This is a genomic window from Aeromonas sp. s3 (assembly GCF_040907805.1).
Taxonomy (GTDB): Bacteria; Pseudomonadota; Gammaproteobacteria; order Enterobacterales; family Aeromonadaceae; genus Aeromonas; species Aeromonas dhakensis.
In genome coordinates this window covers 53,946-108,589 of the sequence record NZ_JBFOCQ010000034.1, presented here as the reverse complement: position 1 = coordinate 108,589, position 54,644 = coordinate 53,946, and the positions used below count along the sequence as shown (strand labels likewise).

Sequence of the window (54,644 nt, the reverse complement as noted above, 5' to 3'; positions counted from 1 at the left end):
CCCGAGCTCAAAGCGGCGCGCGAGCGCTGCCGCAGGCTCTATCACACCTTCAACACCAGCTGGCAGGAGAAACCGGCGCGCGATGCTCTGCTCCATGAACTGCTGGGCGGCCGCGGCAAGGAGTGCGCCATCAACCCACCCTTCTTTTGCGACTACGGGGCCAACATCTTCGTGGGCGAGAACTTCTACGCCAACGTGGGCTGCACCATCCTCGACGTGTGCGAGGTGCACATCGGCGACAACGTGCTGCTGGCGCCCGGTGTGCAGATCTACACGGCCGCTCACCCGGTGGCGGTGGCGCCGCGCATCAAGGGGGTGGAGTTCGGCAAGCCGGTGCGGATCGGCCACAACGTCTGGATCGGTGGCAGCGTCGTCATCTGCCCCGGCGTCACCATAGGGGACAACAGCGTGATCGGCGCGGGCTCCGTGGTGACCAAGGATGTGCCGACGGGCGTGGTGGCGGCCGGCAACCCCTGCAAGGTGCTGCGGCCCATGACGGCAGCAGAGCTGGCTGGTGGCTAGTGGTACCGGCCAGCGCGCACTTTCCAACATCAAGGGCAGGTTATCCTGCCCTTTTTCTTGTCCGTCATTGGCTGAACCCGGGATGTACAGCCACTTCAGATTTTTTGAACATCTAGGCCAGTTTATCTCGCTAACAATGGCGAGCCTGGATGTTTAATATTCACTCAACGCTTAGGCAGGAACGCCAAGCGGCCAAATAACTGGTCGTTCAAGGCTGTGAGACCTTCAAATAGGAGGTCTGATGTTGGTGAAAGAACTACACACTATTTGAATAACCTCTTGCATGGATGCATTGATTCGGGGCCGTCGGCCCAGGCAATGACATAGAAACCAAGAGAGTGAATGAACATGAAAAACGTAATCAAGATGCTGGCCGTTGCAGGCCTGATGACCGCAGGTTTTGCCCAGGCTTCCGTTCCGGCTGATTTCAACGCCGCCCCGGGTGTGCTGTTTGTGAACTGGCACGCCACCGCTGCCGTCGAAGGCAAGGCCAACCCCATGCTGGAAGTGCGTGACGAGTCTGGCGATGTGGTTGCCTCCGTGCACGCCAACCTGATGGGCAGCCAGCAGGTGCAGATCCCGAGCCGCACCCAGGGCAACCTGACCGTGAGCCTGGGTGAGCAGAGCAGCGACTACCGCATTCCGTTCGGTATCGGCAGCGGGCGTCAGCGCTAAGGGATCCCGGGCAACCGGACACCCATGCGAGACAGACAGGGAGGCCGGGGCCTCCCTGTCGTCGTTGGCAAGAATATGCCCCAGCTCTGGCTACCGAGCTCAAAGGTGCAAGCCGGCCGTCGATCGCCATACGGCAGATCCTCGGCGCGGCCAGTTCGCAGCGCACTCTTGCGCCACACTCTCGCGCCGCGAAGCGTGACAGATCCTCTCTTCCTATAGACCGCCTTTGATTTCCCTGCCCGACCATTCCGTCGGTTGCGTACCCTCTGCCGGTTCAATGCATTGCGCGGGGCTGCTTGGTGACATCTATCCGCTAACAGCAGCCTGCCGCCTGCCGTTTTCCCGTTCCACAGAAGCCTATACTCCCTGAAGAACCAGTTGTGGGAGTAGTGATCATGCGTAGTCTCGTCTTGTTGGCCTGCTGTTGTATGGGATCGGCCCTGGCTGCCCCGGTACAGCTCAGGCTGCTGGAGTGGGGGTATCTGCCCGCCGGATATGAACAGCAATTTGCCGAGTACGCCAAGCGCGAGGGGGTGGAGGCGACGGTGACCCGGATCGAACCGCTGCTCACCGATTTTGACAGCGTCTATCGTGCTCTGCGCACCCGCAGTGCCGATGTGGTGATGCCGACCAGCTACTTCTACAAGGCGCATCATCAACCCCTCTTCAAGCTGCTGCTGCCCATCGACTTTGGCCGCTTGCACCATTACCAGGAGATGAGACCGGCCCTCAAGAATACCGAGTATGACAAGTTGGGGGAGCGCAACTATTCAGTGCCTTTCTCCTATGCCATGTTCAGCCTGGCTTACGACAGCAAGCAGGAAAGCACCCCGCCCACCAGCTGGCAGGCGTTGGCAGAGCCGACGCGGCAGGGGCAATTTGCGGTTTTCTGCGATCAGTTTGAGCCCTTGCTCTTCTCCGTACTGCTCTCCCTTGGCAAGTCACCCGCTCTCTTTGCCAGCGGTGAAATGCTGGCCGATAGCCCATTGCAAAATGAAGTGGAAGGGCAACTGACCCGGCGGCTCAAGGCGAGCCGGGGCTTCTGGTTCAATCAGGCCAATCGGTGCGAGGATCTGCGCCATCAGCGCCTGGCCACCACCTGGGGGCTGGAGCTGGTGGAGTGCAATCGGCAAAACGGTCAGCAGTGGCGCATCGCCATGGTAAGGGAGGGGGCCATCTATGCCCTTGATGCCCTCTCGATTGCGCGGGATGTCGGGGATGATCCGGCCAGGCTCAAGGCGGCCTACCTGCTGATCGATTTCCTGTTGAGCAAACCCCTGCAGAGCCGCATGTTGATGGGCACGCCGACGGTTTCCGGCAGCAATGGATCGGCCCGTCCCCCGCTGACCCCGGAGGAGCAGGCCGTGTTGCCGCCGCAGGCCCTGCCTGAATTTGACGAACGCCTGCTGGTGCCGGCCCTGCCTGCGCACATCAAGAATCGCTACAAGCGGATGGTGCAGCAGGCGCTGGCCAGCAGTGGCAAGGAGGGGCTGGCCAAGGTGTGTCCCTGGGATCTGGCGAACTGATGCCGGCGCTAGCGAGGTGTAAGGACGGGGCGATCGGAGAGGAGTTCCTGCACCAGCTGCACGGCCAGCGGGATGTTTGTATCCATGGTATCGCCATCTTGTGCTTCGGCTTTCCAGCTGTCGGGGGCTTCCGGATGGGGCCCGGAGACGGCCACTTTTCCTTTACCATAGGCGCCGATTAAGGCGGCGAGCCGGCCATCGTCGAAGTAGGCAAGCTCACGCACCGGTTCGGTACCTGGCTGCAGGACGAAGGTAGGGCCGGCCTGGTAGTACATGCGGCGTACCTCGCCGAGCCAGCGAATCTCATGGATCTTGGGAGAGAAGTCACCGTCGTAGTCTTCAGACTCGGACGGCACCAAACCGAGCGCCTTCACATAATTGCCCTCGTCGGCCCAACCCAGAGAAGCGACAAAGGCACCGCCGCAGATCCCCAGATAGCGCCCGCCTTGACTCAGATAGCGTTTGAGTGACCCGGTGATGGCAGGGGTGAACCGATGAACCAGGGGCTCTACGTCATCTTCGGTGCCGCCGATGATAAACAGACGGGCGCCCGCCAGCTTGGCCGGGAGATCGCTCAGGTTGTCGAGATAAACCACGGGGAGCCCGGCCTGTTTGACCACGGCGGCGATCGCCTCGTTGCTGTCCGGGTCCGAGATGGGGCCTGTATAGAGCAGGGCGTAGCCTGTCGGATTGGTGTCTATCTGTGGCTGGCTCTGGGCCTCGCCTGCGAGGCAGCAGAGCATCACAAGGCTGGACCACAGCAGCCAGCGCACTGGTCGGCTCGCTGATGACCTCAACGCGTGAAAGTCAAAGTGTCGGTTGCTCAACATATCATCTTCCTGTGTGGGTCATTGCTGTGGGGGTCAGGCCGACTCATCAGTCGGCCCGGTTGGGGGATGGGGTGAGCCGCAAGTGGCCGGCTCTGTGGGCGCCGCGCAGCCCTGATGGGACCATTCGCTTCGCAGCAGGGCAAACACCACAGTGTCCCACCACTGCCCCTTGAAGTAGCGATGCTCGCGAAAGTGCGCCTCCTGGCGCATCCCGAGCGAGGAGCAGAGCCGTATGGCTGCCCGGTTCCGGGACAGGGTCTCGGCATAGATGCGGTGCACCCCGAGCGATGCAAACCCAAAGCCCGCCAGGGCCGAGGCCGCCTCCTGCATCAGTCCGCGTCCCTGGCGGTGGCGCGCCATGCCGCACCCCATCGAGGCCTGCTGATCGCTCTCCAGACGCAGGCAGACTGTGCCGATCAGGGCATTCGTCGCCTTATGCTCGATCGCCAGCTGATAGGCGCGCCGGGGGCGCTCGCCAGCCTGCTCGACAAACAGTCGGGTCAGCTCCCGGTACTTCTGCGCCCGGCCATCCTCCTCGCTGTAGAAGCGCTGATAGCGCTCGTCCTGGGTGATGGCCACGAAGGCCGCCTCGTCGTCGAGGCGCATATCGCGCAGCCTCAGGCGCTCGGTCTCAAGGATAAACATGCAGGCCTCCTCCAATGAGCGGCCATTATGGGGCCTGGGATAAGGGGAGGGACAATCCCCAACCGGGGGGCGTCTCGGTGGTTGGCCGCGCCCCTCGCCTCGGCGAGGGCCAGGGGAGCCAATACCGTGCCCCCATTACCTTATGCGGCGCAGCCGCATCTTCCTTACCCGGTGTATTTCTAAGACGAATGAGCCCTCCCGGCCAGGGAGGGCTCGTGCTTGCCACAGGCCAGGCGCTTGGTCGAGCGCCTCCTGATACGCCTCTACAACTTCACCATGATATGCCGCGGCACCGTGTAGTCCTCCAGCGCGTAGAGGGAGAGATCCTTGCCGTAGCCGGACATCTTCATGCCGCCGTGGGGCATCTCGGAGGTGAGCATGAAGTGGGTGTTGATCCAGGTGCAGCCGTACTGCAGGTGGCTGGCCACCTTGCTGGCAAGGCTCAGATCCTTGGTCCAGACCGAGCTGGCGAGGCCGTAGTCCGAGTCGTTGGCCCACTGCACCACCTGCTCGGCGTCGCTGAAGCGGGTCACCGACACCACGGGGCCGAACACCTCCCGGCGCACAATTTCATCCTCCTGACGGGCATGGGCGATCAGGGTCGGCTCGAAGAAGAAGCCGTTGCCTGGACGGATCTTGCCACCCGCCGTCACCTCCACGTGACCGCTGCTCTGGGCCCGCTCCACGAAGCTGGCCACCCGGTTGCGTTGCCGATCCGAGATGAGCGGCCCCATCTCCACCCCCTCCTCGCGTGGACCGCCCACCTTGATGGAGGCGACCGCATCCGTCATGGCGGCGACGAACTTGTCGTAGATCTTGCCCTGGGCATAGATGCGGCAGGCGGCGGTGCAATCCTGGCCGGCATTGTAGAAGCCGAAGGTGCGGATGCCCGCCACCACGGCCTCGAGATCCGCATCGTCGAAGATGATGACCGGCGCCTTGCCCCCCAGCTCCAGGTGGGTGCGCTTCATGGTGCGGGCGGCGCTCTGCAGGATCTTCTGGCCGGTGGCGATGTCACCGGTGAGCGACACCATGCGTACCAGCGGGTGTTCTACCAGCGGCGCCCCCACGCTCTCGCCCCGGCCGCAGACGATGTTGATGACGCCGCGCGGGAAGAGCTCGCTGGCGAGCTCCGCCAGGCGCAGGGCGGTGAGCGGGGTCTGCTCGGAGGGCTTGAGCACCACCGTATTGCCGGCGGCGAGCACCGGGGCCATCTTCCAGGCCGCCATCATCAGGGGGTAGTTCCAGGGGGCGATACTGCCCACCACGCCGATGGGGTCGCGGCGGATCATGCTGGTGTGCCCCTCGATATACTCCCCGGCGAGCGGCCCCTGCAGGCAGCGGGCGGCACCGGCGAAGAAGCGGAAGCAGTCCACCACCGCCGGCAGCTCGTCGTTCAGCACCGCCAGATAGGGCTTGCCGCAGTTGAGGGATTCCAGCGCCGCAAACTCCTCGGCATGGCGCTCGATGGCATCGGCCAGGCGCAGCAGCAGGGTACTGCGCTGGGCTGGCGTGGTGCGGCTCCACTGGGCGAAGGCGCGTTGGGCGCCGTTCACCGCCCGGTTCACCTGCTCGAACGAGGCTTCGGGCACCGAGGCGAGAAGCTCCCCGGTAGCGGGGTTGAGGATGGGCTCGGCCTGGCCGTCACCGGTGACGAACTGACCGTCGATCAAGAGTTGGGTAGAGAGTTTCATGGTTGCATCCTTGCGCACGCGTTGAGTCGTTATTTGCCACTGCCGGCGACGTCCTGGCTGTCGCGGGTGAGGTAGTAGGCAAGCAGAATGGGAATGGTGGTGAAGGCCACTATGATGAGCGCCACCACGTTGGTGACCGGCCTGTCCCGTGGCCGGATCAGCTCCTGATACATCCAGATCGGCAGCGTGGTCTGCTGGCCGGCGGTGAAAGTGGTGACAATCACCTCGTCAAAGCTCAGCGCAAACGCCAGCATGCCCCCCGCCAGCAGGGCGGTGGCGAGGTTGGGCAGGATCACGTAGCGCAGAGTCTGGAAGCCGTCGGCACCGAGATCCATCGACGCCTCGATAAGGCTCTGGTTGGTGCGGCGAAAGCGCGCCAGGGCGTTGTTGTAGACCACCACCACGCAGAAGGTGGCGTGGCCGATGACGATGGTCCAGAAGCTGAAGGGTATCTCCATCACTCCATAGGCGGAGCGCAGCGCGATACCGGTGACGATGCCGGGCAGGGCGATGGGCAGCACCAGCAAGAGTGACACCACCTCCTGGCCGAAGAAACGGCTGCGGGCGATGGCCCCCGCCGCCAGGGTGCCGAGCACCATGGCCACCAGGGTAGCGAGCCCGGCCACCTCCAGCGACAGCTGGATGGCGCGCCACACGTCGGGGCGGTTGAGGGTCACCTCGAACCACTTGAGGGTGAGCCCGGGGGGCGGGAACTGGTAGCTCTTGCTCTCGCTGGTGAAGGCGTAGAGGAAGATGAACAGGATCGGAAAGTGCAGGAACAGCAAGCCGCCGATGGCCGCGTACTTGAGCAGGCCGGAGGGCTGGCTGCCATGGTCCCGTTTCATGGGTTGATTAGAGCGCATCGAAGGCCCCCAAGCGTTTCGCGATGGTCAGGTAGATGGCGATGATAAGGATCGGCACCAGCGAGAAGGCGGCGGCGAAGGGCAGGTTGCCCGCCGTGCCCTGCTGCATGTAGACCACCTGACCTATGTACATGGTGGAGTTGCCTATGATGCCGGGGATGATGTAGTCCCCCAGCGTCAGGGAGAAGGTGAAGATGGATCCCGCCACCACACCGGGCAGGGCCAGCGGCAGGATCAGGGTGCGAAAGGTCTGGGCCGGGGTGGCGCCGAGATCGCCGCTCGCCTCAAGCAAAGAGCGCGGGATCCGCTCCACCGCCGCCTGGATGGGCAGGATCATGAAGGGCAGCCAGACGTAGACGAACACGATGAAGGTGCCGATGCGCGAGAAGGAGAGCGACGGCCCGCCGATCACCGGCAGCGAGAGAATGGCGTCGAGCAGCCAATCCAGCCCCAGGGTGTCGGCCAGCCAGCTGATGACCCCCTCCTTGGCCAGGATCAGCTTCCAGGCGTAGACCCGCACCAGATAGCTGGACCAGAGCGGCAACATGATGCCGACGTAGAACAGGGCCCGGGCCTTGCCGCTGGTGTAGCGCGCCATGTAGTAGGCCACCGGAAAGCCGAGCAGGGCGCAGGCTAGGGTCACCAGCAGCGACATGCCGACGGTGCGTAGGATCACGTCCAGGTTTTCTGCTCGCAGCAGGGCGACGAAGTTCTGCAGCCCCAGTTCGTGGCGGATCTGGCCGCTGAACTCGTCCAGCCCGAAGAAGGCGTTGGAGAGCAGCATCAGCAGGGAGCCGACATAAATGATGCCGAGCCAGAGCAGGGGCGGCCCGAGCAGGATGGCCAGCAACAGACCTGGCCGCCCGTAGAGCAGGGTGGAGAGGCGCCGCAGCGGCCTGACGCGAACGGAGTCGGTAGCTTGGCTCATGGCAAGGCTCGCACTGTGGGGGGCGCTCATGGTTGAGCTCCCTGGTGGGCGGTGTGCAGACGATGGATCGCCTGTTCCGGCCAGCTGAGGCTGACCCGGGTGCCACGGGGCAGGCGGGCCTGGCCCTCATTGGGATGGTTGACGATAAGCTCGAGTTGTTCGCCGAGATCGACCCGGTAGCGCACGAAGGGGCCGAGGTACTCCACTTCGCGCACCTCCCCTGACCAGCCGGGCGTACCGGCCTCGGCGAGGCGGATCCGCTCCGGGCGCACCATTATCTGGCGCTCATCGCCGCACAGGCGGCGGGCCTGCTCTCCCTCGAACAGGTTGACGGTGCCGACGAAGCGGGCGACGAAGGGGGTGGCGGGGGCGTCGTAGATGGTGTCCGGCGCGGCGATCTGCTCGATCTTGCCCTGATTGAAGATGCAGATGCGGTCGCTCATGGAGAGCGCCTCCTGCTGATCGTGAGTGACGAAGATGAAGGTGATGCCGAGTTGGCGCTGCAAGGCTTTGAGCTCGAGCTGCATCTGCTCGCGCAGCTTGAGGTCGAGCGCCCCGAGCGGCTCGTCCAGCAAGAGGATGCGCGGCTGGTTGATCAGCGCCCGGGCGATGGCGATGCGCTGGCGCTGGCCGCCGGAGAGCTGGCCGGGCTTGCGGTTGCCGACGCCGGGCAGGCGCACCAGCTCCAGCATCTCGTCCACCTTGCGGTAGCGCTCCGCCTTGGCCACGCCCTTGAGCATCAGGCCGTAGCCGATGTTGTCGCGCACATCCATGTTGGGGAACAGGGCATAGTCCTGAAACACGGTATTGAGGTTGCGATCGTAGGGGGGCACGGTGGAGCAGGGCTTGCCGAACAGCCGAATCTCCCCCTCGCTCGGGTATTCGAAGCCCGCGATCATCCGCAGGCAGGTGGTCTTGCCGGAACCGCTCGGCCCCAGCAGGGTGAAAAACTCGCCGGCCGGGATCTGGAAGGAGATGTCGTCGACCGCCTTCACCTCGCCATAGTGGCGGCTGACCCGGTCAAATTGTACGGCGTTCATGGGGCGTCCTTGTCTGTGTGGGAAGCGGGCCGGACTCCTGTCCGGCCACATATCGGCATTTACTCGGGCAACTTCAGCGACCACCCAGAATGGCGATATAGTCCGAAACCCAGCGGTAATACGGCACGCAGGTTCCCTGGCTCTTGCACTGGGAGACGGGAGTACGCCAGAAGCGCACCCGATCGAAGTTGTCGATGCCGTTGGTCTTGCACCCCTCTTTCCCGAGCAGGGCATTGCCCTCGCAGGCGGCTGGCACCACGGGCACGGAGCCGAACCAGGAGGCGAGATCCCCCTGCAGCTTGTTGTTGAGGGAGTGCTCCAGCCACTTATAGGCACAGGTGAGGTTCTTGGCCTCGCTGTGCACCATGCTGGTGTCGGCCCAGCCGGTGACCCCTTCCTTGGGCACTGTGGTGGCGATGGGCTGCTTGTCGGCGATCAGGGTATTGGCCTGGAACGGCCAGGAGCCGGAGGCCACCACCCCCTCGTTCTTGAAGTCGTCGATCTGGACGAAGGCGTCGTGCCAGTAGCGCCCGACCAGCTGACGCTGCTGGCGCAACAGGTCGAGGGCAGCCTTGTACTGATCTTCGTTGAGCTCGTAAGGATCCTTGATGCCGAGCGCCGGCTGGTGGCTCATCAGATAGAGGGCGGCATCGGCGATGTGGATCGGGCCGTCGAACGCCTGCACCCGACCCTTGTTGGACTTGCCGTCCGGCAGGGTCTGCTCCTCGAACACCACGCTCCAGGAGTCAGGCGCCTTGGGGAACACCTTGGTGTTGTACATCAAGATGTTACCGCCCCACTGGTAGGGCACGCCGTAGTGCTTGCCATCCACCGTGTGCCAGGGGGCATTCTGCAGGCGGGGGTCTATCTTGCCGTAGCTCGGGATGAGCGCCAGGTTGAGCGCCTGCACCTTGCCACCGGCGATGAGGCGCAGGCTGGCGTCGCCGGAGGCGGTCACCAGATCGAAGCCCCCCTCGTTCATCAGGGCCACCATCTCGTCCGAAGTGGCGGCCGTCTTGACGTTGACCTTGCAGCCGGTCTCTTGCTCGAAGCCGGTGACCCAGTCGTAGTTCTTGTCGGTCTCGCCGCGCTCCACGTAGCCGGCCCAGGCCACTATGTTGAGCTGGCCTTCACCCTTGCCGAGGGTGGTGGGGGCTGCCTGGGTCTGGCCTGCCAGCAGGGCGGGGATCAGGGCCAGGGTGAGGGGGGTCAGTTTCATCTTGCTCTCCTTGCTGGGGCGGGCACTGTGGTGATGCCACGCTGACAATTAACATCCTGTTAACCAGTCATGAGCGTAGGAGAAGCGCTGAGCAATGAGAATTTCAATTTTTAACGCCAGAGGTATCTGCTAAATCGATATCGAGTGCAGATGAATCTGAATTTTAGTGATAGCTCGGCAAGAGAGGGTTAGCGAGGCAGTGTCTGCCGGGCTCGCAGCCGGCTCTGATCCCGCACTATGTCGATGAACTCGCGGGCGGTCCACTCCAGCCGGGAGCCGCGCCGCCACACCAGGCCTATGTCGATGGCGGGGATCGGCTCCTTGATGGCGCGGGCCTCGACCCGCTCCTGCTCCAGCGACCAGGGGCGGTAGGCAAAGTCCGGCAGCAGGGCGAGCCCGAGCTGGCTGGCCACCAGGCTGCGCACCGCTTCCACCGAGGCGGTCCGTAGCACGATGCGCGGCGCTATGCCGTAACGGCGCAAGCCGCCGCCGATGATCTGGTCCAGCTGGTCGGCGGTCAGCGAGATCATGGGCTCTTCGCCGAGCGCTTTGAGGGAGAGGGTCGACTCGGTGCAGAGGGGGTGGTTGGCGGCGAGCCAGACCCGCAGCGGCGAGCGGGTCAGCAGCTCGGTATCGAACGCCTCCTGGCGGATGGTGCGGTTGGTCATCAGGATCCCCACGTCCACCTCGCCGTTGACGATCTGGTGCTCGAGATAGGGCTGCTCGTCCTCCTTCACCTCTATTTGTACCGCCGGGAAGGCGCGGCGAAAGCGGCCGAGCGCCTCCGACAGGTAGTAGCCGGCCACCAGGGTCGTTACGCCGATAGTGAGCCGCCCCTGATCCTGCTGGGCCACCGCCTTGAGGGAGTGGCTCGCCTCGGTCATGGCGCCGAGGATGCGACGGGCGTGCAGCAGAAACTGGTGGCCCTGAGTGGTGAGGCTGACCCCGCGCGGGTTGCGATCGAACAGGGGGGCGCCGAGCTCGCTCTCCAGCTCGCGGATGGCGCTGGTGACTGCCGACTGGGAGATGTGCAGCTCGGCAGCGGCGCGGCTGACCGAGAAGCTGTCGGCCACCGCCACGAAATAGCGGATCTGGCGAAAGGTGAAGTTCATCTGGGCGTCCTGCCGCGTGCGATCAAGGTGAGTGCCAGCTTAACCTCGAATCGCGCCCAGACAAAAGGCGCCGTGTTGGCGCCTTTGTCATGGTTTTTCCGGCGGTTAGCGGGAGCTGGCCGCTTCGATCACCGGGATCCGGTTCACCGCCTTGCCCAGATAGGCGAGGGTGATGGTCACAATGATGCAGGTGAAGCTGAGCCACATGTAGGGCAGGTAGTCGAGGGTGGCCACCCCGAGGACCCCGGCCATGAAGATGCCGTTGTCGCTCCAGGGCACCATGCCGCAGGTGAGGGTGCCGCCAAACTCGGCGTTGCGGGAGAGGTTCTTGCGCGCCAGCCCCAGCCGGTCGTAGTTCTTGGCCATGATCTTGGGGGTCAGGATCAGCGACACATACATGGCCGAGCCGAACACGTTGGCCAGGAAGGCGGTGCCTATGGTGTGGGTAGTCAGGCTGCCGGCACCCTTGATACGCTTCTCGAAGGCGCTGGCAATCACTTCCAGGATGCCGACCTTCTCCAGCAGGCCGCCAAAGCCCAGACCGAAGATGATAACCGCCACCGAGCCCAGCATGGACTCCATGCCGCCACGGCCCAGGATGTTGTCGATGAAGTCGACGCCGGAGGTGATGGCAAACGGGCTGTAGGCGGAGTGCATGGCCTTCACCGGATCCATGTCCTGGAACAGGATGGCCCAGACAAGGCCCAGCAGGGCGCCGAAGCTGATCACGGGGAAGGCGGGCTTGCGGTTGGCCAACAGGCCCAGCACCAGCACCACGGGGACTATGGCCAGCGGGGTGATGTTGAACTGCTTGTCGAGCGCCTCCATCACCAGGTTGACCTGCTCCAGGCTGACGTTGCCGGAGTACTGCATGCCGACCACGGTGAACAGTGCGGCGGTGATGACGTAGGAGAACAGGCTGATGGGCAGCATCCCCTTGATGTGCTCCATCACGTCGACGTTGGACATGGTCGAGGCCAGCACCACGGAGTCGGAGAGCGGAGAGAGCTTGTCACCGAAGTAGACACCGGAGAGCACGGCACCGGCTACCAGCGGCGCGGGCACGCCGAGGCTGTGGCCTATGCCCATCATGGCGATGCCGGCGGTGGCGGCCGAGCCCCAGGAGGTACCGGTGGCCAGCGAGGTGAGGGAGCAGATGATCAGGGTCGCCAGCAGGAAGATGGACGGGTGAATCACCTTGAGGCCGAAGTAGATGATGCTGGGGACTATGCCGCCGGCAATCCAGGTACCGACCAGGGCGCCGACGGAGACCAGGATCAGGATGGCCCCCATCCCCTTGGCGACGCCGTCGACGGCCGCCTGCTCGAGGGATTTGTAATCATGGCCGAGCTTGATGCCGAGCCCCATGATGACGAACCAGGCGATGAACAGTGCCAACTGGATTGGCAGGTCGAGCACGCTGGTGAAGGAGAAGGCCAGGGCCAGGAAAATGGCCAGACAGGCAAACACCTGCGACATGCCCGGCAATCGGATGTGGTTGTGTTGGTTTTGCATAGATACTTCCTAAACTCTTGCTCGCCAAGGTCGGTCCCTCTCGTCCTGTGGATACACGTATCCCGAGGGGCCCACCCAAAAAGAGGCCGCAATCTACCACAAACCAGGGGGGACAAATCCCAACTGATTTGGCAAAAATGCAATTTTGATTGAAAAACTTACAATTTAGTTGATCTCATAACCCGTTTTTGAGTGCTCTGTCTGCCCCGATGGGACATTCGACTCCGATAGGAAAGTCCGATTGCATACTCCTAAAATACAAATGATAATTGTTATCAGTTGTTGGAGGAGAGTGTGTCATGAGATGGATAGTGAGGGCCATGCTGCTGATCGGGCTGCTGGCCATCCTGATCTGGGGTCAGGAGAAGGAGTACGGGGTATGGAGTCTGGGCTTCTTGCTGGCCGCCTGGGTCATGTTCGAACCCAGGCTGAGGCCAGCGCTGATCCTGCTGCCGGTGGCCGGCATGACCGGAGTGGCGGCCCTTGTCTGGCAGCAGCCTTGGTTATGACGAGGTGGCCGGTGCGCTCTGCACCTTTTCCAGCGCCTGTTTGAGGGAGGTGATGACGTTCTTCTCCATCTCGTTGCGCTTGGCATCGGTCAGGAAGTAGATCATGTCGACGTCGTGGCGAATATAGTGGGAGGGGAGCTGGTTCAGGGTCAGGCAGCAGAGATCGGCCATCTGGTTGGCGCTCAGCGTCTGGCTGAGCCCCTGCTTCTCAATCTCCTTGAGCACCAGATGCTCGTAGAAGTTGTGAATGTCGGTATCCAGTATCATATGCATTCCTTGGCATGACGATGGGCGGTGAGTCGTCAAAAGCATAGTCATAACAAGGGGTAAAAACAAAAGGCCCGTCACTTTCGTGATGGGCCTTTTGCAGAATGAATGGTGCGAAGAGAGGGACTCGAACCCTCACATCCGTGGGACACTAACACCTGAAGCTAGCGCGTCTACCAATTCCGCCACCTTCGCACACTGATTTTCTCCAGCTGGTTTTTAAATGCGGTTGGAGCGCATTTTCTGCGTTTTACATGCCAGAAGCATGGTGCGAAGAGAGGGACTCGAACCCTCACACCCGGGGGGCACTAACACCTGAAGCTAGCGCGTCTACCAATTCCGCCACCTTCGCACATCATCGGGTTATCAGTCTGGATTTACATGCTGTCTGATAAAAGCATGGTGCGAAGAGAGGGACTCGAACCCTCACACCCGGGGGGCACTAACACCTGAAGCTAGCGCGTCTACCAATTCCGCCACCTTCGCACATCGGGTTATCAGTCTGAATTTACATGCCGTCTGATAAGAGCATGTTGCAGTATGGTGCGAAGAGAGGGACTCGAACCCTCACATCCGTGGGACACTAACACCTGAAGCTAGCGCGTCTACCAATTCCGCCACCTTCGCATCACTGCGGTGGGGGATTCTATAGAGTTTTGGGGGGGCGTCAACAGCCAGAAGGTACTTTTTTCGCTGTTGACGCCCAAAGCAGCATCAAGGGGACAAAACTTCAGCAATTAGCGTCACTGGCGAGCCAGGGCGTCCCGATACATCTGCTCGTACTGGATGACCGAATCGGGCCAGTTGAAGCGGGTGTTCATGGCATTGCGCTGAACCCGGGCAAACTGCTCGGGGTCCTGCAGGTAATAGAGCAGGCTGCGGCGCATGGCATCGAGCAGTATGTTGGCGGTCGGATCGTTGAAGCAGAAGCCGGTCGCATGTGCCGGATCGGCATCCCAGTCCACCACCGTATCCTTCAGGCCGCCGACCGCCCGTACCAGCGGCAGGGTGCCATAGGCCAGGCTGTACATCTGGTTGAGGCCGCACGGCTCGAACAGGGAGGGCATCAGGAAGAAGTCGGCACCGGCCTCCACCAGGTGGGCGAGCCGGTCGTCATAGGTATTGATGAAGGCGAGCCGGTCCGGGAATTGCTGGGCCAGGGTGTGCAGCTGGGTGGCGAGGGAGGGATCACCCGAGCCGACGATCACCACCTGCACCTTGTGATGAAGAAACTTGTCCAGCACCGGCAGCAGCAGATGCACGCCTTTTTGTTCGGTCAGCCGGCACACCATGCCGTAGATGGGCAGGTCCACCACCGGCAGGCCCAGCTCCTGCTGCAGGCTCTGCTTGCAGACGCCCTTGCCGGCCAGGTTGTCGACGTCATAGGTGGCCGGCAGGAAGTCGTCGAAGGCTGGATCCCAGTCCTGATAGTCGCAGCCGTTGAGGATGCCACGCAGATCCGCCGCCCGCTGCTGGAAGACGCTGGCCATGCCGTGGGCCCCCAGGTGGGTCAGCAATTCGCTGGCATAGTTGGGGCTGACCGCGTTGATCTTGTCGGCATAGAGCACCCCGCACTTGAGCAGGTTGACGTGGCCGTAGTCATAGCTGATGCGCTGTTCGTAGTCGGCAATCTCGGGCACGGCCCAGAACTGCTGGCGCTCGAACACCCCCTGGAACGCCGCGTTGTGAATGCTGATCACGCTGCGAGTGTGCTGGAAAAAGGGGTTGTGGGAGTGTCGGGTTTTCAGCAGCAGCGGCAGCAGGCCGGTGTGCCAGTCGTTGCAGTGCACTATGTCGGGGGCAAAGGCGAGCTGCTCGCAGGCGTGCAGCGCGGCGGCGGCCAGGAAGGCGAAACGCTCGCCGTTGTCCGGATAGGCCTGGTTGTTTTCGGCATAGAGCTGGGGGCGATCGAAGTACTGCGGGCAGTCGAGCAGGTAGACACAGACCCCTTCGAGATCCATCTGATAGATGCGATAGCCGATATCCGGCAGGCCTGGGTGGGTTGGCAACCAGCGCGAGACCAGCAGTTTGGCCTCATCCCGTCGCTTTATCGTCTTGTAGAAGGGGAGCATGATCCTGACATCATGTCCCTTCTGGGCCAGGTACAGCGGCAGGGCTCTGGCCACGTCCGCCAGGCCCCCGGTCTTCACAAGCCCCTCAACTTCCGAGGCAACGAACAGGATTTTCAGTGGGTTAATAGCCAACTCTTGCTCCCTTAGGTACCACGACGATACCGCCTTCGGACACGGTAAATCGCTCTCTGTCATGGTCCAGATTTTCACCGATCACGGTGCCGGGCGCAATTTCAACGTTCTTGTCGATGATGGCGCGGCGGATGGAGCAGCCCTCGCCAATCTTCACGTCACCGAGCAGAACCGACTCGCTGATGTGGCTGCAAGGGCCTATGTTGCAGCGAAAACCCAGGATGGAGCGCTGGATCTGGCTGCCCTGGATGAAGCAGCCGCCGGAGATCAAGGAGTTGGCGATCTTCACCTTGCAGTCGTCGGTGTCGACGAAGGTGGCGGGCGGCAGCGGCGGATAGTGGGTATGCAGCGGCCACTTGCGGTTGTAGAGGGAGAAGGGGGCATCGTCGGCCACTAGGTCCATGTGCGCCTGCCAGTAGGAGTCCAGCGTCCCCACGTCGCGCCAGTAGACGTTGGGCTTCTCGCCCGGGATCACGTTGGTGCTGTAGTCGTAGACATAGACGGGGGCGCGCGGGAACAGGCTGGGGATGATGTCCTTGCCGAAGTCGTGGCTGGAGTTCTCCTCAGCGGCGTCGCGCTTGAGTTCGCGATAGAGCGACTCGGTCTCGAAGATGTAGTTGCCCATGGAGACCAGCGCCTGGGTAGGATCACCGGGGATGTGCTTGGGCCGCTTGGGTTTTTCCTCGAAGCCGATCATCCGGCCCTCCTGATCCACCTCGATCACCCCGAAGGCGCTCGCCTCCTCGATGGGCATGCGCAGGGCGGCGACGGTCAGGGCGGCAGCCTTCTGCTTGTGGAAGCTCACCATCTGGCTCACGTCCATCTTGTAGATGTGGTCGGAGCCGAAGATGCAGACGTGCTCGGGGTCGGAGATCTCGATGAAGCGCAGGTTCTGATAGATGGCGTCGGCCGTGCCGTCATACCAGCGTTTGCCCATCCGCATCTGGGCCGGAATGGGGTCGATAAAGCGATCCGTGATGCCGACGATATTCCAGCCCTTCTTCATGTGCAGATAGAGGGACTGGGACTTGAACTGGGTAAGCACGTAGATGCGCAGGAAGTCGGCGTTGACGAAGTTGTTGAGCACGAAGTCGATCAGTCGGTAGCTGCCACCAAAGGGAACAGAGGGCTTGCTGCGGGTGGTGGTGAGTGGCTGGAGGCGAGTACCTTCGCCGCCCGCCAGGATCATGGTGAGTATGCCTGCCATCGTATTTCTCTCCCTGAATTCATACTATGAAAAGGTTTTCAGCTTGCTGCAAAAAAACACCCCTAAAGGGGTGGTTTGAGGTGTGTCAATTACCTTATCAGATCCCGTATGGGGCTCTCTACCTGTTTCCGGTGACTGCTTACACTTATTTACACTTTGCTCAGATAGACCTTGAATTTGGCATCGCTGCTGATCACTTCCGTCCGTTTGAAGTGCGTCTCCAGTATAGGCTGATATCGCAGAAAGGCGTTGGCAACTATGGTGAGGGTGCCTTGCGGCGACAGATGCTCCGGTGCCTTGGCCAGGAAGGTCTCGGTGGCCGCGTAAAAGGTCTTGAGACCGGCGTGGAACGGCGGGTTGGAGACGATGCGGTCAAATTTTTCCTGGATGTTGGAATAGACGTCGGATGCCCGCACCGCGCCCTGCAGGCCGTTGATGGCCAGGGTACGGCGGCTGGATTCCAGCGCCAGCGCATTGATGTCCACCATGGTGACCCTGAGTTCAGGATTGCGCTTGGCCAGCACAGAGCCGATCACCCCGGCGCCGCAACCGAAATCGAGTAGCGTTCCCTGCATGGCCGGCAGGCTGGCCAGCAGCATCTGGCTGCCCAGATCCAGCTCGGATGCACTGAACACGCCGGGCAGGGCCAGCACGGTCAGCTCGGTATCGCCAGCCTGGCACAGGTAGCGGCCAAACCAGGAGTCCAGCTCGAACGGGGCCACCGGTTTGCTCAGTTCGCCGTGATAGAGGGAGCAGCGACGGGCCGAGTCACGTTTGACCGGCTTCTCGCCATAGGGAGCCAGCAGCTTGTCGGCCCCGTTGATGCCGCCGCGGTTCTCGCCGGCGAGGAACAGCTCGGCACCGGCTTCCAGCAGCGGGGTCATCATGGCCAGCAGGTATTGAGCCTCGGCCTTGGCCTTGGGCATCAGCAGCAGCAGGGCATCGAAGCGGGGAGCGCCACCCAGCTGGTGATCGAACAGGATGGCGTCGCCCAGCGCGGCCTGCTGGCTGCGGTAATAGCAGTAATCCGTGGTAAACACGGTGAGGGAGTGGGTCAGGGTTGCCAGCTGGCGCGGATAGTCATCCTCCAGGGCGCCGCACACCAGCAGCCGCTTGCCGACAAAGAGGGCTTGGTTTCGTTCCAGCATCTGGCTGACGGCACTGATCGGGCTGCTCATCGGGTCTCTCCACGCAATTTTGGGCGGCCATTATACATAGCCGCTTTCGCCTTGACATTTATGCCGTGTTCCCGAAATATGCCCAGACACCATTTTTTGAGCAGAGATGACGCAATGCGGTTCAACGGGTTGAAACGAAAGCATAAAAAAAGCCTGACATTCGGGCCTGCCGACGTTCGCGCGTAACCTCTCATCCCTGAGCAGATTCAAACCCCGGTTGCGCACATCGTACCGGGGTTTTTTATTGCCACATTCATGAGTCAACGGAGAAGGAAATTCCATGTTCAAAGGTTCAATCGTCGCCCTGATTACCCCCTTTCGACAGGGCAAGCTGGATGAAGAGGCGTTGGCGCGTCTGGTGGAGTGGCATATCGAACAGGGGACCCACGGCATAGTGCCGGTGGGCACCACGGGCGAGAGTCCGACCCTGACCCACGACGAGCATTGCCGCGTGGTGGAGCTGGTGGTCAAACTGGTGGCTGGCCGCATCCCGGTGATCGCCGGGGCCGGTTCCAACAACCCGGTTGAAGCCATCGAATATACCCGCTATGCCGAGCAGATGGGGGCCGATGCCACCCTGCACGTGGCCGGTTACTACAACCGTCCCAATCAGGAGGGGCTCTATCACCACTTCAAGGCGGTGCACGACGCCACCAGCAAGCCCATCATCGTCTACAACATCCCGCCGCGCGCCATCGTCGACGTGCAGCCGGCAACCCTGGCCCGCCTGGCCGAGCTGCCGCGCATCGCCGGGGTGAAGGATGCGACCGGCGATCTGGCCCGCCCCTGGGTGGAGCGCCAGCTGATCAAGAAGTCGTTCGCCTGGCTCTCCGGTGAGGATGCCACCGCCGTGGCCTACAACATCGGCGGCGGTCAGGGTTGTATCTCGGTGACGGCCAACGTGGCCCCCAGGCTGGTGGCCGAGGTGCAGAACCTGGCGCTGGCCGGCCAGTGGCAAGCTGCGCGTGAACTGCAAGACAAACTCATTCCGCTGCATCAGGCGATGTTTGCCGAGCCGAGCCCGGCCGGTGCCAAGTATGCCGTCTCCCTGCTGGGCTTTTGCAGCGAGGAGTGCCGCCTGCCGGTGATGCCGCTCTCCGAGGCAACGCGTACCCGCATCCGCGAGGCGATGCACGCCTTGAATTTGTTATAAAAAATGGGCTCTGGATCGCGCTTTTGACTGGCCAGTCAATTAAAGTGCAGGCTTTGTCGATATACTCGCTTGGATACAACCAAGGATGGCAGGCATGCAGGAATGGGATCCAGAGCACTTCACCAGCTTTGAACACCTCTGTGAAGTGACACTGGCGGCAATCAGGGAAAAAACCGAAGCCGAACAGATCTATTTGTGGCTGCGCGCCCCCGAGTCGCAGCTCTACAGCTTCCAGCTCGATCAGGGACTGGTCAGCCTGACGGCCGATGCCGTCGCCCCCCTCAAGTTACCGATCCTCTTCATCGAACACGCCCTCGACAAGGGACAACTGATGGTGGAGCCGCTCGCCCAGCACAACGAGCTCTGGGAAACGGTCGAACCACAGACGGTGCGCCTGCGCGCCTGTTTCCCGCTCAAGCGCCACAAGGGGTTGGAGGCCGTGGTCTACCTGGAGACCCGCCGCCGCATCGATCGCCTGCCCCGGCGCCAGCAACAAGGCATCCAGCTGTTGATGCACTATCTTGCCGCCGAGCTCGAGAGCCGGCTGCTGGCCAGCCAGGTCGATCTGGAGCGGGATCAGCGGTTGCACACCCAGGCCGACCTCATCCGCAGCCAGGCGCTGCAAGGCTCCTTCCTCAGCATGCTGCAGGCGCTGCACCAGGTGGGAGTCAAGCTGGCGCGTTGTGACAGTGAACACCAGCTGCTGCACGATGCGGTGGCGCTGGCTCGTCAGGAGCTGCAGTTCGACCGCATCGCCATCTTCCTGGTGGATGCCGAGTTCAAGACCATGCACGGCACCTGGGGCACCAACGAGGTGGGTGAGCTGATCGACGAGCACCACTTCATCAGCCCGATCCCTGATCACCCCACGGTGCAGGAGGCGCTGCGCCGCAAGGATTATGTGCTGGTGCTGGAGGATGCGCCGCTCTACTACGAAAAGCAGGAGGTGGGGCGTGGCTGGAATGCCATGGTCTCGCTGTGGGACGGGGCCACTCCCATCGGCTGGATCGCCGCCGACAACCTGCTGTGGCGCCGGCCGCTCAAGGCTTATCAGAGCGAGATCTTCAAGCAGTATGCCGCCATGCTCTCCCAGTTGCTGATCCGCCAGCGTACCCAGGCGGCGCTTGAACGTTTCAACCGCGAGCTGGAGCAGCGGGTCAGCGAGCGCACCATGCAGCTGGCGGAGAGCAACCGGGCGCTGGCGGAGGCCAACAAACGGCTCTCCATGCTGTCGCTGGAAGATCCCCTCACCGGAATCGCCAACCGCCGTCAGTGGGATCTCACCATGCAGCGGGAGTGGGAGTGGGCGCGCCGGCACCAGAGTCTGCTGGCGGTGCTGATGATCGACGTGGACGAGTTCAAGTCCTACAACGACCACTTCGGCCATGCCAAGGGGGATCAGTGTCTGCAGCAGGTGGCCGCCCTGCTGCAGGATGCGGAACGGCGGCGTACCAACCTGGTGGCGCGTTACGGCGGCGAAGAGTTCGTGATCCTGCTGTGCGGCCCGCAACCCGGTGAGGCGGAGCGGCTGGCGGAACAGATTCACCAGGGGCTCAGTGAATTAAAAATCCCGCATCCAGCCTCCCGAGTTGCTGATTTCATTACGGTTAGCATAGGCTTTAGCTATCTGGTTCCCTCGCTGGATGGAACATGGCAGAGCCTGACCGAACAGGCCGATCAGGCGCTCTATCATGCCAAATCGCAGGGGAGGGCGTGTACGCTAGCCTATCGGTGAGCCCATGTTGTTACGTCGTTATCCCATCTTCAACCGTCGTCTCGCTCTCGTGGCCTATGGCATTGACTACCAGCTTGCCGACCCTGCCGAATGGCCCCTGCTGGCCGCCCAGTGCCGGTTGCTGGCTCAGGGGCGCCAATATCTGCTGCCCTTCACCCACGAACAGCTCGATGAGCTGCGCCCTCTGCTGTTCGATCAGGACACCATTCCACTGGTAGAGGCTTCGGCCGAACGGTTGCCCACCTCTTTTCCCGTATTGGAGCAGTGGCGCGACTATCGGCGCCGGCTGGCGGTGCACGGTGCCCAGCGCGAGCAGCGCTGGCTCAGCGCCTCCCGTCTGCTGGTGTTCTGGATGGGGGAGGAGGGGATCCGTCAGCCGACCGAACACAAGCGGATGGCCCTCGGCATCGAGAGCTGGGGGGATTTTCTGCCGCTCAAGGAGGCAGGGGTCGACTTCTTCGCCGGCGGCTTCCTGGCGCGCCCCGAGCTGGTTAACCAGCGCGCCGCCCAGCCGGACATGAAGCTGGTGCAGGAGATACTGCAGCTCATCTGTCACGAGGAGTTCTCCTTCGCCCGGGTGGCGACCCTGCTGCAGCAGGATGCCTGGCTGCCGGGGCAGCTGTTGAGCTACGTCAACGCCCCCGGTTTCGATCATGCCAGCCCCATCGTCTCGGTTAACCGGGCGCTCTCCTATCTGGGGGAGCAGGAGATCCGCAAATTCGTGCTCATCTACGGATTGGCCAGGGTCAGCCAGCACATCCCGGAGGCCTGTACCCGCATGGCCATTGCCCGCGGTCGCTTCTGCGAGTTGATCGCCCTGAGCGCGCTCGGCAAGTCCGCCGCCAGCTGGGCCTTCCTGGTGGGGTTGGTGCTGGACGGCTCGCTGCTCTCCGAACAGCTCAAGGCCCATCTGCCCAAGGACGTGAAGCGAGCGCTGGAGTCTCGTGAGGGACCGCTGTTTCATCTGTTTCAGCTGGTGAAGTGCTATGAACAGGGCGACTGGCCACTGCTGGCCCAGCTGGCGCCTACTTATCAACTGGACCCCGCCAAACTGACTCCCATCTATTTTCAGGCACAAATGTGGGGGCAAGCGTTTCTCGCCACCTAGGCCGTGGCGAGGGAGAGGGGCTCTGGCTAGAATGGGGGCCCTTTTTCAGACACGGATCCCGCACCATGACCCTCTCCGGCTTTCAAGGCCTGGTATTCGACCTCGACGGCACCCTGGTGGACTCCATGCCGCTGCACCTCGCCGCCTGGGCACACACGGCCCGGGAGTTTGGCTTTCACTTCGACCCCGACTGGTTCTATGAACTGGGTGGCATGCCGAGCCGCAAGATAGCCCTGCTGGTGGCCGAGCAGCAGCAGATCGCGCTGGATCCGCTCATCGTGACCCGTTGCAAGACCGAGCACTACGTGGCCAACCTGCACAAGGCAACCGTCTTCCCGGCCATGCAGACACTGGTCGAGCGTTACCATGGCCGCATCCCCATGGGGATAGGCACCGGTTCACCGCGGGTCAATGCCGCCGCCGTGTTGCGCAATACCGGGCTGGATCGCTACTTCTCCGTGGTGGTGACGGCCGATGATGTCGAGCTGCACAAACCCCACCCGGATACCTTCCTGCTGGTGGCCAGCAAGCTGGGGGTCGATCCGGCGGGTTGTCTGGTGTTTGAGGATACGGGGATTGGCGTACAGGCCGGTCAGGCTGCGGGGATGCAGACCTGCATGGTCAGGGAGGGCAGACCGGTCGGCTTGCAGTATTGAAGCTGCCGCATTGAATCCGGGCAGAGTGCGTCATCATTGGCGCTGAGGTAGAAAGTCCATTCCCATACGGGACTGTCATGACAAATGGGAATGGACTCGGTCACCCTCTGACGCAGCGATGGTCGCGGGGTGACATGGGCATGGCCTTACTGGTCGCTGTTGCCGCCCTGGTTGTCGTCGTAACGACCGGGTGCGCCGTGGGGGCGCGGCGCCATGGAGACGCGAGGCTTGCGAGCACGCTGGATATTGACCTGCGGCCGGCCGGAGTGCATGGCGATGGTGGAGATCTTGGCCTTGTAGACCAGCTGCTGGTTGCCGTGGGCATCGGTCAGCAGCACGCTGTACTGGTCGAAACCGCTGATGGTCCCCTCCAGCTTGATGCCGCTCACCAGGAAGATGGCGACCTGACTGCGGTTTTTGCGCAACCAGTTGAGGGCAGAATCTTGCCCGTTCCCGAGGGAGAAGGCTTGCTCGATCGTGGAGTAGCTTGGGGATTCAGTTGTCATAAATTATTGTCCCGCGGAAAAAAAGTGGCGTTTGATTGTGCTAAATGGTCACTTGCTTGTCAAAGTCATTCTCACGCCCGGTCGGGGTGGTGCAATGAGAGGGCTGGTCGGCACGGGCCGCTGCTGTAATAATTGGCGGTTCTGGCCCCGTGGCGGGCCTCATGCTGGGGTTTCATCTTGCATCCGGTTTCACACCAACATCAACCCACCTATACCCATGACGCCACCGCGTGCGAAGAGTGCGACCTGCTGGTGCCAGCCACCACGCTGGCCGTGGGGGAGGCGAGCAGCTGTCCGCGCTGCGGTCATACCCTGAGCCGCCATCTGCCGGAACAGGAGCGCAGGCCCATCGCCTACGGCTTTGCGGCCATCATCATGTTCGTGCTCTCCAACGCCTTTACCTTCATGTCCTTCTCCGCCAAGGGGGTGGGGCAGGAGATGACCTTCCTGCAGTGCATCACCACCCTGGTGGATCAGGGCTACCTGTTCCTCGGGGCCGTGCTGAGCCTGACCCTCATCGGCCTGCCACTGGTCTACATGGGCTCCATCATGCTGGTGTTGTGGCGCCTCGACAAGGATCTGCACAGCAATGCCCTGCGCTCTCTCGGCCGGTTGTTGTGCCGGATCAAGCCTTGGCTGATGGTGGATGTCTTCCTCATCGGGGTGCTCATCTCCCTGGTCAAACTGATGGGGATGGCCGACATCAAGATGGGCTTGTCGTTCTGGGCGTTCGTCGGCTACACCCTGCTGCTGATCAAGATGATCTCGTCGCTGGACCGGATGTGGCTGTGGCAGCGGTTGTTCGGAGCGAGCGAACTGCATGGGGTGACTGTGGATGACGACGAGGCCAGCGCCAAGAGCGCCGGTCTGGTGGGTTGCCACATCTGCGGCGCCCTGAGCGAGGCCGGTGCCGACAGCTGCAAGCGTTGCGGCGAGCACCTGCACAGCCGTAAACCGGGCGGGCTGAACCGTACCTGGGCCCTGCTCTTTACCTCCATCATCCTCTACGTGCCGGCCAACCTTTATCCCATCATGGATACCGTCTTCCTCGGGGATGACAGCCCCTCCACCATTCTGGGCGGGGTGCTGGTGCTGTGGGCCATGGGCTCCTATCCCATCGCGGCGGTGATCTTCTTCGCCAGCGTGGTGGTGCCGCTGGTGAAGATCCTGGCGCTGTTGTGGCTCTGTTACATGGTGCAGCGCGGGCAGGGTACCTCGCCGCTCGGCAAGCTCAAGCTCTATCGCATGACTGAATTTGTGGGGCGCTGGTCGATGATCGACGTCTTCGTGGTGGCCATCCTGGCGGGTCTGATCCGGCTCGACAACCTGATGACCATCTATCCGGGCCCTGCGGCCGTCGCTTTTGCAGGTGTGGTGCTGGTGACCATGGTGGCAGCCATGAGTTTCGATTCCCGCCTGATCTGGGATTTACAACAAGGAGAACGCGAACGTGAGTGAGCGTAAGAAGAGGTGGAAACCTGGCTCGGACTTTCTGAGCTCGGCCGCCGCAATCTGGATGGTGCCGCTGCTGGCGCTGTTCATCGGGATCTGGATGCTGTTCCAGCACTGGTATTCGCAAGGTCCCAGCTTCACCCTGACGGTGGCAACGGCCGAAGGGATAGTGGCGGGCAAGACCATGATCCGCTCCCGCGAGGTGGAGGTGGGTCGCATCGAGGCGGTGGAGCTCAGCGATGACTACAGCCACGCGGTGCTGAAGGCCCGCCTGACCAACGCCGCCGCCGGCATGCTCAAGAAGGACAGCCAGTTCTGGGTGGTCAAGCCGCGGGTGGGACGCGAAGGGGTATCGGGCCTAGGCACCCTGCTCTCCGGCGCCTATATCGAGCTGGCCCCCGGCAAGAAGGGCAAGGCGCGCGATGAGTACGCCATGCTGGACAAGCCGCCACTGGCCTCGCAGGATGCCAAGGGGCTGCGATTATCGCTGAGCAGCCGGGATACCCGGGCACTCGGAGTGGGTTCGCCCATCAACTACCAGGGCTTCACCATAGGCCAGGTGGAAGAGGCGAAGTTCCTGCCCGAGAAGAGCGAGATGCAGTACCAGATCTTCATCAATGCCCCCTATGACGTGCTGGTGAGCAGCAACTCCCGCTTCTGGATGACCCCGGGTTTCGAGGTCTCCATGAGCAGCGAGGGGATGAAGGTGAAGATGGATTCGCTGGAGAGCCTGCTGGACGGCGGCATCACCATGGGGCTGCCCCCTGGCTGGGCACCCGGTGAGCCGGTCAAGCAGATGGACGACTTCACTCTGTTCCAGGATCAGGCCAGCGTGCTGGCCGGTAGCCTGGATCAGTTCATCGACTACGTGTTCCTGTTCGAGGACAGCGTCGGTGGCCTGCACCCGGGCGCGGCGGTGGAGTATCGCGGCATCCGGGTCGGTACCGTCATCTCGGCGCCCTATCTCATCGACGAGAAAGGGGTGCAGATGTTCCAGAGCCGGCAGATCCCGGTACTGGCGAGGATCGAGGTGCAGCGTCTCTCCCACCGCTATGCCAACGCGGAGAAGGAGCAGTGGCGCGCCCTGTTCGGCAAGCAGTTCAAGGAGGGGTTGCGGGCGACGCTCAAGACCTCCAGCCTGCTGACCGGGGGCAAGGTGGTGGATCTGAACTTCTACCCCGATGCGCCCAAGTTCCAGCCCACCAAGCTGGCGGGCTATCAGGTATTCCCGACCGTGCAGGCAGGGCTGGATCAGATCGAACGCAAGGTGAACCAGATCCTCGACAAGTTCGTCGACATGGACACCGCCCAGACCCTGAACCAGGTCAACCACACCCTGGCGACCCTGGATCAGACCCTGAAGAATGTCAGTGCGTTGAGTGCCAACCTGAACAAGTTCACCGGTCAGAGCGCGACCCAGCAGTTGCCGGCGTCCCTCAACGACAGCCTGAAACAGCTGCAGAGCACGCTGCAGGAGTATGATGCCAACTCCCAGACCAACCAGGATCTGCGGCAGTCGGTGCAGTCGCTCAACCAGCTGATGCGCGAGTTGCAACCGTTGGTACATTCGCTCAACGAGCAGCCGAGCTCGTTGATTTTCGATCGGGCTCGTCCCCGTGATCCCGAGCCCAAGCGAGGTCAATGATGAAGAAACGGATGATGACGCTGGCCTTGCTGGGCCTGCTGGCGGGTTGCAGCGCGGCACCGACGCAGCTGCACTACTACTCTCTCGACGCCGAGGCGCAGCAACCGGCCGCCGTGGTGGCGCAGCCGCAGCATCAGTTGGTGCTCAAACCTGTCTCTCTGTCCGGCCAGCTGGATCGGATGAGCCTGGTCTATCAGCTGGAGGGCAAGGAGCTGCACTTCGCCGAGTACCATCGTTGGGCGGGGTCGCTGGATGCCCAGCTCGATCAGCTGACCCTGAACGGCCTCTCCAGCCGCTTGCCGGGATGGGTGGTGCGGCAGGACGGAGCCCGCAAGGGGCCGGTGCTGACCATCTCGGTGGAGCGCTTCCAGGGCCGCCACGACGGTCGCGCCGTGCTGAGCGGCCGCTGGCGCCTGCTGACCGAAGAGGGCTCTGTCCTGCGTGACGTCCCCTTCCAGCAGGTGCGGGTGCTGCCTGCCGATGGCTACGGCACTCTGGTGAGCGAACTGGGGGCTGGCTGGCAGCAACTGCTCGACCAGATTGCGGCCGAGGTGCGCAAGAGTGCCTGACGCTGTACCGATGCACTGACTCAAAATGAAACGGGAGGCCTTGGCCTCCCGTTTTTCATTCGTGGCCGTCAGCCACGCTTGAGGATCACTGCTGAACTTCCGAGATCCCTTCGACCTTGACCTCGACCCGGCGATCCGGGGCCAGGCAGACGATCAGCTCGCGCTTGGACTTGCTGGTGCAGCTGTCGCCGGTGACCGGATTGCCCTTGCCACGACCTTCTACGTTGACCTTGTCTGCCGGCAGACCCTTGCCGACCAGGTAGTCGGCGACGGTCCTGGCACGCTGCTCGGAGAGCTTCTGGTTGTAGGCATCGGAACCGATGCGGTCGGTGTAGCCGATCACGGTGGCGACGCCATCCTTGGGTCTGGCCTGCTCGATCTGGCTGTAGAGGTTATCCAGCGCCTGACCACCGGCCGGCTTGAGGGTCGCCTTGTTGAAGTCGAACAGCACGTCCGAGCTCAGGGTGAACTGCTTGTCGACCATCACGGGTTCGGGGGCCGGAGCCGGCATCGGCGCCGCCACCACGGGGGCGACCTGGCCGAAGCGATAGACCACGGCGACCGCCAGCAGGCCGTTGTCGAGTTCGGCCCCGGTCTTGTCGAGCGAGTTGTCGCCGAGCGGGGTGGTGTATTGGTACTCGAGGCGGGCGGCCCAGTCACGGTTGAAGGCGTATTCCGCCCCCAACGCCCCGACAAAGGCGGCGCCGTTGTCATTGTCGAACTGCTTGCTGTCGGTCCAGGCGTAGGCGCCACCGAGGCGGGTATAGAGATCCAGGCTGTCACTGACCGGCATGCCGATCTTCATGGTGAGCTGGGCCAGCTGGGCTTTTATCTCGTCCCGGCCGATGTCGGTGGGGATCAGCTTGTCGGTCGCCGTGTATTTGTACTTGCCGAGCCAGTCGTAACCCAGTTCGAAGCCCAGGTTCTGGTTGACCTGATAGCCGAGGAAGGCGCCGGCGCCGACATCGTTCTTGTCCTCTTCGCTGATGGCGTAGTTGTCCTTGATGTCCTGGTTGTGATCGACGCCATAGAAGTTGGACCAACCCAGCTTGGCACCGCCATACCAGGTGTTGTCCTGTCCGGCTGCCTGGGCGTTGGCAGCAAGCAAGCCTGAAACCAGCAAGGTAATCAGTGTTTTATTCATGTTGAGCCTCTGCAATTTCATATTGTTGAGGGGAGGTTGACGGGGTAGCCTCTCCTTATGGGTCGGGCTTATAGCACAGCCACAACAGAGTAAGGGTAGTCGCTTTCCCCGGGTTCTCAAGCAACTGATATAAAACATAATGTGATTTTCATCGCCGCAATTTGCCGCCGTGATTTGCGCTCTGCCGAGGGGGCGCAATAGTTAATCGAGGCGGGTCTGCAGCGAGGTGAGCATGAACATCAGGTGGATATGGCTGTGCTGGGCGTTATGGCTGGTGCCGGGCTGGGCGGCCGAGACCCTGCAGGTGGTGACCGAAGACTATGCCCCCTACAACTATCTGGAAGAGGCCGAGGTCAAGGGGCTGGGCACCGAGGTGGTGGAGGCCATGCTGGAAGAGGCCGGCTTCGAATACAGTCTGGACATCTACCCCTGGGCGCGGGCCATCTCGCTGGCGCGCAGCCGTCCCAACGTGCTCATCTACAGCATCAGCCGCTTCCCAGAACGGGAGGCGCAGTTCCAGTGGATCGGGGTGATAGCGCGTATCGACTTCCATGTCTTCGCCCTGGCCAAGCGCGACGATATCAAGCCCTTTAGCCAGCTGTCACAGGCGCGAGCCTGGTCCATCGGCACGGTGCGCAACGACGCGCTGGAGCAGTACCTCATCAGCCGCAATTTTTCCAATCTGCAGCGCAACAACAACCATGAAGCCAATCTGCTCAAACTGTTGATGGGGCGCATCGATCTCTGGCCGGTGTCGCAGGAGACGGCCTACTACTATGCGCGCCAGGCGGGCTATGGGCCGTCCACCCTCAAGATAGTGCACGACATCGAGGATTTTACCGGGGGGGATCTCTACGTGGCGGCGAGTCTGAAAACCTCGCCCGAGGTGGTCAAGCGGTTGCAGGAGGCGCTGGCCACCATCAAGCAGAACGGCATCTACGACGGCATCGTGAAGCGCTACCGCTGAGCCGTGCTGGCCTGTGAGGGCTGCGCAACAAAAAGGGCCGACTGTCGTCGGCCCTTTGTCATCAGTGGGCGAGGAACTCGTACTGAGCCTCGATGAAGGCACCGGCCCGCTCGCTCAGGGCGGCGTGCACGACGGTGGTGGGGTGAACCTGATCCCAGAACATCTTGCCTTCGCAGTCGAGGGTGCTGGCGCTGCGCCGCACCATGGGGCTGGCCACGGCCTGTGCCAGCAGCGGGTTGCCGGCGATGGCGAGGCGTTCCTGCGGGTTGAAGGCGGAGAGGCTGCTGTCGCTGGCGACACTGGTGGCACTGCGGGAGGCAAACGGCTTCCATACATAGCCGCCGCCGTAGCAGGCGTTCTCGGTGTCGCTCAGGCCGAAGTTCTGCGGCTCGCGCAGCATCTCGGCGAACTGCTTGTCGATCTCGAACAGCTTGACGATGCCGGTGGGGGCCAGCTGGCGTGCCAGGTTCAGCAGCAGCTGGTTGTGGTAGGCGGAGACATGGCTGGCCGCCTCGACCACCTTCTGGCTGCGGGCCGAGGGGTTCTGGCCCAGATCCGGCAGGTTGAACAGCAGAATCTGCTTGGCGCCATTCAATACCATGCGGTTGGCCGCATCGCTGATGGCGTCGCGCACCCGCTTGGCATCCTGCTCGGTGTTCCAGCCATAGGCCAGGTAGTCGTTGGCGCCGACCCAGAGGATCACCAGATCATCGGGTTTGAAGCTGTCCTTTTGCAGGAACTGGGTCACCTCGTAATCCAGGTTGTTGATGACCTGATACTTGGGATTCCAGGAGATCTTGTTGTAGGCCACCGCGGTGGCGCCCCCTTCCGCCTCGTTGGCGATGGTCAGCCCCGGGAACTGCCGGGTCAGCTGCTCCAGCCAGACCGGCCCGTTGGAGAAGCGGCCCTGATAGTAGGGAGGGCTGGAGGGGAGATAACCGCGCATCTTGCTGTACATCTTGCCGGTATCGGAGAGGCTGTCGCCAAACATCACGATCCGGGAGAAGGCGGGACGACTGTCGGCTGCCTGAACTGTCAGCGCGAAGAGTCCCAGTAAACACACAAACCATTTCTTCATCTTGTTGTTCTCATTGATTGGAAGCAGGTGGTGCCTGCAGGCTGTTCCTCGATAGGCAAAGGTGCTGGGAAGCTGTTTTGCCATTTTGCAGGGTATAAGGCCGAATTTTATTTCGCAGCAGTGCGGGCTGATTAAATCGATTACGGTCACATCCCCTTCACCCAGATGGGGAGGCTTCACGTTTGTTTCACGCCCCGGCAGGCAGACTGCACCTGTACCCAATGACAGGAGCATGAAATGAACAAGGCAAGCGTAATCGGTCTGTTGACCCTGATGTCCATCTCTTCTTTCGCCATGGCGGCCTATACCGGCCCGCAGGAGCAGAACAAGGTGTCCGTCGCGCAGTTGAAGGATCTGGCCGATGACAGTTGGGCCACCCTGGAAGGGAAGCTGGTCAAGCACCTGGGCGGCGAGAACTACCTGTTCCGCGACGCCAGTGGCGAGGTGGAAGTGGAAGTGGATCAAGACGTGTGGCGTGGTACCGAAGTGGGCCCGGACGATCTGATCCGCATCCGTGGCGAGGTGGACCACAGCTGGAACAAGACCGAAGTGGAGGTGGAGAAGCTGGAGAAGGTAGGCGCCGCCCCGCAGAGCAAGGGCGGTTTCATCGCCAAATAAGGGTTGGCTCCGCACGCCAGACGTAACAAGGGCGCCTCCATGAGGCGCCCTTTTGCATATCGTATCCCGGCGTCAGCCGGTGCGGGCCAGCGTGCGCTTGAACCCCTTCTCGGCCTGATTGACCTTGTAGAGATAGCGCCTGGCTTCCGCCTTGGGGTGCTGCTCGGTCAGGATCTGGTAGACCGCCTCGGGCGAGAGCTGGTTGATCATGCCGGGCGCCGCCTTGCGGTCGCTGGAGAAGGTGTTGAGCACCCCGCCGGCACCGCCGTTGTAGGCGGAGATGACGGCGTAGCGACGCGAGCGCGGATCCTGGATATCCACCAGATAGACTGTCTGCAGCAGGTGCAGGTAGGCGGTCCCGACGTCGATGTTGTAGGCCGGGTTGAACAGGTCCTCCCGGGTCGGCTGGCCACTCTTGCCCTTGACCCGCACGTAGACGTCCCGCCCGGCGGTGGCCGGGATCACCTGCATCAGGCCGTAGGCGTTGGCATGGCTGACCGCATAGGGGTTGAAGCTGCTCTCGGTCTTGATCACCGCGTAGATCAGGCTCTCCGCTACCCCGTACTTGCGGGAGGCTTCCCGGATCAGGCTGGCGTACTTGTAGCCCCGCCGGTCCTCGTGGTTGGCCACCATGGGGATGTCGACGAAGAAGATGGTACGGATGCCCAGGGTGCGCTTCTTCATCGCCGTGTTGAGCAGGTAGTCGGCATAGCGCTCGGCACGCCAGTCGAAGCGGATCGGCTGGCCCTGGTTGTCCAGCACCTGACCGTAGAGGAAGGGCTCGCCGCCGGGCAGGATCTCGGCGTCGGAGTAGAGATCCACTTCCGCTGGATCGTCCGGAGTGAGCAGGGTCTCGATGATGGCGCGGCGCAGGTGGGAGCGCGGGTCGATGCCGGAGACGGTCTCGACCATGATGTGGCCGCTGGAGAAGTCGATGTGGGCCCGGCTCTTGTATTGATCCGTGTATTTGACGTAGTCAAACTTGCCCGCAAACAGCGCCTCACGCCCCCAAATCTCGTTCACGTTGTGGGAGAGCGCACTGATCATGTGTTCAAAGCCGCGGATGTCCTTGCCGTTGACGAGATCGTCATCCTCGTTGCCATTGGGCTTGGGGGAGGATGAGCAGGCAGAGAGAAACAGCAGGGTGCACAGCAGCCAGAAAATTCGGCCCATAGAGTCCTCAAACTGGGCGGCGGGCCGCCCGTCACTTCCGTCGTTGCCGTGAGTCGACGGGGCCGGCCTGCGCAGGCCGGTCCCGTTCACGGGTTATTTGCTGGGCGGGGTATAACCGTCGATGGCCACTTCACCCGCTTCAAACAGGTAGTTCACCATCTCTTGCTCCAGCAGCTGGCGATGCTCGAGGTTCATCATGTTCAACTTCTTCTCGTTGATCAGCATCACCTGCTTCTTCTGCCACTCGGTCCAGGCTTCCTTGCTGATGTTGTCAAAAATGCGCTTGCCGAGTTCACCGGGGTAGAGCTGGAAATCGAGACCCGGGCCCTCTTTTTTCAGGCGCTGGCAAAATACGGTACGGCTCATGTTGACCTCTATGGTTGTAAGTCCGGATAGGCGAGCAGACGGGCCGTGGCGGCCGCCAGACCCACCTCTACAGGATGGCGTAAGTTATACCAGAGTCGGTTATCCGCTTCCATGAGCAGGGGGGCCGGCGGCGCGTCGGTTTCGATCAGCATGGGCCTGATGTCGAGGTGAAAGTGGCTGAAAGTATGGCGAAAACCGGCCAGTTCGCGGGGGTCGCTGCCGGTCAGGCCGAGCCGCTGCAACAGCCCTGCCACCTCGGCGTCCGACTCCACCTGGGGGAAGCAGTAGAGCCCGCCCCAGATCCCCTGCGGCGGCCGCTTCTCCAGCAGCAGCTGATCGCCGTGGCGGATGAGCAGCATGATGCCGGTACGGGCCGGGATGCTCTTCTTGGGCTTGCTGTTGGGGTAGGCGGTGGGGTTGCCCTGCGACAGCCCCTGGCAATCCTCCCGCACCGGGCAGCGCTCGCAAGCGGGCTTGCTGCGGGTGCAGACGGTGGCCCCCATGTCCATCATGGCCTGGTTGTAGTGGGCCACCCCGAGCTTGGGGGTGAGGCGGATGGCCAGCTCCCACAGATCGTTTTCTACCTGCTTCTGGCCGGGCCAGCCGGGCAGGGCCAGCCAGCGGGTGAGTACCCGCTTCACGTTGCCATCCAGGATGGCGTGGGGCTGGCCAAGGGAGAGGGAGAGTACGGCGCCCGCGGTGGAGCGGCCGATCCCCGGCAGCGCCATCACCTCCTCCAGCCGCTCCGGAAAGAGGCCGCCATGGAGGTCGCGGATCTGCTGGGCCGCCTTGTGCAGGTTGCGGGCGCGGGCGTAATAGCCGAGCCCGGTCCAGTGGTGCAGCACCTCGTCGATGGGGGCATCGGCCAGCGACAGCACGTCGGGAAAGCGGGCCATGAAGCGCTGATAGTAGGGAATGACCGTAGCGACCTGGGTCTGCTGCAGCATGATTTCCGAGACCCAGACCCGGTAGGGGGTCTTCTCCTGTTGCCAGGGCAGGGTCTTGCGACCGTGGAGCTGATACCAGTCCAGGATCCTGGTGGCGAAGGTCGCGTTATCTGAGTTGTTCACATTATGCTCACACTATTGATTTAAAACTAAATTGACTAACGTGTAGCGGTCTTGGCGCTGATACCAGTGCAACGCCCGGTTGGCGAAGGTGGTGTTGTTCGGATTGCTCACTTTGTTCTCATGTCATTGATTAAAAAGGGGAGCTCTCAGGCTCCCTCTTGAAATGGCGGTGGCATGCGCGCGGTTCAGCCGCGCCAGTCCTGCAGCGCCTTGAGGCTGGCATTCTGCCCACCCACCTGCAGGATGATGTAATCCTGGGCGATGGCGAGCAGGGTGACGCTGGGGGCAACCTCGCTCCCTTCCCGGTAGGTGCGTCCGTTGAGAGTAACGGCCCGCCTAGCCGGGTTGGAGGAGAAGACGTGGGTGCCGTAGGCCAGCGGCGGCACCTGCTGGCGGAGCGCCTGCGGCAGGGCGCTGAGCGGCGTGGCATGTAGTTCTTCCGGTACCTGCGGCGGCGCGCCCTGCTCCTGCAACGGAGTGTTGTTGAGGGCGTTGAGGATGCGCTCGGCCAGTCCCTGGCTGCTGTCGGCAGGCGCCGGTGAAGGCTGTGCATCGACCTTGGGGGTGACCACGGGTTCGGGCGGCGGCGGTGGCAGCGGCCGGGTGATCATCAGTTTGGGCTCGACCCGCACGAAGGGGGGCGTCACCACCTCCTTCACCTCCACCGTCTTCTCGATGGGGCGGTTGTTGAGCAGGTGCCAGCCATAGTTGGCGGCGGCCCCCATCACCAGCGCCAGCGGGGCCAGCAGCCACCAGATCCAGCGCCTGGGTTGTTCCTCATCCTGGCTGACCGGCAGCCCCATCGCCGGAATGTGCGGGGTGAACTGGGGCTGATCGGCCCGCCGCAGCGCCTTGAGCAGGGTGGACATCAGGAAGCCTCCTCCGACAGTGTGTTGATGGTATCATCCTCTGCCGGATTCAGCTTGGCCGGCTTGCTGGCTCGCTGGGCGTCATCCTCCAGCTTCGGCATGGGTTCGCCGGCCATCACGTTGAGGCGCAGCAGGGTGTTGCTGCCGGCGATGCCGTCCGGAGTCAGTCCCTGCTCGCGCTGGAACTGCTGCAGCTTGGTCTTGAGCTCGGCATCGAAGCGACGGACCTTGCGATCCGGCTGCTGCAGGGCCCGGCTGAGGGCGTTGTCGAGCCACTGCACCTGAGTTGGGCCTGCGTTGTTGCCGATCAGGGTGATGCCCCCCTTGGGCATGCGCCACAGCAGGGTGTAGCTGCCGCCCCAGTAATCGCTCAGCCACTGCCGGTCTACCTGCCAGCTCTGGTTGCCGATGAGCAGGTTGGCCTTGTCGGGGCCGAGGTTGACCAGGGTGGCGTAATAGGTGCCGCCGGTCTCGTCGGTCAGGCTGACGAGGGCGGGATACTGCAGGGCCTGCAGATCGGCCAGGGAAGCTTCCCCCTCCTGGCAGCGCAGGCCGGCGCGCGGTGCGTTGTCGCAGGTCGCCTCTTCCAGCTCGGTCTGGTAGCCCCACACCTTGTAGAGATTCTGCATGGCGCTGTCCGGCTCCAGCGCCTGATTGATGGCGCGGGTCAGCTGCTCCTGCTGTTCCGGGGTGTCGTCCACTTTGACCGGCACCTCCACCGTCACCACCGGGCGGGTCGGGAAGACGCCGAAGAACTGCCAGCCCCACCAGCCGGTGGCCACCAGCAAGGCGCCAACCAGCGCCACCATCAGGCCGGACTGCCAGGTGCCCTCGTCACGGATGCCGCTCACTTCGAAGGCCGCCAGGCTGATGTCGCCGTGCACTATCTTGTGGCTGCCGCGGGCGAAGGCGGCGATCAGGGCGCGGTCGCAGATGAGGTTGATGAGGCGCGGAATGCCGCCGGAGAGGCGGTGCAGGGTCTGGATAGCTTTGGGGGTGAAGATGGGCTGCACGCAGCCGGCCACCTGCAGACGAAAGCGGACATAGGCGTCCACGTCCTGGCAGGAGAGCGGCAGCAGGTGGTAGCGGGCGGTGATGCGTTGAGCCAGCTGGCGCAGCAGGGGCTGGCGCAGCATCTGCTGCAGCTCGGGCTGGCCGATGAGCACCACCTGCAGCAGCTTCTTCTCGTCGGTCTCCAGGTTGGTGAGCAGGCGCAGCTGTTCCAGCACGCCGGGCAGCAGGTGCTGGGCTTCGTCCACCAGTACCACGCTGCGCTTGCCTGCCGCCAGATTGGCCAGCAGGTGATCGCGGATAAGGTCGAACAACTGCTTGAGGCCGGCATCCTGGTCATAGCCCAGCTGGAACTCGTCGCAGATGGCCGCCAGCAGATCGCGTTCGGTCAGGGATGGATTGAGGATGTAGGCGATCTCGGTCTCTGCCGGCAACTGCTGCAACAGGCAGCGGGAGACGGTGGTTTTGCCGGTGCCCACTTCCCCGGTCAGCAGCACGAAGCCGCCCCCATCCTGCAACCCGTAGTTGAGGTGGGCGAGGGCTTCCCCGTGCCGTTCACTCATGTAGAGGTATTTGGGATTGGGCGAGATGGAGAACGGGTGCTCCGACAGACCGAAGAACTGTGTGTACATAAGGATCCATTCCGTTGTTATGGGCGGCAGGTTAAAGCCTCCCCCAAGGGATGTCAAAGACCCGGATGCCATAAGGGGGGCCAGCGCACACCCTGATCTCCCGGTGGGAAAATCAGGGCTGCGGCCATGGCGGCTGGCGGTGGGAAAAAGGGCCTGTGAGTATCGACGGCGTCCCGCCAACCGGGCTCGCATGGCATCTATGTCGGGCCGGGAATAGTCTCCATCGGCCAAACCGGTATAATCGGGACAGGTTTATCAAGGGAGACAGAGCTTGCAGACTTATCTGGTTGGGGGCGCGGTGCGGGATCGCCTGCTGGGATTGCCGCAGGGGGACAGGGATCACCTGGTGGTCGGGGCGACCGTGGAACAGATGCTGGCGCTGGGTTTTACCCAGGTGGGCCGCGACTTTCCCGTGTTTCTGCACCCCAAGACCCAGCAGGAGTACGCGCTGGCCCGCACCGAGCGCAAGCAGGGGCAGGGTTACACCGGCTTCGTCTGCCACGCTTCGCCGGAGGTGACGCTGGAGCAGGATCTGCTGCGCCGGGATCTCACCGTCAACGCCATCGCCGAAGATGAGGCGGGCCAGCTGCACGATCCCTATGGCGGCATCGAGGATCTGAAACAACGGGTGTTGCGCCACGTCTCCCCCGCCTTTGCCGAAGATCCGCTGCGCATCCTGCGGGTGGCCCGCTTCGCCGCCCGCTTCCACGCCCAGGGTTTCGTGGTGGCTCCCGAGACGCTGGCGCTGATGCGCGAGATGACCGAGGCCGGTGAGCTGGCCCACCTGACCCCGGAGCGGGTCTGGAAGGAGCTGGAGAAGGTGCTGCTGGGGCCGACCCCGCAGGTGTTCTTCGAGGTGCTGCGCGAGTGCGGCGCTCTGGCCGCTCTGTTCCCCGAGCTGGACGCCCTGTTCGGGGTGCCGGCCCCCGCCAAGTGGCACCCGGAGATCGATACCGGCATCCACACCATGATGGTGCTGGCGCAGGCTTGTCGGCTTTCGCCGGAGCTGGCGGTGCGCTTCGCGGCGCTGTGCCACGACTTTGGCAAGGGGCTGACCCCGCCGGAGTTCTGGCCGAGCCACCACGGTCACGGCCAGAAGGGGCTGCCGCTCATCCGCGACTTCTGCGAGCGCTTCCGGGTACCGAACGAGTGTCGTGACCTGGCCCTGCTGGTGAGCGACCTGCACACCCATATCCACATCGCCTTCGAGCTCAAGCCCGCGACCCTGCTCAAGGTGTTCGACAAGGCCGACGCCTGGCGCCGGCCAGAGCGCTTCGCCCAGCTGCTGGATGCTTGCCGGGCCGACTTCCACGGCCGTACCGGCTTCGAGGAGCGGGTCTATGCCGAACCCGACTATGTGGCGCAGGCGCTGGCGGCCGCCCAGGCGGTGCCGGTGAAGGAGATAGTGGCGGCCGGCTTCAAGGGGGAGGCCATTCGCGAGCAGCTGGCCAAGCGCCGGCTCGATGCCATCAGCCGGGTGCGCGACGAGTGGACCTTCCTCGAGGATTGACGAGGCATGGAGACGAGGCATGGACAAAAAAGCCCGGGTCAGTAACCCGGGCTTTTTCATGGTCGCGCCAGCATGGCGGATGGCCGCCTAGTCACCGGGACCGAAGCGCTCATGCATCGGGTCGTAGAAGTATGCCTGGTAGTTGAAGTCGATCCCCTTGATGTAGGGGTTTTCCAACCGGAACAGCCGGCGGGTATTGAGGTGGGCGAAGCTGAGGGAGGGCTTGAATGCTTTCAGCCAGAGCGCCTGCAGGGAGCCGTCGCGCCAGGCGGCCTTGAGCCCCTGCTGCACCCGGTCGATGGCCTGCCGGTTGCCGTTGTGGGTGAAGAAGACCCGGGGCAGGGGATAGTAGAGGGCCAGGCTCTCATCCATAATCAGCCCTTCCACCTCCTTGTGGTTCAGCATCTCCTGAGGCAACTCGTTGATCCCGCGGCAGAAAAGATCGAAACGGCCGCGAGCCACCATCTTGAACAACTGCTCGTAGCCCTCCACCTCCAGCACCTTGAAGCCGGCCCGGCGCAGGATCTCTACGTCGAGCCAGCCCTTGCCTTGGCCGATGTCGAAGCGCTTCAGCTCATCCAGGCTGGTGGCCTTGGCAACCTCATCCTTGCGGGTGGGGCTGACAAAGCAGATGCGGTAGCTGACGATGCCGATATGGATGGGGAAGCGCACATAGTCGATGCCGCTCATGTCCCGATCGGCGCGATAGCTGTCCATGGCGAACAGGTTGGGGTAGTGGTTGAAGCGCAGGCTGACCCACATCCGGGCCAGGGTCATGGGGGGGGCGGCCTGCATCCGGTAGTCACCATGGCTGGCGCGGGTCTTCTCCAGCGCCAGGCGCAGGACCTCACGATCATAGGTGCTTCTGGGGTCGTGCTCGCTCTCCGGACTCATATAGGTGAACAGGGTCGGGCCGGCCAGCACGGGCATGGCCGTCAGCAGGGCGAGCAGCGGGGTCCAGTGCATCATGCGCTCCTGTGAAAAGCAGAGACTCTTCTGAGTGTAGTGACTCTCCCGGCCGTGGGCGGCAGAGGCGGGGTCAGGGTTTGCCGGTGGCGGGCTCGCCCGGTCCGAAGCGCTGGGTGAGGGGATCGTAAAGATAGGGGTGGTAATCGAAGTCGAGCCCCTGCAGCAGGGGGTTGTCCAGTCTGAACAGTTGCCGCTGGTCGAGCCTGGCAAACGCCAGCGCCGGCTGGTAGGTCTTGAGCCAGAGCGCCTGCAGTGAGCCATCCTGCCAGGCCAGCTGCAGGCCGGCCCGGATCCGGCGCAGGGCACGCTGGTTCTCCTTGTGGCTGTAGAAGAGGTGGACGAAGGGGTAGTAGAGCGCCAGATGCTGGTCAACCATCAGCGGCCCCAGATCCTTGTGGGTATCCAGCTCGCTCAGCAGTTCGTTGGCACCCCGGCAGAAGAGGTCAACCCGGCCGCGCACCACCAGCTTGAACAGCCGCTCGTAGCCCTCGACCTCCTGTACCTTGAAGCCGGCGGCGCGCAGTATGTCGGCGTCCTGCCAGCCGCGGCCCTGGCCATGGATGAACTGCTGCAGATCGCTGAGGGTGCGCACTCGGGCCACGGCCTGCTGCTGCTTGGGGCTGACGAAGCAGATGCGATAGCCAAGGATGCCGAGATCCACCGGGAAGCGGACATAGTCGAGGTCGTGGCTCCCCTCCGGGCGCGGGAAGCTGTCGATGGCCAGCAGGTTGGGGTAGAGGTTGTATTGCAGTACCTGGCGCAGCCGGGTCCGGCTCATGGACGGGGCCGGGCGCAGTTCATAGTCGCCGAAGCTGTCACGGGTCTTCTCCAGGGCCAGCTGCAGCAGCTGCTGGCCGTAGAGGGAACGTAAATCCCGGTCACTCTCCGGGCTGACATAGGTCACTATGTCCGCGGCCGGCAGCAGGGGGGAGAAGAGCAGACTACCGGCCAGCAGCCCCAGGATCATCGTTCTGTGGTTCATCATACCGCTCACTACTGTCACATTGAGTTGAGTGTAGCGGTTGATGGCGTCAGGACGGGCTCTCCGGCTCCGGAACCTGCGGCCTTTACCTGCCGCGCGATCGCTACCAGAACAGTTGACCCAGCAGAGGCGCCAGCAGCACTGTCACCATACCGGCGATCATCATCACCATGCTGGAGACCACCCCCTCCTCGTTGCCCATCTGATAGGCCTTGGCGGTGCCGGCGCCGTGGGCCGAGGCGCCAAAGCCCGCCCCCTTGCCGAGCCGGCTGCGAATGGCCAGCAGGGTGAGCACGCTCTCTCCCACCGCCATGCCGATGACGCCGGTCAGCACCACGAACAGCGCGGTGAGATCGCTCTGACCGCCGATGGCGCGGGTCGCCTCCACCGCGAAGGGGGTGGTGATGGAGCGCATCGCCAGACTGCGCTGCAGCATGTCGGAGAGATCAAGCCAGCGGGCCAGCAGCACGGTACTGCCCACCGCCATGATGACGGAGGCGACCACCCCCACCGACAGCGACAGCCAGTGGCGGCGAATGAGCCGGCGGTTCTCGTAGACCGGCACCGCGAAGGCCACGGTGGCCGGCCCCAGCAGCCAGAGCAGCCAGTGGGATTCGGCCATGTAGTCCTGATAGGGGATGTGAAACAGCATGACGACCGCCACCAGCAGGGTCGGCGCCAGCAGCAGCGGCATCAGCGGCAGGATGCGCTTCTTGCCGTAGAGCCATTTGCTGGCGTAGTAGAAGAGCAGGGTCAGGGCGAAGCAGAGCAGGCCGAGCAGGGTATCAGACATGGCGACGACTCCGGCGGGCCAGTTTCAACTCGAGGCGGTAGACCCTGTCCACCACCAGCGCCGTGGTGCCGAGCACCAGGGTAGTGCTCACCAGCAGCACCACCATGATGCGCCACCCCTCCTGCAGCAGCAGCTCCTGATAGTTGACCACCGCCACCACGGCGGGGACGAAGAACAGCAGCATCTCCGCCAGCAGCCAGCGGGCGCCGGCTTCAAACCACTGGGCCTTGACCACCCCGAGCAGGATGCAGGCCAACAGCAACAGCATGCCGGTGAGGTTGGCAGGCAGCGGCAGGTGGAGGGTGCGCACCGCGGTATCGGCCAGCAGCCAGATGGCCGCCAGCAACAGGATCTGGAAGGGGGTTTGTAACCAGCGAAGGGAGAGGGCTTTCATGATATGGGTCTTTCTGTGAACTTGCTCACAGTATAGAGGTGGGTTAAACCTGCAAAAAATGAATTTAAATTATCAAAATCATGCCAAAGAGGCATGATTTGGTTTTGCCATCCGCCAGGAGATCGTCATGGACATCCGCGCCCTGCGTTACTTTGTCGAACTGGTGCGAGAACAGAGCTTCACCCGGGCCTCCGAGAAACTGTTCGTCACCCAGCCCACCATCAGCAAGATGATCCGCAACATGGAGGAGGAGCTGGGCCAGCCCCTGCTGAGCCGCGCGGGACGCCGCTTCACCCTGACCGACAGCGGCCGGGTGCTGTTCAACCGGGCCCAGACCATCCTAGCCGAAATGCAGCAGCTGGAGGCGGAACTCGCCGATCTGCAGAGCCTGCAGTTTGGCCGGCTGGCCCTCGGCATTCCGCCCATGGTGGGTCACGTCTATGCGGATCTGATCCGCGCCTATCGCAGCCGCTACCCCAAGGTCGAGCTCTCCATCGTCGAGTATGGTGGTCGGCGCATCGAGCAGGCGGTGTTGGAAGGGGAGCTGGATCTCGCCATCACCATGTTGCCGACCAGGGAGGAGGGGGCTTTGAGCGTCATGGAGCTGGACCAGTATCCCATTCAGGTGGTGCTGCCCGATCTGCCGCGTTGGCGGGATTGCGGCGAGATCCGGCTGGAGGGGTTGCGGGACGAGCCCTTCCTGCTCTACACCCAGGCCTTCACCCTGAGCGAGCGGTTGGAACAGGCGTGCCGGGTGGCCGGCTTCGAGCCCCAGGTGGCGGCGCGCAGCAGCCAGTGGGACTTTCTCACCGCCATGGTGCGCAGCGGCATGGGGGTCGCCTTTTTGCCCGAGCCCATCTGCCGCCGGCTGACGCCGGACGGCCTGGTGCTGAGGCCGCTGGTGCCCGAGCTGAGCTGGCGGCTCGGGGTGATCTGGCCGAGCGAGCGCTATCTCTCCCGCACCGCCGAGGCCTGGCTGGCGCTTTGCCGCGAGCAGGGCTGAGTCTCATCAGGGTTTGCCGAAGCGATCCGTCACCGGGTTGTAGAAGTAGTGCTGGTAATCGAAGTTGATGCCCTTGAGGAAGGGGTTCTCCAGCTTCAGCATCCGCCTCTGCTTGAGCCCGGCGAAGGCGATGGCAGGGCCGAAACTGCGGCGCCACAAGGCTTGCAGCGAACCATCCTGCCAGGCTTGCTGCAGCCCCGTCTCCACCCGCCTCATGGCCTCGCCGTTGGCGGCATTGGTATAGAAGACCCTGGGCAGCGGATAGTAGAGCAGCAGGGAGCTGTCCATCTTCAACCCCTTGATCTCCTTGTGGGTGAGCAGTTCGCTGCGCAGCTCGCTCGCCCCGCGGCACAGGAGGTCAAAGCGGCCGCGAGCCACCATCTTGAACAGCATCTCGTAGCCGTCGACCTCCACCACCTTGAGGCCTGCATGGCGCAGTATCTCCACGTCCAGCCAGCCCTTGCCCTGACCGAAGCTGAAGCGACGCAACCCCTCGAGGTCGTGCACCTGTGCCATGGCCGCCTGTTGGCCTGGGCTGACGAAACAGATGCGGTAGCTGACGATGCCGAGATGGACAGGAAAGCGGACATAGGCCAGCCCTTTCTCGTCCCGCGCGCTGCTGTAGCTGTCCATGGCGAACAGGTTGGTAAAGCTGTTGAGCTCCAGACTGAGCCGGACCCGAGCCTTGGTCATGGGCGGCGCTGGTTGCAGCTCATAATCGCCAAAGGTGTCGCGGGTCTTGTCGAGGGCGAGGCGGAGCAGCTCCCTGTCATAGGTCATGCGCGGATCCTTCTCGCTCTCCGGGCTGATATAGGTAAAGCGGGTCGCCGCCAACGACGTGGAGGAGAGGAAGAGGGAGAGAAGCAGGAACAGGAGTCTATACATCCAGGCTAGGCTCTATGATTTTGTTTCATCCATTATAGTTCGGCCCCCAGCCGTTCAGGCGTGCCGGTCGCTTGCCAGCAGGCTGCCCAGCCGGCGGCAGAGACGGCGCAGGGTCTGGTTGTCGAGGGAGGCAAAGCCGAGCAGCCATCCCTCCTGCGTCGGCGGGCCCAGGTAGAACTGGCCGAGGGGACGCAGCCCCAGCCCCTCGGTGTTGGCGGCCTCTGTCCAGCGTGCCTCGCCGCCGGGGGGCAGCCGCACGGCGCACTGCAGGCCGGCCCCGCCGTGGATGGGGGTGAGGGCGGGGCAGTGGCTGGCCAGCTCGGCCAGCAGCAGGTCGCGGCGGCTCTGATAGACCAACCTGCTCTGGCGCAGGTGGGTGGCGAAGTGGCCGGCGCGGATGAAGTCAGCGGTGACCGCCTGCAGCAGCTGGTTGCTGTGGCCGTCGACCGCGGCCCGGGCCCGGCAGAAGGATTCCATCAGCGGTCTGGGCAGCACCAGGTAGGCGAGGCGCAGCGAGCCGAACAACACCTTGCTGAAGGTGCCCACGTAGAGCACCCGTCCCTGACCATCCAACCCCTGCAGGGCGGGGAGCGGCCGCTGATCGTACTGGTACTCGCCGTCGTAGTCGTCCTCCAGGATCCAGGCGCCGTGCCGCTCGGCCTCGGCCAGCAGCGCCATCCGCCGCGGCAGGCTCATGGGCACGCCGAGGGGATACTGGTGGGCCGGCGTGGTGTAGATGAGCCGCGGCGCCGGGTGATCCCCCTGTGGGTTGAGCCCCTCTTCATCCACCGGCACCGGGTGCACTCGGGCGCCGGCACTCTCCATGGCGGTGCGGGCCCCGGGGTAGCCGGGGTCCTCCACCCAGACGGTATCGCCGGCATCGATCAGCAGCTGGGTCGCCAGCAGGATCCCCTGCTGGGAGCTGGTGAGGATCAGGATCTGATCCGGCTCGCACACCACGCCGCGCGACTGCACCAGATAGCTGCTGATGGCGCCGCGCAGCGCCTCCAGCCCCTGCGGATCCCCGTAGTTCATCCAGTCGCCGGCGTGCCGGCGCCACTGCTGCTGCATCAGCCGGCCCCACAGGGCCTGGGGGAAGAGACGCGGATCCGGCTGGCTGGAGGCAAAGGAGCGGCCCACCTCGGGCACGTCGTGGCAGGCGCCGCTGTCGGCCATCTCCTGACCACGGCGCGACAGACCGGCCGCTGACTGGGGCGGGCGCGGAGTCGGGGAGACCGCGGCCAGCGCCACGAAGCTGCCAGCCCCCACCTTGCGCACCAGATAGCCCTCCGCCTCCAGCCGGCCATAGGCCAGCTCCACCGTGCTGCGAGAGACCCCCAGATCGGCGGCCAGCATGCGGCTGGCGGGCAGCCGGCTGTGCTGGGGCAGGTGGCCGGCCAGCATGGCCGAGCGCAGGGTGCGGACCAGCTGTTCGTGCAGCGGCAGATCGCTGGCTTGCTGGGTGGCAAACAGGGTGGGCAGGGCAGGCATGGGGAGCTCCCGGGTGCTAATTGGTCTGCCCATATTGGCAAAATTGGTCGGCGTGGCAAGGCCATTATGTCGCTACATTGAGGCGCAAGGTTCGGGATCCACAACGATTGGCAATGAAAGGAGTCTGCATGTCGGAGTACAGCGCCACCATCAGCTGGCAGCGGGGGGAGCACGAGCCCTTCGTCGATCAACGCTACAGCCGGGCCCACTGGTGGGAGTTCGACGGCGGCGTCAGGGTGCCGGCGTCCTCATCCCCCCACGTGGTGCCGTTGCCCTGGTCGGTGGCCGAGCACGTCGATCCGGAAGAGGCCTTCGTCGCGGCCATCTCCAGCTGTCACATGCTCACCTTCCTCTGGCTGGCGGCCAGGGCGGGCTATCGGGTGGAGAGCTACCTGGACGAGGCGGTGGGCATCATGGAGGCCAATGCCCGCGCTCGTCAGGCCATCAGCCGGGTCACCCTGCAGCCGCTGGTGCAGTTTGGCGGCGAACGCCAGCCGGATCTGGTCGCGCTTGAGCAGTTGCACCACCAGGCCCACGAGGAGTGTTTCATCGCCAACTCGGTCACCACAGTCATCACCACCCGGATCCGGGTGTGAGTACAAGGAGCGTCACTATGAGTCATGTATTGAGCAGCGGACTGGCCAGCGCCGAGCAAGCCCGCCTCTTCTTCGAGGCCCAGCTGGCCTTTCGCACCGATCCGGCGGATCTGGCCGCTGATCTGCTGGCCGGTGAAGAGCGGATCGTGGTCATCGACACCCGCTCTGCCGGTCACTACGCCGAGGGACACATCCCCGGTGCCATCAGCTTCCCCCACGCCACCATGAACCCGGCCAGCACGGCCGCGCTGGCGCGGGACAAGGTCTATGTCTGCTATTGCGACGGCATCGGCTGCAACGGCTCGACCCGTGGCGCCTGCAAGCTGGCGGCGCTCGGCTTTCAGGTCAAGGAGCTGATCGGTGGCCTGCACTGGTGGCGGCAGGACGGCTTTGCCGTCGCCACCGGTAGCGAACCGGGCGTGCTGCAAACGGGAGGGATTGCCTGTGGCTGCTGATATCCATCTGAACGAGTTCGACCAGCCGGTCGGAGCGCCGCTGCCCGACTGGCGGGGCGCTGAGTTTCCGCCCCGCCGCACGCTCAACGGCTGGGGCTGCCGGCTGGAGCCGCTGGATCCCGAGCGTCACGGCCCCGGCCTGTGGCAGGCTTTCAGTGCCGACAGCGGGGCCATGTGGACCTATCTGACCACAGGCCCCTATGCAACAGAGGCGGATATGCTGGTCTGGCTGCAAGAGTGCGCCGCCAAGCAAGATCCCCAGTTCTACACCATCTTCGACGAACATGACAAACAGCCGCTGGGGCTGGCCAGCTACCTGCGTATCGACCCTCTGGCGGGCAGCATAGAGGTGGGCTGGCTGCACTTTTCCCCCGCCCTGCAGCGCTCGCGGCTGGCGACGGCGGCCATGGCCCTGATGATGGCCAATGCCTTCGCCCTCGGCTACCGGCGTTACGAATGGAAGTGCAATGCCTTGAACAAGCCCTCCTGGCAGGCGGCGCTGCGGCTCGGTTTCAGCTATGAGGGGACCTTTCGCCAGAACCGGGTGGACAAGGGACGCACGCGCGATACCGCCTGGTTCTCGGTGATCGACAGTGAGTGGCCGGCGCTGCAGGATTGCTTTGCGCTCTGGCTGGCGCCCGACAACTTCGATGAGCGCGGCAGGCAGCGGCTGCGGTTGTCTGCACTGACCACCGCTTGTCGTGCCGATGGTCAGTTGCCGTGACAAGACATACGAGGCCCCGCTCGCGGGGCCTCTGTCTTTTCAGGCGTTAGTCATGGTGCTCGCCGATGGGGGCGGCAATCCACTTCATCAGGCGCAGCATGTCGGCGGGGGCTACCCCGACCGAAAGGCCGCGCTTGCCGCCGCTCACCAGGATCTCGTCAAACTGCATGGCCGAGTCGTCTAGCACGGTGGGCAGCAGCTTCTTCTGGGCCAGCGGACTGATGCCACCCACCTTGTAGCCGGTCAGCTTCTCGGCCTCCGCCGGCTTCATCATCTCCACCTTCTTGAGACCGGTGGCCTTGGCCAGCTGCTTGAGGCTGCACAGGCCGGACGAGGGGACGATGGCCACCACCGCCTGCTTGTCGTGATGGGCGATCAGGGTCTTGAACACCTGGGCTTCCGGCAGGCCGAGCTGGGTCGCGGCATGCTTGCCGAAGTCGTCGTGGGCTTCGCACTCGTAGGGGTAGAGCTTGTGGGGGATCTTGAGCTTTTTCAGCAGGTTGATGGCTGGTGTCATGATGAGAGCCTTGAGTCGAAACAAGGCCAAACAGTCTGCGCCTGCCGAGCGGGTGATGCAAGCAGCCTGCATTGACAGGGAGGGATAAGGGGAGAGAGACAAAAAAGCCCGGGCCAATGACCCGGGCTTTTCACTGCGGTGCGCCTCAGGAGAAGCAGATCTGCAGCACGTAGAAGATGGCGATGGCCAGGATGGCACCCGCAGGCAGGGTGATGACCCAGGATACCACGATGTTGCGCAGCACGCCCAGGTTCAGGGCCGCGATACCGCGCGCCAGACCCACGCCCATGACAGCACCGACCAGGGTCTGGGTGGTGGAGATGGGCAGACCGGTGCCGGAGGCGATCACCACGGTGGCGGCGGTGGCCAGCTGGGCGGCGAAGCCACGGCTCGGGGTCAGGTGGGTGATGCCGGTGCCGACGGTCGCCATCACCTTCTCGCCCATGGTGGCCAGACCGATCACGATGCCGATGCCGCCGAGCGGCAGGATCCACCAGGCGATGTGGGAGCTGCCGCCGATCTCGCCGCCAGCCGCCACGATGGAGGCGACCGCGGAGAGCGGGCCGATGGCGTTGGCCACGTCGTTGGAACCGTGGGCAAAGGCCATGGCACAGGCGGTGATGATCATCAGGATGCCGAACACCTTCTCCACGTTGGCGAAGTGCATCTTGCTGTCATCCTGCGGGTTGTACTGCTGGCCACGGATGTAGATCCAGCCGGCAAAGGCCACTGCGATGGAGATGGCGACGGAGAGCAGGATACCCTCGCCATCGCTCAGGTGCAGACCAACGTGGGTCAGCCCCTTCTTGATGGTGACCAGGCAGATCACCAGCGCGGTCAGGAACATGTAGAAGGGGACGTAGCGCTTGGCGTTGTTGAGGGGATCATCGGTGTTGAAGATGAGCTTCTGCACGCTGATGAACATGAAGTAGGCGATGACGCCGGAGATGGCCGGAGTGACCACCCAGGAGCCGACGATGCCGCCGAACTTGCTCCACTGCACCGCTTCCGGGCCCACGCTCACCACGGCGAAGCCGACGATGGCGCCGATGATGGAGTGGGTGGTGGAGACGGGCCAGCCGAAGTAGGAGGCCAGGATCAACCAGGCGCCGGCGGCCAGCAGGGAGGCGATCATGCCGAGCACCAGCAGATCCGGGGTGGCTGCAAAGGCGTTGCTGTCGATGATGCCGTTGCGGATGGTGGCGGTGACTTCACCACCGGCCAGATAGGCACCGGCAAATTCAAAGATCATGGCGATGATGATCGCCTGACGGATGGTCAGGGATTTGGTGCCGACCGACGTGCCCATGGCGTTGGCCACGTCATTCGCACCAATGCCCCAGGCCATCAAAAAGCCGAACAAGGCCGCCACGAGCACCAGAGTGGTGCCGTAATTCGCGATAATGTCCATTCAGTGTTTTACCCAGTCAGTCGATTACGAACGAGCCAGCATCAGTTCCAGACGGGCGCCTACACGCTCGGCCTGATCTGCCAGGTCACCTACCCATTCGAGGATCTTGTAGAGGAACATAACGTCGATCGGATTGTATTTCTGCTCAACGGCTTGCAGCTGTTGGCGCAGCCCGATCTGCATGGTGTCAGTATCGTCCTCGATAAGATCCAGCTGGTGGATCATCTCGGCAACCATTTCAACTTCACGTCCTTTAAAGCCGGTTTCGAGCAGCTCATCGAGTTCTCCGATGGCTTTCTCGGCTTGGGCGGTCGCATCGATACAGCGTTTGAGATAGGCCATGAAATCGGCCCGCATCTCGGAGGGGAATTCCATTTTGCGGCCAAGCATGCGGCCCGAAATATCCTTGGCACGGTTGGCGATCTTGTCCTGCTGGGTCAGCAGTTCGAGCAGGTCGGTACGGGCGACCGGCAGGAACAGACCACGGGGCAACTTCAGACGGATTTCACGCTTGAGGATGTCCGCTTCTTTTTCCAGCTGGGCAATCTGCTGCCGGATCTTCTCGGCATCTTCCCAACGGTCTTCGGCAACGGCATCAAAGAAGGGAACCAACTGCTGGGAGCACTGGTGAACCTTGACGATATGCTTCTGCAGCGGCTTGATGGGGGACTTGGCAAAAAGCCCCAAAATAGTATTTACTGGCATGGCCAAACCTGTGTCGGTGAAAAAACACTCGATACGATTTTATGAGGGGCGCATGGTAACCGAACTGCGCCATCAATAAAACCGTGAATTAATCCTGATGTATCGCAGGCATTATATCCTCGCGCTTAGCATCATGCCCCCCAAAGTTGCCTGCCAGCCCGGAATGACTATGCAAACTGAGATCGAGATAAAGTTTTTTGTCTCCCGAGATATTCGACAGCCTTTTTTCAACCTTCTGAATTCACTGGAAATTATATCCAGCTCCCAAGCCGAGCTCGGCAATGTCTATTTTGATACACCCGCGCTGGATTTACGCCGACTGGAAATGGGATTGCGAATTCGTCGCAGCGATGATTTTGCCGAACAGACGATTAAATGTCGGGGTCAGGTGGTGGGCGGATTGCATGCCAGACCCGAATACAATGCCCCCGTCGAGGGCGATCTGCCTGCCTTGGCCGCCTTCCCCGATGCGATCTGGCCAAGCCTGGCGGTGCGCGACGGGATCCAGGGCGAGCTGGTGGCCCAGTTTCGCACTGACTTTCTGCGTCGCCACTGGTTGATCGCCTTCGAGGGGGCCGAAATCGAGCTGGCCTGGGATCAGGGGGAGATTGTCGGCGTGCTCGGCAAGAGCACTATCGACGAGTTGGAGCTGGAGCTCAAATCTGGCGAGGCGAGCGCCCTGTTTGGCTTGGCTGAGCAGCTGGCTGGGCTGGGTGGCTTGCGCCTCGGGGCTCAGTCCAAGGCCCAGCGCGGGTATCGGCTGGCGGGGCTTGGCAAGCCGCTGGCCCTGCAATCCCTGCCCACGGCTACCGAGCTGAGTGCTGTAGCACGCATCACCCTGGGTCTGCAGCACTGGCAGCACCATGAACAGTATTGGCTGGAGCAGACGGACACCGCGCAGCAGACGCTGGCGTTGCAGCAGTTGCGCCTGGGGATGGATCTGGTTGCCGAGGCGGCCGACCTGTTGCCGACCCCGGCCTGGCTCGACAGCCTGACCCGGCTCGGGCAGCGGCTGGCCTTGGTCGCCGGGCAGGCCGACTGGCAGCAGGCGTTGCCGGCGCTGTTTCTGCAGGCCGATTACGTGGGCCTGCAACTGGCCATCGCCGCCTGGCTGCACCGGCAAGGGTGATCAGCCGAGCGGTGTCGCGCCTGCAATGCAAAAAAGGTGAGCCTGGCTCACCTTTTTCTTTGGTTGGCGATGGGCGCGTCGCCGGCAGGCAATCGAGGCCGGATCAGACCTGGGTGTAGACCAGCCCGGTGCTGCGCACCACGTCTTCCCCCTGACAGCGCTGTTCCAGTGCACTGGTGTCGCAGGGCTGGCCGTTGTGTTCGATGCAGAATTCGAAGCGGGTGCGGGATTTGACCGGGGTGTGCTGCGGGTTGGCGGCGGTGGCCTGCCATTGCCACTGCTGCAGCACGGCGATGGCGGCATCGCTGAACTGTGGGTCGCTGCTCTCCAGCACCCGGATCTGCTCGGCCCGCCCTGCCGGGTTGATCACGTACTCGAGGGAGCTGCAGCCGGTCTGCTCCGCCAGTATGGCCTCTCTGGGGTAGCGGGACTCCATGCGGGTGAGCGGGCTCCACTGGGCGTTCACTTCCTTGAGATCGCTTAAGGGGAGGGAGGTCAGGTGGACGGTGTGGCTCTGCTGGCTGCAGCCGGTCAATGCGCACAGGGCGCCCAGCAAAAGAGTGGCTTTCATGTTCGCTTCCCTTCGTTATTGGTATTGCAGGCGGGCCGGGGCCCGCCGCTCGGCAGGGCCATTAATAAAATATTCAGCCACGAATGAAAACCCTTTACCGGCGACAGGCCAGAAAAAACCGCCTTTCGGCGGCTTTCTGCTCTGATTGGCTCAGTAGTAACCCGCATCCTCCGGGTTGGGCCTGGTCTTGAAGCGGCGGTGCAGCCACATGTACTGCTCCGGCGCCTTGCGCACGGCGGCCTCGATCTCGCGGTTGGCTCGGGCCGCATCGGCCAGGTCGTCGCCGCTCGGATAGTCGGCGAGCGGCGCCCCGATATGCAGGGTGTAACCCTCGCTGGTGCGGATGTTGTAGCAGGGCAGGGTGACGGTGTTTTTCACCCGCGCCAGGGTGGCGGTGCCTGTGATGGTGGCGGCCTGTTCTACCGCGAAGTAGGGTACGAACACGCTGGCATGGCTGCCGTAGTCGTGATCCGGCGCGTACCAGAGCGCATCGCCGTTGCGCAGCGCCTTGATCATCCCCTTCACGTCCATCCGGTCAACCAGGTATTTGTTGGAGGCGCAGCGGCCGTGATACTGGGCATACTCCAGCACCGGATTGGTGTTGGGGCGATAGACGCCGACCCCGGGCCGCACCAGGCCGAAACAGCGGGCGTTGAGCTCCAGCGTCAGGAAGTGGCAGGAGAGCAGCAGCATGCCCTGACCCTTCTCCATGGCGGCGATGACGTGCTCTTCCCCTTCCACCTTCATCAGGTTGCGCATCCGCCAGTCTGGCCAGAACCAGGCCATGCCCACTTCGAAGATGGCGCAGCCCACGCTCTCGAAATTCTGCTTGAGCAGCGTTTCGCGCTGATCCCGGCTAAGCTCGGGCATCGCCAGCTCCAGATTGCGGCGGGCAACCTTGACGCGGGATTTCAAAACCTTGCGGGCCAGGTTGCCGAGCTGGCGACCCAGCCACATCTGGCTGCGCCAAGGCAGCAGCACCAGCAGCCAGAGCAGACTGAGGCCGAACCAGCTGGCCCAGTAACGGGGATGAAACAGGCGGGGTTCTAGACGGGGAGCATTGTCGTGGGCCATGAAAAGTCTCTTGTTCGCAATCGCCATGGGCAGGGAAGACCCGGCCGGATAAGGGGAGGCGATAAAGGCACGTGGATATCCAGAGCGGATCGTTTTACTCGCAATCGGGGGATTCTAGCCGAAAAGCGGGTCCGGGTGCGAATGGCCTCTGCCCTGGTCAGAGCTGAAAAGCACCAAGCGGCGCCCTTGCGCTTTTTTCACACCCAATAAAAGAGTGTGATAAAATCGGCGGCTGATTTTTCAGGTTTTGAGAGTCGATACAGATGAAGATCACCCTGCCCGAGTTTGAAAAAGCCCGCATTCTGGTCGTTGGCGATGTCATGTTGGACCGTTATTGGCATGGCCCTACCGGCCGGATCTCGCCCGAGGCACCGGTGCCCGTGGTCAAGGTCGAACACATTGAGGAGCGCCCGGGTGGCGCCGCCAACGTGGCGCTCAACTCCGCCGCCCTGGGGGCTCACGCCGTGCTGCTGGGTCTGACCGGTCAGGATGAGGCTGCCGATGCCCTGGCTGGCCAGATGGCCGGCGTCAAGGTCGCCTGTGATTTCGTTCGTCTGGCCGACTACCCGACCATCACCAAGCTGCGGGTGCTGTCGCGCAACCAGCAGCTGCTGCGTCTGGACTTTGAAGAGGCCTTCCACGATGTGGATGCCACCCTGCTGATGGGCAAGGTCGAGCAGGCACTGCCGCACAGCGACGTGATGATCCTCTCCGACTACGGCAAGGGCGCCCTCAACGACGTGCCCGGCATGATCCAGCGCGCTCGCGCCGCCGGCATCCCGGTGCTGGTCGATCCCAAGGGGACCGATTTCGAGAAGTACCGCGGCGCCACCCTGCTGACCCCCAACATGTCCGAGTTCGAGGCCGTGGTGGGCAAGGTGAAAAGCGAAGAGGAGCTGGTTGCCAAGGGGCTGGAGCTGGTCAAGCGCTTCGAGCTGGAGGCCCTGCTGGTCACCCGTTCCGAAAACGGCATGACCCTGATCCGCGAAGGCCAGCCCGAGCTGCACCTGCCGGCCCAGGCCCACGAGGTGTATGACGTGACCGGTGCCGGTGATACCGTCATCTCCACCCTGGCCACCTCGCTGGCCGCCGGCAAGAGCCTGGACGAGGCCTGTGCCCTGGCCAACACCGCCGCCGGCATCGTGGTCGGCAAGCTGGGTACCTCCACCGTCAGCCCGGTCGAGCTGGCCAATGCGCTCTACACCGAGCAGGAAACCGGCTTTGGCGTCATGTCAGAAGCCCAGCTCAAGATTGCCGTGCAGGCCGCCCGTCTGCGTGGCGAGAAGGTGGTGATGACCAACGGTTGCTTCGACATCCTGCACGCCGGTCACGTCTCCTACCTGGCCAATGCCGGCAAGCTGGGGGATCGCCTGATCGTGGCGGTCAACACCGACGAGTCGGTGCGTCGCCTCAAGGGGCCGGGTCGTCCGGTCAATCCGACCGAGCGCCGGATGGCTGTGCTGGCCGCGCTGGGCGCCGTGGACTGGGTGGTGCCCTTCACCGAGGAGACCCCGCAGCGGCTGATCGCCGAGGTGCTGCCGGACCTGCTGGTCAAGGGCGGCGACTACAAGCCGGAAGAGATTGCCGGCTACGCCGAGGTGACCGCCAACGGCGGCGAGGTGCGGGTCCTCAACTTCGAGGATGGCTGCTCCACCACCGACATCATCAAGACCATCCGCGAACGCGGATAAGCGAAAACCCGGCCAAGGCCGGGTTTTTTTATGCTCTGCGGTGGGAGCTGGACGGCGATTCGAACCCACCGACCCCCGCAGGCCAGAGATGAAAAAGGCGACCCTGGGGTCGCCTTTTTGCTGCCATCAATCGGCTCAGGATTTGCTCTTGGCCTGGCTGGCGGGCATCAGCCCCTGGTTCACGTCTTCCAGATCCTTCTGTTCCAGCGTGCCGGCGGCCTGCTTGAGGGAGAGGATGCTCAGGATGTAGTTGTAGCGGGCCTCGGAGAGCTTCTGCTTGGCCTGGTACAGCTTGCGGGTGGAGTCCAGCACGTCGACGATGGTACGGGTGCCGACCTCGTAACCCGCTTCGGTCGCCTTCAGGGCGCTGTCGGCGGAGATGACGGACTGGCCGTAGGCACGGACCGAGCCGATGCTGGCGTTCACGTTGTTGTAGGAGGAGCGCACCGTGCTCTGCACGTTGCGGAAGCTGCGCTCCAGCTGCTCGCTGGCTGCCACGTAGTTGAACTGGGACTGCTTGACCTGGGAGGTGGTCGCCCCGCCGGTGTAGAGCGGCAGCTTGAAGTTCAGACCGATGTTGGCCTGATTGGCGTTGCTCTCCGGGTTGCGGATCTCGTCCTTGTAGTCGCTGTAGGTGCTGGAGAGGCCAGCACCCAGATCCAGGGTCGGCTCATGACCGGTCTTGGCCAGATCGATCTGCTCCTTGGCGATATCCTTGCCGATGCGGGCGCTGTGCAGTTGCAGGTTCTTGTCCAGTGCCAGCTCCAGCCACTTGTCGGAGTTGAACGGGGTCTTCTGCGGGCTGAAGCGATCTGTGTTGAGCACGTCCAGCTGACGGTGGTCGATACCGGTCAGCTCACGCAGGCTCTCGTAGCTGTTGTCCAGGGTGTTCTCGGCGTTGATCTCGTCCGCCAGCGCCTGGTCGCGCTCGGCCTCGGCTTCGTGCACGTCGGTGATGGCGGTCAGGCCCACTTCAAAGCGCTGCTGGGTCTGTTCCAGCTGACGTTCCACCGCGGCCTTGTTGGCGCGCACGAATTCCAGGGTATCCATCGCCTTGAGCACGTTGAAGTAGGCCTGGGCGGTACGCAGCATCAGGTTCTGGATCTCGAGGTTGTAGGCCACGTCGGACTGGGTGGCGCTCTTCTCGGTCAGGCTCAGGTTGACCCAGTTGCTGCGGCGGTAGATGGATTGATCCAGCGACAGGGAACCGGTGGCGTTGCTGTTGGTCTGGGTGTCACCCTTGTTCTGCAGGTAGTTCAGCCCGGCACCCAGGTTGATCTGTGGCAAGAGGGCTGCGCGGGACTCGTTGATCTTCTCGAAGGCCTGGTCGCGCTTGGCTTTGGATTCCAGCAGCTGGGTATCCTTGATCTGGGCCTGTTGGTAGATATCGAGCAGGTTTTCGGCATGGGCGCCGGCGCTGACGCCCAACAACACCATGGCTGACAAGAGTGTTCTTTTCATAGATCGTTTTAACCTTATGTATTAACCCAAAGCTGTCGCTGGATGAAGGAGGGTATTGTCATTGAGCAAGCTTGATTTCAGCTTAATCACTCTACTATAAGCAAAATTTTATGCTAACTGTCTCTTTTCCAGCGACAGGAACGTCAAGGACGAGGGTGAGTTTTCTCCCCCTCGCGCCTAGCCAAATGCCCTGTGGCTGCTAAAATCCATCCCTCTTCTCCGACGGGAGCGAGTGAATGAATGTTCATTCATGTTCCCGGATTTTATGGTCTAACCGAGCCAAGTCAAGCTGGTGGGAGTCTCGTATGTCGCAGCAAGCCTTGCCCCAAACCCGTCACTACTCTGCCGATGACGTAAAAATCATTGATAAATCATCGGGATATAACGGCTTCTTCAAGGTGAACATCTATCGTCTGCAACACAAGTTGTTTGCGGGAGGCTGGAACGAGCCCATCGTCCGCGAGCTGTTCGAGCGTGGCCATGCCGCCGCCCTGTTGCCCTACGACCCGGTACGCGATCAGATAGTGCTGGTGGAGCAGTTTCGCATCGGTGCCATCGAGACCAGTGCCACCCCCTGGCTGCTGGAACTGGTGGCCG

54 protein-coding genes and 4 tRNA genes (2 of these 58 cut by a window edge) are annotated in these 54,644 nt (G+C 62.9%); 21 read left to right on the top strand and 37 right to left on the bottom strand.

All coding sequences use genetic code 11. The features are described from left to right. From AB5Y98_RS21270 to AB5Y98_RS21260, 3 genes are all read left to right on the top strand, one after another. Positions 1-522: the 3' portion of a sugar O-acetyltransferase gene (locus tag AB5Y98_RS21270; protein ID WP_368232880.1), read on the top strand. It extends 108 nt beyond the left edge of the window; 522 of the gene's 630 nt are visible here — the last part of the coding sequence; its start codon lies off the left edge, out of view; its stop codon occupies positions 520-522. A gap of 342 nt (positions 523-864) precedes the next feature. Beyond that, positions 865-1,197 carry a hypothetical protein gene (locus tag AB5Y98_RS21265; RefSeq protein ID WP_010635997.1) on the top strand — a complete coding sequence of 111 codons (333 nt, stop codon included), beginning with the start codon at positions 865-867 and terminating at the stop codon, positions 1,195-1,197. Between the two features lie 428 nt (positions 1,198-1,625). After that, on the top strand, positions 1,626-2,723 hold the full coding sequence (locus AB5Y98_RS21260) for a spermidine/putrescine ABC transporter substrate-binding protein (RefSeq protein ID WP_368232961.1): 1,098 nt from the start codon (positions 1,626-1,628) through the stop codon (positions 2,721-2,723). Positions 2,724-2,731: 8 nt separating this feature from the next. Here the strand turns inward: AB5Y98_RS21260 and AB5Y98_RS21255 are convergent, their stop codons facing one another. From AB5Y98_RS21255 to nhaC, 9 genes are all read right to left on the bottom strand, one after another. Next, positions 2,732-3,496 (bottom strand): hypothetical protein, encoded by a 765-nt coding sequence (locus tag AB5Y98_RS21255; protein WP_368232879.1) that lies wholly within the window; start codon positions 3,494-3,496, stop codon positions 2,732-2,734. Between the two features lie 90 nt (positions 3,497-3,586). After that, the gene (locus tag AB5Y98_RS21250; RefSeq protein ID WP_368232877.1) at positions 3,587-4,198 is read right to left on the bottom strand and encodes a GNAT family N-acetyltransferase; all 612 of its coding nucleotides are present in this window, start codon (positions 4,196-4,198) and stop codon (positions 3,587-3,589) included. A gap of 263 nt (positions 4,199-4,461) precedes the next feature. Then, positions 4,462-5,892 carry a gamma-aminobutyraldehyde dehydrogenase gene (locus AB5Y98_RS21245; RefSeq protein WP_274181691.1) on the bottom strand — a complete coding sequence of 477 codons (1,431 nt, stop codon included), beginning with the start codon at positions 5,890-5,892 and terminating at the stop codon, positions 4,462-4,464. 29 nt (positions 5,893-5,921) lie between these two features. Then, complete coding sequence (locus tag AB5Y98_RS21240; protein ID WP_201972125.1) at positions 5,922-6,737, bottom strand: ABC transporter permease; 816 nt, start codon at positions 6,735-6,737, stop codon at positions 5,922-5,924. Positions 6,738-6,744: 7 nt separating this feature from the next. Further along, entirely contained in the window at positions 6,745-7,713 is a 969-nt protein-coding gene (locus AB5Y98_RS21235) for an ABC transporter permease (protein ID WP_319873690.1), read from the bottom strand. Then, on the bottom strand, positions 7,710-8,723 hold the full coding sequence (locus tag AB5Y98_RS21230) for an ABC transporter ATP-binding protein (RefSeq protein ID WP_109421787.1): 1,014 nt from the start codon (positions 8,721-8,723) through the stop codon (positions 7,710-7,712). Before AB5Y98_RS21230 ends, AB5Y98_RS21235 begins: the two co-directional genes overlap by 4 nt. A gap of 73 nt (positions 8,724-8,796) precedes the next feature. After that, the gene (locus tag AB5Y98_RS21225) at positions 8,797-9,942 is read right to left on the bottom strand and encodes an ABC transporter substrate-binding protein (protein ID WP_017782480.1); all 1,146 of its coding nucleotides are present in this window, start codon (positions 9,940-9,942) and stop codon (positions 8,797-8,799) included. A gap of 188 nt (positions 9,943-10,130) precedes the next feature. Further along, on the bottom strand, positions 10,131-11,054 hold the full coding sequence (locus tag AB5Y98_RS21220) for a LysR family transcriptional regulator (RefSeq protein ID WP_201892624.1): 924 nt from the start codon (positions 11,052-11,054) through the stop codon (positions 10,131-10,133). A 105-nt stretch (positions 11,055-11,159) separates the two neighbouring features. Then, a complete protein-coding gene (gene nhaC / locus AB5Y98_RS21215; RefSeq protein ID WP_005305478.1) occupies positions 11,160-12,569 on the bottom strand; it encodes a Na+/H+ antiporter NhaC in 1,410 nt (469 codons plus the stop codon). 299 nt (positions 12,570-12,868) lie between these two features. Here nhaC and AB5Y98_RS21210 point away from each other — a divergent pair, with 299 nt between their 5' ends. Continuing rightward, the gene (locus AB5Y98_RS21210) at positions 12,869-13,078 is read left to right on the top strand and encodes a hypothetical protein (RefSeq protein ID WP_005305477.1); all 210 of its coding nucleotides are present in this window, start codon (positions 12,869-12,871) and stop codon (positions 13,076-13,078) included. On the opposite strand, the gene AB5Y98_RS21205 is transcribed toward AB5Y98_RS21210, so the two are convergent. The 8 genes from AB5Y98_RS21205 to rsmC all read right to left on the bottom strand — a co-directional run bounded on the left by AB5Y98_RS21205 (position 13,073) and on the right by rsmC (position 17,934). Next, positions 13,073-13,345, bottom strand: coding sequence for a late competence development ComFB family protein (locus tag AB5Y98_RS21205; RefSeq protein ID WP_005305474.1), 273 nt, complete (start codon positions 13,343-13,345; stop codon positions 13,073-13,075). The two genes, AB5Y98_RS21210 and AB5Y98_RS21205, sit on opposite strands and share 6 nt — an antisense overlap. A gap of 109 nt (positions 13,346-13,454) precedes the next feature. Further along, a tRNA-Leu gene (locus AB5Y98_RS21200) sits at positions 13,455-13,540 on the bottom strand. 71 nt (positions 13,541-13,611) lie between these two features. Beyond that, a tRNA-Leu gene (locus AB5Y98_RS21195) sits at positions 13,612-13,697 on the bottom strand. A 48-nt stretch (positions 13,698-13,745) separates the two neighbouring features. Then, a tRNA-Leu gene (locus AB5Y98_RS21190) sits at positions 13,746-13,831 on the bottom strand. Between the two features lie 55 nt (positions 13,832-13,886). Further along, positions 13,887-13,972, bottom strand: a tRNA-Leu gene (locus AB5Y98_RS21185). Between the two features lie 116 nt (positions 13,973-14,088). Beyond that, positions 14,089-15,549 (bottom strand): glycogen synthase GlgA, encoded by a 1,461-nt coding sequence (gene glgA / locus AB5Y98_RS21180; protein WP_054543546.1) that lies wholly within the window; start codon positions 15,547-15,549, stop codon positions 14,089-14,091. After that, positions 15,539-16,756 carry a glucose-1-phosphate adenylyltransferase gene (gene glgC, locus AB5Y98_RS21175; protein ID WP_005305468.1) on the bottom strand — a complete coding sequence of 406 codons (1,218 nt, stop codon included), beginning with the start codon at positions 16,754-16,756 and terminating at the stop codon, positions 15,539-15,541. Before glgC ends, glgA begins: the two co-directional genes overlap by 11 nt. Positions 16,757-16,905: 149 nt before the next feature. Continuing rightward, a complete protein-coding gene (rsmC, locus tag AB5Y98_RS21170; protein ID WP_279485232.1) occupies positions 16,906-17,934 on the bottom strand; it encodes a 16S rRNA (guanine(1207)-N(2))-methyltransferase RsmC in 1,029 nt (342 codons plus the stop codon). 280 nt (positions 17,935-18,214) lie between these two features. Here rsmC and dapA point away from each other — a divergent pair, with 280 nt between their 5' ends. From dapA to AB5Y98_RS21150, 4 genes are all read left to right on the top strand, one after another. Then, positions 18,215-19,087 (top strand): 4-hydroxy-tetrahydrodipicolinate synthase, encoded by an 873-nt coding sequence (dapA, locus tag AB5Y98_RS21165; protein ID WP_368232874.1) that lies wholly within the window; start codon positions 18,215-18,217, stop codon positions 19,085-19,087. Positions 19,088-19,181: 94 nt separating this feature from the next. Then, the gene (locus AB5Y98_RS21160) at positions 19,182-20,822 is read left to right on the top strand and encodes a diguanylate cyclase (protein WP_017788195.1); all 1,641 of its coding nucleotides are present in this window, start codon (positions 19,182-19,184) and stop codon (positions 20,820-20,822) included. A gap of 4 nt (positions 20,823-20,826) precedes the next feature. Continuing rightward, a complete protein-coding gene (locus AB5Y98_RS21155) occupies positions 20,827-21,930 on the top strand; it encodes an EAL and HDOD domain-containing protein (RefSeq protein WP_010636011.1) in 1,104 nt (367 codons plus the stop codon). Positions 21,931-21,995: 65 nt separating this feature from the next. Further along, positions 21,996-22,586 carry an HAD family phosphatase gene (locus AB5Y98_RS21150; RefSeq protein ID WP_024943147.1) on the top strand — a complete coding sequence of 197 codons (591 nt, stop codon included), beginning with the start codon at positions 21,996-21,998 and terminating at the stop codon, positions 22,584-22,586. A gap of 146 nt (positions 22,587-22,732) precedes the next feature. On the opposite strand, the gene hfq is transcribed toward AB5Y98_RS21150, so the two are convergent. Then, positions 22,733-23,092 carry an RNA chaperone Hfq gene (gene hfq, locus AB5Y98_RS21145; RefSeq protein ID WP_005305447.1) on the bottom strand — a complete coding sequence of 120 codons (360 nt, stop codon included), beginning with the start codon at positions 23,090-23,092 and terminating at the stop codon, positions 22,733-22,735. A gap of 177 nt (positions 23,093-23,269) precedes the next feature. Here hfq and AB5Y98_RS21140 point away from each other — a divergent pair, with 177 nt between their 5' ends. Genes AB5Y98_RS21140 through AB5Y98_RS21130 form a run of 3 tightly spaced genes read left to right on the top strand, consistent with a single transcriptional unit; the run spans position 23,270 to position 26,758 of the window. Then, entirely contained in the window at positions 23,270-24,550 is a 1,281-nt protein-coding gene (locus tag AB5Y98_RS21140) for a paraquat-inducible protein A (RefSeq protein ID WP_208200858.1), read from the top strand. Continuing rightward, positions 24,543-26,189: an intermembrane transport protein PqiB gene (gene pqiB, locus AB5Y98_RS21135; protein ID WP_005305443.1), complete on the top strand. Its 1,647-nt coding sequence runs from the start codon at positions 24,543-24,545 to the stop codon at positions 26,187-26,189. Before AB5Y98_RS21140 ends, pqiB begins: the two co-directional genes overlap by 8 nt. Further along, positions 26,189-26,758, top strand: coding sequence for a membrane integrity-associated transporter subunit PqiC (locus AB5Y98_RS21130; RefSeq protein ID WP_026458902.1), 570 nt, complete (start codon positions 26,189-26,191; stop codon positions 26,756-26,758). Before pqiB ends, AB5Y98_RS21130 begins: the two co-directional genes overlap by 1 nt. Before the next feature lie 85 nt (positions 26,759-26,843). Here the strand turns inward: AB5Y98_RS21130 and ompA are convergent, their stop codons facing one another. Further along, positions 26,844-27,902, bottom strand: a complete 1,059-nt coding sequence (ompA, locus tag AB5Y98_RS21125; RefSeq protein WP_005305437.1) for a porin OmpA — start codon at positions 27,900-27,902, stop codon at positions 26,844-26,846. 232 nt (positions 27,903-28,134) lie between these two features. On the opposite strand from ompA, the gene AB5Y98_RS21120 reads away from it, so the two are divergent. Continuing rightward, a complete protein-coding gene (locus AB5Y98_RS21120; RefSeq protein ID WP_017782489.1) occupies positions 28,135-28,869 on the top strand; it encodes an ABC transporter substrate-binding protein in 735 nt (244 codons plus the stop codon). A 61-nt stretch (positions 28,870-28,930) separates the two neighbouring features. Here the strand turns inward: AB5Y98_RS21120 and AB5Y98_RS21115 are convergent, their stop codons facing one another. After that, positions 28,931-29,947: an SGNH/GDSL hydrolase family protein gene (locus tag AB5Y98_RS21115; RefSeq protein WP_005305430.1), complete on the bottom strand. Its 1,017-nt coding sequence runs from the start codon at positions 29,945-29,947 to the stop codon at positions 28,931-28,933. Between the two features lie 237 nt (positions 29,948-30,184). On the opposite strand from AB5Y98_RS21115, the gene AB5Y98_RS21110 reads away from it, so the two are divergent. Next, a complete protein-coding gene (locus tag AB5Y98_RS21110) occupies positions 30,185-30,565 on the top strand; it encodes a YgiW/YdeI family stress tolerance OB fold protein (RefSeq protein WP_005305426.1) in 381 nt (126 codons plus the stop codon). A 72-nt stretch (positions 30,566-30,637) separates the two neighbouring features. Here the strand turns inward: AB5Y98_RS21110 and mltC are convergent, their stop codons facing one another. The 5 genes from mltC to exeA all read right to left on the bottom strand — a co-directional run bounded on the left by mltC (position 30,638) and on the right by exeA (position 35,686). After that, positions 30,638-31,738: a membrane-bound lytic murein transglycosylase MltC gene (mltC, locus tag AB5Y98_RS21105; protein ID WP_005305423.1), complete on the bottom strand. Its 1,101-nt coding sequence runs from the start codon at positions 31,736-31,738 to the stop codon at positions 30,638-30,640. 93 nt (positions 31,739-31,831) lie between these two features. Next, a complete protein-coding gene (locus AB5Y98_RS21100; protein WP_139748875.1) occupies positions 31,832-32,104 on the bottom strand; it encodes an oxidative damage protection protein in 273 nt (90 codons plus the stop codon). An 8-nt stretch (positions 32,105-32,112) separates the two neighbouring features. Next, complete coding sequence (gene mutY, locus AB5Y98_RS21095; protein WP_368232873.1) at positions 32,113-33,174, bottom strand: A/G-specific adenine glycosylase; 1,062 nt, start codon at positions 33,172-33,174, stop codon at positions 32,113-32,115. Positions 33,175-33,359: 185 nt separating this feature from the next. Further along, positions 33,360-34,043, bottom strand: coding sequence for a GspB family T2SS assembly factor variant ExeB (exeB, locus tag AB5Y98_RS21090; RefSeq protein WP_368232871.1), 684 nt, complete (start codon positions 34,041-34,043; stop codon positions 33,360-33,362). Further along, complete coding sequence (gene exeA, locus AB5Y98_RS21085) at positions 34,043-35,686, bottom strand: type II secretion system protein ExeA (protein WP_368232869.1); 1,644 nt, start codon at positions 35,684-35,686, stop codon at positions 34,043-34,045. The genes exeB and exeA overlap by 1 nt, the downstream gene beginning before the upstream one ends. 271 nt (positions 35,687-35,957) lie before the next feature. Here exeA and AB5Y98_RS21080 point away from each other — a divergent pair, with 271 nt between their 5' ends. Then, on the top strand, positions 35,958-37,196 hold the full coding sequence (locus AB5Y98_RS21080) for a multifunctional CCA addition/repair protein (protein WP_017765382.1): 1,239 nt from the start codon (positions 35,958-35,960) through the stop codon (positions 37,194-37,196). Between the two features lie 87 nt (positions 37,197-37,283). Here the strand turns inward: AB5Y98_RS21080 and AB5Y98_RS21075 are convergent, their stop codons facing one another. The 4 genes from AB5Y98_RS21075 to AB5Y98_RS21060 form a co-directional block, all read right to left on the bottom strand. After that, the gene (locus AB5Y98_RS21075; RefSeq protein WP_368232957.1) at positions 37,284-38,162 is read right to left on the bottom strand and encodes a hypothetical protein; all 879 of its coding nucleotides are present in this window, start codon (positions 38,160-38,162) and stop codon (positions 37,284-37,286) included. Between the two features lie 73 nt (positions 38,163-38,235). After that, positions 38,236-39,132: a hypothetical protein gene (locus tag AB5Y98_RS21070; protein WP_324040222.1), complete on the bottom strand. Its 897-nt coding sequence runs from the start codon at positions 39,130-39,132 to the stop codon at positions 38,236-38,238. A gap of 118 nt (positions 39,133-39,250) precedes the next feature. Further along, complete coding sequence (locus AB5Y98_RS21065; RefSeq protein WP_017765379.1) at positions 39,251-39,940, bottom strand: LrgB family protein; 690 nt, start codon at positions 39,938-39,940, stop codon at positions 39,251-39,253. Further along, positions 39,933-40,334 carry a CidA/LrgA family protein gene (locus tag AB5Y98_RS21060; RefSeq protein ID WP_005305385.1) on the bottom strand — a complete coding sequence of 134 codons (402 nt, stop codon included), beginning with the start codon at positions 40,332-40,334 and terminating at the stop codon, positions 39,933-39,935. Before AB5Y98_RS21060 ends, AB5Y98_RS21065 begins: the two co-directional genes overlap by 8 nt. Positions 40,335-40,461: 127 nt before the next feature. Between AB5Y98_RS21060 and AB5Y98_RS21055 the strand changes: the two genes are divergently transcribed. Beyond that, entirely contained in the window at positions 40,462-41,337 is an 876-nt protein-coding gene (locus tag AB5Y98_RS21055; protein WP_213344205.1) for a LysR family transcriptional regulator, read from the top strand. Positions 41,338-41,343: 6 nt separating this feature from the next. Here AB5Y98_RS21055 and AB5Y98_RS21050 read toward each other — a convergent pair whose 3' ends face one another. Further along, positions 41,344-42,222 (bottom strand): hypothetical protein, encoded by an 879-nt coding sequence (locus AB5Y98_RS21050; RefSeq protein ID WP_019839009.1) that lies wholly within the window; start codon positions 42,220-42,222, stop codon positions 41,344-41,346. A gap of 54 nt (positions 42,223-42,276) precedes the next feature. Then, positions 42,277-43,713 carry a PLP-dependent aminotransferase family protein gene (locus AB5Y98_RS21045; protein ID WP_268027989.1) on the bottom strand — a complete coding sequence of 479 codons (1,437 nt, stop codon included), beginning with the start codon at positions 43,711-43,713 and terminating at the stop codon, positions 42,277-42,279. Positions 43,714-43,841: 128 nt separating this feature from the next. Here AB5Y98_RS21045 and AB5Y98_RS21040 point away from each other — a divergent pair, with 128 nt between their 5' ends. The 3 genes from AB5Y98_RS21040 to AB5Y98_RS21030 are packed head-to-tail and all read left to right on the top strand — an operon-like array spanning position 43,842 to position 45,488. Next, positions 43,842-44,309, top strand: a complete 468-nt coding sequence (locus AB5Y98_RS21040) for an OsmC family protein (protein ID WP_368232866.1) — start codon at positions 43,842-43,844, stop codon at positions 44,307-44,309. A gap of 17 nt (positions 44,310-44,326) precedes the next feature. Continuing rightward, positions 44,327-44,764: a rhodanese-like domain-containing protein gene (locus AB5Y98_RS21035; protein WP_017765374.1), complete on the top strand. Its 438-nt coding sequence runs from the start codon at positions 44,327-44,329 to the stop codon at positions 44,762-44,764. Next, complete coding sequence (locus tag AB5Y98_RS21030; protein ID WP_368232864.1) at positions 44,754-45,488, top strand: GNAT family N-acetyltransferase; 735 nt, start codon at positions 44,754-44,756, stop codon at positions 45,486-45,488. The genes AB5Y98_RS21035 and AB5Y98_RS21030 overlap by 11 nt, the downstream gene beginning before the upstream one ends. 46 nt (positions 45,489-45,534) lie before the next feature. Here AB5Y98_RS21030 and ybaK read toward each other — a convergent pair whose 3' ends face one another. The 3 genes from ybaK to AB5Y98_RS21015 all read right to left on the bottom strand — a co-directional run bounded on the left by ybaK (position 45,535) and on the right by AB5Y98_RS21015 (position 48,121). Further along, complete coding sequence (ybaK, locus tag AB5Y98_RS21025) at positions 45,535-46,005, bottom strand: Cys-tRNA(Pro) deacylase (RefSeq protein WP_017788178.1); 471 nt, start codon at positions 46,003-46,005, stop codon at positions 45,535-45,537. 145 nt (positions 46,006-46,150) lie between these two features. Further along, complete coding sequence (locus AB5Y98_RS21020; protein ID WP_005305360.1) at positions 46,151-47,416, bottom strand: inorganic phosphate transporter; 1,266 nt, start codon at positions 47,414-47,416, stop codon at positions 46,151-46,153. A gap of 24 nt (positions 47,417-47,440) precedes the next feature. Then, entirely contained in the window at positions 47,441-48,121 is a 681-nt protein-coding gene (locus tag AB5Y98_RS21015; RefSeq protein WP_005305357.1) for a TIGR00153 family protein, read from the bottom strand. Between the two features lie 169 nt (positions 48,122-48,290). Between AB5Y98_RS21015 and AB5Y98_RS21010 the strand changes: the two genes are divergently transcribed. Continuing rightward, positions 48,291-49,250 carry an inorganic triphosphatase gene (locus tag AB5Y98_RS21010; protein ID WP_268037561.1) on the top strand — a complete coding sequence of 320 codons (960 nt, stop codon included), beginning with the start codon at positions 48,291-48,293 and terminating at the stop codon, positions 49,248-49,250. 103 nt (positions 49,251-49,353) lie between these two features. On the opposite strand, the gene AB5Y98_RS21005 is transcribed toward AB5Y98_RS21010, so the two are convergent. Further along, positions 49,354-49,821: an energy transducer TonB gene (locus AB5Y98_RS21005; RefSeq protein WP_368232862.1), complete on the bottom strand. Its 468-nt coding sequence runs from the start codon at positions 49,819-49,821 to the stop codon at positions 49,354-49,356. Between the two features lie 150 nt (positions 49,822-49,971). After that, entirely contained in the window at positions 49,972-50,895 is a 924-nt protein-coding gene (gene lpxL / locus AB5Y98_RS21000; RefSeq protein WP_005305350.1) for an LpxL/LpxP family Kdo(2)-lipid IV(A) lauroyl/palmitoleoyl acyltransferase, read from the bottom strand. A gap of 263 nt (positions 50,896-51,158) precedes the next feature. Between lpxL and hldE the strand changes: the two genes are divergently transcribed. Beyond that, positions 51,159-52,586, top strand: coding sequence for a bifunctional D-glycero-beta-D-manno-heptose-7-phosphate kinase/D-glycero-beta-D-manno-heptose 1-phosphate adenylyltransferase HldE (gene hldE / locus AB5Y98_RS20995; protein WP_368232860.1), 1,428 nt, complete (start codon positions 51,159-51,161; stop codon positions 52,584-52,586). A gap of 135 nt (positions 52,587-52,721) precedes the next feature. On the opposite strand, the gene tolC is transcribed toward hldE, so the two are convergent. After that, on the bottom strand, positions 52,722-54,047 hold the full coding sequence (tolC, locus tag AB5Y98_RS20990) for an outer membrane channel protein TolC (RefSeq protein WP_026139169.1): 1,326 nt from the start codon (positions 54,045-54,047) through the stop codon (positions 52,722-52,724). A 305-nt stretch (positions 54,048-54,352) separates the two neighbouring features. On the opposite strand from tolC, the gene nudF reads away from it, so the two are divergent. Further along, on the top strand, positions 54,353-54,644 hold the 5' portion of the coding sequence (gene nudF / locus AB5Y98_RS20985) for an ADP-ribose diphosphatase (protein ID WP_025201112.1). It continues 350 nt past the right edge of the window; 292 of the gene's 642 nt are visible here — the first part of the coding sequence; the start codon lies at positions 54,353-54,355; its stop codon lies beyond the right edge, outside the window.

What these genes read in the sequence shown, in the direction of transcription:
- AB5Y98_RS21265 (WP_010635997.1), top strand. Translation starts at nt 865, where the DNA reads ATGAACATGAAAAACGTAATCAAGATGCTGGCCGTTGCAGGCCTGATG.
- AB5Y98_RS21260 (WP_368232961.1), top strand. Translation starts at nt 1,626, where the DNA reads ATGGGATCGGCCCTGGCTGCCCCGGTACAGCTCAGGCTGCTGGAGTGG.
- AB5Y98_RS21250 (WP_368232877.1), bottom strand. Translation starts at nt 4,198, where the DNA reads ATGTTTATCCTTGAGACCGAGCGCCTGAGGCTGCGCGATATGCGCCTC.
- AB5Y98_RS21245 (WP_274181691.1), bottom strand. Translation starts at nt 5,892, where the DNA reads ATGAAACTCTCTACCCAACTCTTGATCGACGGTCAGTTCGTCACCGGT.
- AB5Y98_RS21240 (WP_201972125.1), bottom strand. Translation starts at nt 6,737, where the DNA reads ATGAAACGGGACCATGGCAGCCAGCCCTCCGGCCTGCTCAAGTACGCG.
- AB5Y98_RS21235 (WP_319873690.1), bottom strand. Translation starts at nt 7,713, where the DNA reads ATGAGCGCCCCCCACAGTGCGAGCCTTGCCATGAGCCAAGCTACCGAC.
- AB5Y98_RS21230 (WP_109421787.1), bottom strand. Translation starts at nt 8,723, where the DNA reads ATGAACGCCGTACAATTTGACCGGGTCAGCCGCCACTATGGCGAGGTG.
- AB5Y98_RS21225 (WP_017782480.1), bottom strand. Translation starts at nt 9,942, where the DNA reads ATGAAACTGACCCCCCTCACCCTGGCCCTGATCCCCGCCCTGCTGGCA.
- AB5Y98_RS21220 (WP_201892624.1), bottom strand. Translation starts at nt 11,054, where the DNA reads ATGAACTTCACCTTTCGCCAGATCCGCTATTTCGTGGCGGTGGCCGAC.
- nhaC (WP_005305478.1), bottom strand. Translation starts at nt 12,569, where the DNA reads ATGCAAAACCAACACAACCACATCCGATTGCCGGGCATGTCGCAGGTG.
- AB5Y98_RS21210 (WP_005305477.1), top strand. Translation starts at nt 12,869, where the DNA reads ATGAGATGGATAGTGAGGGCCATGCTGCTGATCGGGCTGCTGGCCATC.
- AB5Y98_RS21205 (WP_005305474.1), bottom strand. Translation starts at nt 13,345, where the DNA reads ATGATACTGGATACCGACATTCACAACTTCTACGAGCATCTGGTGCTC.
- glgC (WP_005305468.1), bottom strand. Translation starts at nt 16,756, where the DNA reads ATGGCAGGCATACTCACCATGATCCTGGCGGGCGGCGAAGGTACTCGC.
- rsmC (WP_279485232.1), bottom strand. Translation starts at nt 17,934, where the DNA reads ATGAGCAGCCCGATCAGTGCCGTCAGCCAGATGCTGGAACGAAACCAA.
- dapA (WP_368232874.1), top strand. Translation starts at nt 18,215, where the DNA reads ATGTTCAAAGGTTCAATCGTCGCCCTGATTACCCCCTTTCGACAGGGC.
- AB5Y98_RS21160 (WP_017788195.1), top strand. Translation starts at nt 19,182, where the DNA reads ATGCAGGAATGGGATCCAGAGCACTTCACCAGCTTTGAACACCTCTGT.
- AB5Y98_RS21155 (WP_010636011.1), top strand. Translation starts at nt 20,827, where the DNA reads ATGTTGTTACGTCGTTATCCCATCTTCAACCGTCGTCTCGCTCTCGTG.
- AB5Y98_RS21150 (WP_024943147.1), top strand. Translation starts at nt 21,996, where the DNA reads ATGACCCTCTCCGGCTTTCAAGGCCTGGTATTCGACCTCGACGGCACC.
- hfq (WP_005305447.1), bottom strand. Translation starts at nt 23,092, where the DNA reads ATGACAACTGAATCCCCAAGCTACTCCACGATCGAGCAAGCCTTCTCC.
- AB5Y98_RS21130 (WP_026458902.1), top strand. Translation starts at nt 26,189, where the DNA reads ATGAAGAAACGGATGATGACGCTGGCCTTGCTGGGCCTGCTGGCGGGT.
- ompA (WP_005305437.1), bottom strand. Translation starts at nt 27,902, where the DNA reads ATGAATAAAACACTGATTACCTTGCTGGTTTCAGGCTTGCTTGCTGCC.
- AB5Y98_RS21120 (WP_017782489.1), top strand. Translation starts at nt 28,135, where the DNA reads ATGAACATCAGGTGGATATGGCTGTGCTGGGCGTTATGGCTGGTGCCG.
- AB5Y98_RS21115 (WP_005305430.1), bottom strand. Translation starts at nt 29,947, where the DNA reads ATGAAGAAATGGTTTGTGTGTTTACTGGGACTCTTCGCGCTGACAGTT.
- AB5Y98_RS21110 (WP_005305426.1), top strand. Translation starts at nt 30,185, where the DNA reads ATGAACAAGGCAAGCGTAATCGGTCTGTTGACCCTGATGTCCATCTCT.
- mltC (WP_005305423.1), bottom strand. Translation starts at nt 31,738, where the DNA reads ATGGGCCGAATTTTCTGGCTGCTGTGCACCCTGCTGTTTCTCTCTGCC.
- AB5Y98_RS21100 (WP_139748875.1), bottom strand. Translation starts at nt 32,104, where the DNA reads ATGAGCCGTACCGTATTTTGCCAGCGCCTGAAAAAAGAGGGCCCGGGT.
- exeB (WP_368232871.1), bottom strand. Translation starts at nt 34,043, where the DNA reads ATGTCCACCCTGCTCAAGGCGCTGCGGCGGGCCGATCAGCCCCAGTTC.
- exeA (WP_368232869.1), bottom strand. Translation starts at nt 35,686, where the DNA reads ATGTACACACAGTTCTTCGGTCTGTCGGAGCACCCGTTCTCCATCTCG.
- AB5Y98_RS21075 (WP_368232957.1), bottom strand. Translation starts at nt 38,162, where the DNA reads ATGCACTGGACCCCGCTGCTCGCCCTGCTGACGGCCATGCCCGTGCTG.
- AB5Y98_RS21070 (WP_324040222.1), bottom strand. Translation starts at nt 39,132, where the DNA reads ATGATCCTGGGGCTGCTGGCCGGTAGTCTGCTCTTCTCCCCCCTGCTG.
- AB5Y98_RS21065 (WP_017765379.1), bottom strand. Translation starts at nt 39,940, where the DNA reads ATGTCTGATACCCTGCTCGGCCTGCTCTGCTTCGCCCTGACCCTGCTC.
- AB5Y98_RS21060 (WP_005305385.1), bottom strand. Translation starts at nt 40,334, where the DNA reads ATGAAAGCCCTCTCCCTTCGCTGGTTACAAACCCCCTTCCAGATCCTG.
- AB5Y98_RS21055 (WP_213344205.1), top strand. Translation starts at nt 40,462, where the DNA reads ATGGACATCCGCGCCCTGCGTTACTTTGTCGAACTGGTGCGAGAACAG.
- AB5Y98_RS21050 (WP_019839009.1), bottom strand. Translation starts at nt 42,222, where the DNA reads ATGTATAGACTCCTGTTCCTGCTTCTCTCCCTCTTCCTCTCCTCCACG.
- AB5Y98_RS21045 (WP_268027989.1), bottom strand. Translation starts at nt 43,713, where the DNA reads ATGCCTGCCCTGCCCACCCTGTTTGCCACCCAGCAAGCCAGCGATCTG.
- AB5Y98_RS21040 (WP_368232866.1), top strand. Translation starts at nt 43,842, where the DNA reads ATGTCGGAGTACAGCGCCACCATCAGCTGGCAGCGGGGGGAGCACGAG.
- AB5Y98_RS21035 (WP_017765374.1), top strand. Translation starts at nt 44,327, where the DNA reads ATGAGTCATGTATTGAGCAGCGGACTGGCCAGCGCCGAGCAAGCCCGC.
- ybaK (WP_017788178.1), bottom strand. Translation starts at nt 46,005, where the DNA reads ATGACACCAGCCATCAACCTGCTGAAAAAGCTCAAGATCCCCCACAAG.
- AB5Y98_RS21020 (WP_005305360.1), bottom strand. Translation starts at nt 47,416, where the DNA reads ATGGACATTATCGCGAATTACGGCACCACTCTGGTGCTCGTGGCGGCC.
- AB5Y98_RS21015 (WP_005305357.1), bottom strand. Translation starts at nt 48,121, where the DNA reads ATGCCAGTAAATACTATTTTGGGGCTTTTTGCCAAGTCCCCCATCAAG.
- AB5Y98_RS21010 (WP_268037561.1), top strand. Translation starts at nt 48,291, where the DNA reads ATGCAAACTGAGATCGAGATAAAGTTTTTTGTCTCCCGAGATATTCGA.
- AB5Y98_RS21005 (WP_368232862.1), bottom strand. Translation starts at nt 49,821, where the DNA reads ATGAAAGCCACTCTTTTGCTGGGCGCCCTGTGCGCATTGACCGGCTGC.
- lpxL (WP_005305350.1), bottom strand. Translation starts at nt 50,895, where the DNA reads ATGGCCCACGACAATGCTCCCCGTCTAGAACCCCGCCTGTTTCATCCC.
- hldE (WP_368232860.1), top strand. Translation starts at nt 51,159, where the DNA reads ATGAAGATCACCCTGCCCGAGTTTGAAAAAGCCCGCATTCTGGTCGTT.
- tolC (WP_026139169.1), bottom strand. Translation starts at nt 54,047, where the DNA reads ATGAAAAGAACACTCTTGTCAGCCATGGTGTTGTTGGGCGTCAGCGCC.